61 protein-coding genes and 1 tRNA gene (2 of these 62 cut by a window edge) are annotated in these 53,379 nt (G+C 67.6%); 43 read left to right on the forward strand and 19 right to left on the reverse strand.

What is annotated here, in order from left to right; genetic code table 11:
• Positions 1-354 carry the 3' portion of a uracil-DNA glycosylase family protein gene (locus tag C4F17_RS20240; protein ID WP_106936464.1) on the forward strand. It extends 483 nt beyond the left edge of the window, so 354 of the gene's 837 nt are visible here — the last part of the coding sequence; its start codon lies off the left edge, out of view; the stop codon is at positions 352-354.
• Between the two features lie 11 nt (positions 355-365).
• A complete protein-coding gene (gene pyrF / locus C4F17_RS20245) occupies positions 366-1,190 on the forward strand; it encodes an orotidine-5'-phosphate decarboxylase (protein ID WP_081267401.1) in 825 nt (274 codons plus the stop codon).
• A gap of 6 nt (positions 1,191-1,196) precedes the next feature.
• Here the strand turns inward: pyrF and C4F17_RS20250 are convergent, their stop codons facing one another.
• Complete coding sequence (locus C4F17_RS20250; RefSeq protein ID WP_081267402.1) at positions 1,197-1,931, reverse strand: helix-turn-helix domain-containing protein; 735 nt, start codon at positions 1,929-1,931, stop codon at positions 1,197-1,199.
• Between the two features lie 144 nt (positions 1,932-2,075).
• Here C4F17_RS20250 and C4F17_RS20255 point away from each other — a divergent pair, with 144 nt between their 5' ends.
• From C4F17_RS20255 to C4F17_RS20285, 7 genes are all read left to right on the forward strand, one after another.
• Positions 2,076-2,930, forward strand: coding sequence for a hypothetical protein (locus C4F17_RS20255; protein ID WP_106936465.1), 855 nt, complete (start codon positions 2,076-2,078; stop codon positions 2,928-2,930).
• 13 nt (positions 2,931-2,943) lie between these two features.
• Positions 2,944-4,905 (forward strand): MFS transporter, encoded by a 1,962-nt coding sequence (locus C4F17_RS20260; RefSeq protein WP_106936466.1) that lies wholly within the window; start codon positions 2,944-2,946, stop codon positions 4,903-4,905.
• A 116-nt stretch (positions 4,906-5,021) separates the two neighbouring features.
• Entirely contained in the window at positions 5,022-5,531 is a 510-nt protein-coding gene (locus tag C4F17_RS20265; protein WP_081267405.1) for a YiaA/YiaB family inner membrane protein, read from the forward strand.
• Between the two features lie 27 nt (positions 5,532-5,558).
• Positions 5,559-6,038, forward strand: coding sequence for a hypothetical protein (locus C4F17_RS20270; protein WP_106936467.1), 480 nt, complete (start codon positions 5,559-5,561; stop codon positions 6,036-6,038).
• A gap of 11 nt (positions 6,039-6,049) precedes the next feature.
• A complete protein-coding gene (locus C4F17_RS20275) occupies positions 6,050-6,838 on the forward strand; it encodes a DUF2145 domain-containing protein (protein ID WP_442805203.1) in 789 nt (262 codons plus the stop codon).
• 19 nt (positions 6,839-6,857) lie between these two features.
• Entirely contained in the window at positions 6,858-7,943 is a 1,086-nt protein-coding gene (locus C4F17_RS20280) for a serine endopeptidase (protein ID WP_106936469.1), read from the forward strand.
• A gap of 60 nt (positions 7,944-8,003) precedes the next feature.
• Positions 8,004-8,399 (forward strand): DUF3597 domain-containing protein, encoded by a 396-nt coding sequence (locus C4F17_RS20285; protein WP_081267408.1) that lies wholly within the window; start codon positions 8,004-8,006, stop codon positions 8,397-8,399.
• A 126-nt stretch (positions 8,400-8,525) separates the two neighbouring features.
• Here the strand turns inward: C4F17_RS20285 and C4F17_RS20290 are convergent, their stop codons facing one another.
• The 3 genes from C4F17_RS20290 to queA form a co-directional block, all read right to left on the reverse strand.
• Positions 8,526-9,308 carry an SDR family NAD(P)-dependent oxidoreductase gene (locus tag C4F17_RS20290; protein WP_081267409.1) on the reverse strand — a complete coding sequence of 261 codons (783 nt, stop codon included), beginning with the start codon at positions 9,306-9,308 and terminating at the stop codon, positions 8,526-8,528.
• A 334-nt stretch (positions 9,309-9,642) separates the two neighbouring features.
• Positions 9,643-10,815, reverse strand: a complete 1,173-nt coding sequence (gene tgt, locus C4F17_RS20300) for a tRNA guanosine(34) transglycosylase Tgt (RefSeq protein ID WP_081267535.1) — start codon at positions 10,813-10,815, stop codon at positions 9,643-9,645.
• 10 nt (positions 10,816-10,825) lie between these two features.
• Positions 10,826-11,869 carry a tRNA preQ1(34) S-adenosylmethionine ribosyltransferase-isomerase QueA gene (gene queA / locus C4F17_RS20305; protein ID WP_106936470.1) on the reverse strand — a complete coding sequence of 348 codons (1,044 nt, stop codon included), beginning with the start codon at positions 11,867-11,869 and terminating at the stop codon, positions 10,826-10,828.
• Positions 11,870-12,016: 147 nt separating this feature from the next.
• On the opposite strand from queA, the gene C4F17_RS20310 reads away from it, so the two are divergent.
• From C4F17_RS20310 to recG, 3 genes are read left to right on the forward strand one after another with little or no spacing between them, the layout of a single operon-like run.
• On the forward strand, positions 12,017-12,691 hold the full coding sequence (locus C4F17_RS20310; protein ID WP_081267411.1) for a DUF4166 domain-containing protein: 675 nt from the start codon (positions 12,017-12,019) through the stop codon (positions 12,689-12,691).
• Entirely contained in the window at positions 12,688-14,184 is a 1,497-nt protein-coding gene (locus C4F17_RS20315) for a TIGR01777 family oxidoreductase (RefSeq protein WP_106936471.1), read from the forward strand. Before C4F17_RS20310 ends, C4F17_RS20315 begins: the two co-directional genes overlap by 4 nt.
• Positions 14,185-14,195: 11 nt before the next feature.
• Complete coding sequence (recG, locus tag C4F17_RS20320; RefSeq protein WP_106937625.1) at positions 14,196-16,319, forward strand: ATP-dependent DNA helicase RecG; 2,124 nt, start codon at positions 14,196-14,198, stop codon at positions 16,317-16,319.
• Positions 16,320-16,325: 6 nt separating this feature from the next.
• On the opposite strand, the gene C4F17_RS20325 is transcribed toward recG, so the two are convergent.
• Together C4F17_RS20325 and C4F17_RS20330 are read right to left on the reverse strand one after the other, a co-directional pair.
• Positions 16,326-16,958, reverse strand: coding sequence for a LysE family translocator (locus C4F17_RS20325; RefSeq protein ID WP_081267414.1), 633 nt, complete (start codon positions 16,956-16,958; stop codon positions 16,326-16,328).
• Between the two features lie 95 nt (positions 16,959-17,053).
• Entirely contained in the window at positions 17,054-17,758 is a 705-nt protein-coding gene (locus C4F17_RS20330) for a GntR family transcriptional regulator (RefSeq protein ID WP_081267415.1), read from the reverse strand.
• 271 nt (positions 17,759-18,029) lie between these two features.
• On the opposite strand from C4F17_RS20330, the gene C4F17_RS20335 reads away from it, so the two are divergent.
• The 10 genes from C4F17_RS20335 (at position 18,030) to C4F17_RS20380 (ending at position 27,995) form a co-directional block, all read left to right on the forward strand.
• On the forward strand, positions 18,030-18,767 hold the full coding sequence (locus C4F17_RS20335; RefSeq protein ID WP_081267416.1) for a DUF969 domain-containing protein: 738 nt from the start codon (positions 18,030-18,032) through the stop codon (positions 18,765-18,767).
• 2 nt (positions 18,768-18,769) lie between these two features.
• Positions 18,770-19,726, forward strand: a complete 957-nt coding sequence (locus C4F17_RS20340; RefSeq protein WP_081267417.1) for a DUF979 domain-containing protein — start codon at positions 18,770-18,772, stop codon at positions 19,724-19,726.
• A 9-nt stretch (positions 19,727-19,735) separates the two neighbouring features.
• The gene (gene pcp / locus C4F17_RS20345) at positions 19,736-20,416 is read left to right on the forward strand and encodes a pyroglutamyl-peptidase I (RefSeq protein WP_081267418.1); all 681 of its coding nucleotides are present in this window, start codon (positions 19,736-19,738) and stop codon (positions 20,414-20,416) included.
• Between the two features lie 50 nt (positions 20,417-20,466).
• On the forward strand, positions 20,467-21,240 hold the full coding sequence (locus C4F17_RS20350) for a LamB/YcsF family protein (RefSeq protein WP_106936472.1): 774 nt from the start codon (positions 20,467-20,469) through the stop codon (positions 21,238-21,240).
• A gap of 2 nt (positions 21,241-21,242) precedes the next feature.
• Positions 21,243-22,829, forward strand: a complete 1,587-nt coding sequence (locus C4F17_RS20355) for an urea amidolyase family protein (protein WP_106937626.1) — start codon at positions 21,243-21,245, stop codon at positions 22,827-22,829.
• A 14-nt stretch (positions 22,830-22,843) separates the two neighbouring features.
• Positions 22,844-24,577, forward strand: a complete 1,734-nt coding sequence (locus C4F17_RS20360; protein WP_106936473.1) for an acetyl/propionyl/methylcrotonyl-CoA carboxylase subunit alpha — start codon at positions 22,844-22,846, stop codon at positions 24,575-24,577.
• Between the two features lie 312 nt (positions 24,578-24,889).
• Positions 24,890-25,855, forward strand: a complete 966-nt coding sequence (locus tag C4F17_RS20365; RefSeq protein WP_081267421.1) for a LysR substrate-binding domain-containing protein — start codon at positions 24,890-24,892, stop codon at positions 25,853-25,855.
• Positions 25,856-25,996: 141 nt separating this feature from the next.
• Positions 25,997-26,572 carry a Dps family protein gene (locus C4F17_RS20370; protein ID WP_081267422.1) on the forward strand — a complete coding sequence of 192 codons (576 nt, stop codon included), beginning with the start codon at positions 25,997-25,999 and terminating at the stop codon, positions 26,570-26,572.
• A 74-nt stretch (positions 26,573-26,646) separates the two neighbouring features.
• Positions 26,647-27,507: a 4-hydroxybenzoate octaprenyltransferase gene (gene ubiA, locus C4F17_RS20375; protein WP_081267423.1), complete on the forward strand. Its 861-nt coding sequence runs from the start codon at positions 26,647-26,649 to the stop codon at positions 27,505-27,507.
• A gap of 5 nt (positions 27,508-27,512) precedes the next feature.
• A complete protein-coding gene (locus C4F17_RS20380; RefSeq protein WP_234382232.1) occupies positions 27,513-27,995 on the forward strand; it encodes a MaoC/PaaZ C-terminal domain-containing protein in 483 nt (160 codons plus the stop codon).
• Between the two features lie 2 nt (positions 27,996-27,997).
• On the opposite strand, the gene proC is transcribed toward C4F17_RS20380, so the two are convergent.
• Both proC and C4F17_RS20390 read right to left on the reverse strand, forming a co-directional pair.
• Positions 27,998-28,855 (reverse strand): pyrroline-5-carboxylate reductase, encoded by an 858-nt coding sequence (gene proC, locus C4F17_RS20385; protein WP_081267424.1) that lies wholly within the window; start codon positions 28,853-28,855, stop codon positions 27,998-28,000.
• 11 nt (positions 28,856-28,866) lie between these two features.
• Entirely contained in the window at positions 28,867-30,027 is a 1,161-nt protein-coding gene (locus tag C4F17_RS20390; RefSeq protein WP_106936474.1) for an esterase-like activity of phytase family protein, read from the reverse strand.
• A gap of 215 nt (positions 30,028-30,242) precedes the next feature.
• Here C4F17_RS20390 and rplN point away from each other — a divergent pair, with 215 nt between their 5' ends.
• The 18 genes from rplN to C4F17_RS20480 all read left to right on the forward strand — a co-directional run bounded on the left by rplN (position 30,243) and on the right by C4F17_RS20480 (position 39,161).
• Positions 30,243-30,611 carry a 50S ribosomal protein L14 gene (gene rplN, locus C4F17_RS20395; RefSeq protein ID WP_009124801.1) on the forward strand — a complete coding sequence of 123 codons (369 nt, stop codon included), beginning with the start codon at positions 30,243-30,245 and terminating at the stop codon, positions 30,609-30,611.
• A gap of 13 nt (positions 30,612-30,624) precedes the next feature.
• Positions 30,625-30,957 (forward strand): 50S ribosomal protein L24, encoded by a 333-nt coding sequence (gene rplX / locus C4F17_RS20400; protein ID WP_056592808.1) that lies wholly within the window; start codon positions 30,625-30,627, stop codon positions 30,955-30,957.
• Positions 30,958-30,968: 11 nt separating this feature from the next.
• Positions 30,969-31,508 (forward strand): 50S ribosomal protein L5, encoded by a 540-nt coding sequence (gene rplE, locus C4F17_RS20405; RefSeq protein ID WP_081267426.1) that lies wholly within the window; start codon positions 30,969-30,971, stop codon positions 31,506-31,508.
• 8 nt (positions 31,509-31,516) lie between these two features.
• Positions 31,517-31,822, forward strand: coding sequence for a 30S ribosomal protein S14 (gene rpsN / locus C4F17_RS20410; RefSeq protein WP_081267427.1), 306 nt, complete (start codon positions 31,517-31,519; stop codon positions 31,820-31,822).
• Positions 31,823-31,842: 20 nt separating this feature from the next.
• Positions 31,843-32,238: a 30S ribosomal protein S8 gene (gene rpsH / locus C4F17_RS20415; protein WP_106936475.1), complete on the forward strand. Its 396-nt coding sequence runs from the start codon at positions 31,843-31,845 to the stop codon at positions 32,236-32,238.
• A 24-nt stretch (positions 32,239-32,262) separates the two neighbouring features.
• Positions 32,263-32,796, forward strand: a complete 534-nt coding sequence (rplF, locus tag C4F17_RS20420; protein WP_081267429.1) for a 50S ribosomal protein L6 — start codon at positions 32,263-32,265, stop codon at positions 32,794-32,796.
• A gap of 14 nt (positions 32,797-32,810) precedes the next feature.
• The gene (gene rplR / locus C4F17_RS20425) at positions 32,811-33,176 is read left to right on the forward strand and encodes a 50S ribosomal protein L18 (RefSeq protein WP_081267539.1); all 366 of its coding nucleotides are present in this window, start codon (positions 32,811-32,813) and stop codon (positions 33,174-33,176) included.
• Positions 33,177-33,194: 18 nt separating this feature from the next.
• Positions 33,195-33,713, forward strand: coding sequence for a 30S ribosomal protein S5 (rpsE, locus tag C4F17_RS20430; RefSeq protein WP_081267430.1), 519 nt, complete (start codon positions 33,195-33,197; stop codon positions 33,711-33,713).
• A 24-nt stretch (positions 33,714-33,737) separates the two neighbouring features.
• Positions 33,738-33,920, forward strand: a complete 183-nt coding sequence (gene rpmD / locus C4F17_RS20435; protein ID WP_019653974.1) for a 50S ribosomal protein L30 — start codon at positions 33,738-33,740, stop codon at positions 33,918-33,920.
• An 11-nt stretch (positions 33,921-33,931) separates the two neighbouring features.
• Positions 33,932-34,363 (forward strand): 50S ribosomal protein L15, encoded by a 432-nt coding sequence (gene rplO / locus C4F17_RS20440; RefSeq protein WP_009124820.1) that lies wholly within the window; start codon positions 33,932-33,934, stop codon positions 34,361-34,363.
• A 27-nt stretch (positions 34,364-34,390) separates the two neighbouring features.
• Positions 34,391-35,704, forward strand: coding sequence for a preprotein translocase subunit SecY (secY, locus tag C4F17_RS20445; protein ID WP_009124822.1), 1,314 nt, complete (start codon positions 34,391-34,393; stop codon positions 35,702-35,704).
• A gap of 64 nt (positions 35,705-35,768) precedes the next feature.
• Positions 35,769-35,882: a 50S ribosomal protein L36 gene (rpmJ, locus tag C4F17_RS20450; RefSeq protein ID WP_013544106.1), complete on the forward strand. Its 114-nt coding sequence runs from the start codon at positions 35,769-35,771 to the stop codon at positions 35,880-35,882.
• A 23-nt stretch (positions 35,883-35,905) separates the two neighbouring features.
• On the forward strand, positions 35,906-36,271 hold the full coding sequence (gene rpsM / locus C4F17_RS20455; protein ID WP_013544105.1) for a 30S ribosomal protein S13: 366 nt from the start codon (positions 35,906-35,908) through the stop codon (positions 36,269-36,271).
• Between the two features lie 12 nt (positions 36,272-36,283).
• Complete coding sequence (rpsK, locus tag C4F17_RS20460; protein ID WP_009124825.1) at positions 36,284-36,688, forward strand: 30S ribosomal protein S11; 405 nt, start codon at positions 36,284-36,286, stop codon at positions 36,686-36,688.
• Positions 36,689-36,819: 131 nt separating this feature from the next.
• Positions 36,820-37,443 carry a 30S ribosomal protein S4 gene (rpsD, locus tag C4F17_RS20465; RefSeq protein WP_009124826.1) on the forward strand — a complete coding sequence of 208 codons (624 nt, stop codon included), beginning with the start codon at positions 36,820-36,822 and terminating at the stop codon, positions 37,441-37,443.
• A 142-nt stretch (positions 37,444-37,585) separates the two neighbouring features.
• The gene (locus C4F17_RS20470; protein WP_009124827.1) at positions 37,586-38,575 is read left to right on the forward strand and encodes a DNA-directed RNA polymerase subunit alpha; all 990 of its coding nucleotides are present in this window, start codon (positions 37,586-37,588) and stop codon (positions 38,573-38,575) included.
• Positions 38,576-38,667: 92 nt separating this feature from the next.
• The gene (rplQ, locus tag C4F17_RS20475) at positions 38,668-39,066 is read left to right on the forward strand and encodes a 50S ribosomal protein L17 (RefSeq protein ID WP_081267431.1); all 399 of its coding nucleotides are present in this window, start codon (positions 38,668-38,670) and stop codon (positions 39,064-39,066) included.
• 18 nt (positions 39,067-39,084) lie between these two features.
• Positions 39,085-39,161, forward strand: a tRNA-Met gene (locus tag C4F17_RS20480).
• A gap of 111 nt (positions 39,162-39,272) precedes the next feature.
• On the opposite strand, the gene C4F17_RS20485 is transcribed toward C4F17_RS20480, so the two are convergent.
• The 6 genes from C4F17_RS20485 to C4F17_RS20510 are packed head-to-tail and all read right to left on the reverse strand — an operon-like array spanning position 39,273 to position 46,204.
• On the reverse strand, positions 39,273-39,671 hold the full coding sequence (locus tag C4F17_RS20485; protein WP_081267432.1) for a RidA family protein: 399 nt from the start codon (positions 39,669-39,671) through the stop codon (positions 39,273-39,275).
• A complete protein-coding gene (locus C4F17_RS20490; RefSeq protein ID WP_106936476.1) occupies positions 39,668-41,290 on the reverse strand; it encodes an AMP-binding protein in 1,623 nt (540 codons plus the stop codon). Before C4F17_RS20490 ends, C4F17_RS20485 begins: the two co-directional genes overlap by 4 nt.
• A 5-nt stretch (positions 41,291-41,295) precedes the next feature.
• Entirely contained in the window at positions 41,296-42,489 is a 1,194-nt protein-coding gene (locus C4F17_RS20495) for an acyl-CoA dehydrogenase family protein (protein WP_106936477.1), read from the reverse strand.
• A 4-nt stretch (positions 42,490-42,493) separates the two neighbouring features.
• On the reverse strand, positions 42,494-43,348 hold the full coding sequence (locus tag C4F17_RS20500) for an enoyl-CoA hydratase family protein (RefSeq protein WP_081267435.1): 855 nt from the start codon (positions 43,346-43,348) through the stop codon (positions 42,494-42,496).
• Positions 43,345-43,824: a MarR family winged helix-turn-helix transcriptional regulator gene (locus C4F17_RS20505; protein ID WP_081267436.1), complete on the reverse strand. Its 480-nt coding sequence runs from the start codon at positions 43,822-43,824 to the stop codon at positions 43,345-43,347. Before C4F17_RS20505 ends, C4F17_RS20500 begins: the two co-directional genes overlap by 4 nt.
• Before the next feature lies 1 nt (position 43,825).
• Complete coding sequence (locus C4F17_RS20510; RefSeq protein WP_106936478.1) at positions 43,826-46,204, reverse strand: bifunctional salicylyl-CoA 5-hydroxylase/oxidoreductase; 2,379 nt, start codon at positions 46,202-46,204, stop codon at positions 43,826-43,828.
• Positions 46,205-46,336: 132 nt separating this feature from the next.
• On the opposite strand from C4F17_RS20510, the gene C4F17_RS20515 reads away from it, so the two are divergent.
• Entirely contained in the window at positions 46,337-47,605 is a 1,269-nt protein-coding gene (locus C4F17_RS20515) for an SAM-dependent methyltransferase (protein WP_106936479.1), read from the forward strand.
• Positions 47,606-47,616: 11 nt separating this feature from the next.
• Entirely contained in the window at positions 47,617-47,940 is a 324-nt protein-coding gene (locus tag C4F17_RS20520; protein WP_106936480.1) for a DUF1840 domain-containing protein, read from the forward strand.
• Between the two features lie 14 nt (positions 47,941-47,954).
• On the opposite strand, the gene C4F17_RS20525 is transcribed toward C4F17_RS20520, so the two are convergent.
• On the reverse strand, positions 47,955-48,983 hold the full coding sequence (locus tag C4F17_RS20525) for a Bug family tripartite tricarboxylate transporter substrate binding protein (protein ID WP_081267440.1): 1,029 nt from the start codon (positions 48,981-48,983) through the stop codon (positions 47,955-47,957).
• Between the two features lie 62 nt (positions 48,984-49,045).
• Positions 49,046-49,984 (reverse strand): LysR family transcriptional regulator, encoded by a 939-nt coding sequence (locus C4F17_RS20530; RefSeq protein WP_106936481.1) that lies wholly within the window; start codon positions 49,982-49,984, stop codon positions 49,046-49,048.
• A 124-nt stretch (positions 49,985-50,108) separates the two neighbouring features.
• Between C4F17_RS20530 and C4F17_RS20535 the strand changes: the two genes are divergently transcribed.
• A complete protein-coding gene (locus C4F17_RS20535; protein WP_106936482.1) occupies positions 50,109-50,891 on the forward strand; it encodes an SDR family oxidoreductase in 783 nt (260 codons plus the stop codon).
• A 130-nt stretch (positions 50,892-51,021) separates the two neighbouring features.
• On the opposite strand, the gene C4F17_RS20540 is transcribed toward C4F17_RS20535, so the two are convergent.
• The 3 genes in view from C4F17_RS20540 to C4F17_RS20550 are tightly spaced (at most 23 nt apart) and all read right to left on the reverse strand, a layout consistent with a single transcriptional unit that may run on beyond the window.
• Positions 51,022-51,444, reverse strand: a complete 423-nt coding sequence (locus tag C4F17_RS20540) for a MarR family winged helix-turn-helix transcriptional regulator (RefSeq protein ID WP_106936483.1) — start codon at positions 51,442-51,444, stop codon at positions 51,022-51,024.
• A 23-nt stretch (positions 51,445-51,467) separates the two neighbouring features.
• Positions 51,468-52,436 carry an alpha-ketoacid dehydrogenase subunit beta gene (locus C4F17_RS20545; RefSeq protein ID WP_081267444.1) on the reverse strand — a complete coding sequence of 323 codons (969 nt, stop codon included), beginning with the start codon at positions 52,434-52,436 and terminating at the stop codon, positions 51,468-51,470.
• On the reverse strand, positions 52,427-53,379 hold the 3' portion of the coding sequence (locus C4F17_RS20550; protein ID WP_106936484.1) for a thiamine pyrophosphate-dependent dehydrogenase E1 component subunit alpha. Its footprint extends 64 nt past the window's final position; the window shows 953 of its 1,017 coding nt (coding positions 65-1,017); the start codon falls outside the window, past its right edge — the gene reads right to left on this strand; its stop codon occupies positions 52,427-52,429. The genes C4F17_RS20545 and C4F17_RS20550 overlap by 10 nt, the downstream gene beginning before the upstream one ends.

Here is a 53,379-nt window from a genome sequence, read left to right on the forward strand (position 1 = left end):
AAGCTGCACGACGGCAAGACGCCCGTGCACCTCATGCGCACCCACCGCGGCGTGGCCGCCGGCCAGCCCGGCAGTCCGCGCCCCATGGCCGAGGCCTTCGGCGAGCACGCCGCCGCGCTCGCGCCCCGCGTCGTGCTGGCGATGGGCCCACTGGCCGCGCAGAGCCTGATGCAGAGCGGCGACCCGCTGGGCAAGCTGCGCGGCCGCGCGGTGCCGCTGGCGACGAACGGGGAGTCCGGCGCGGCGGTCGTCGTGGCCACCTATCACCCGGCCTACCTGCTGCGCAACCCGGCCGACAAGGCCCGCGCCTGGGCCGACCTCTGCCTGGCGGCCGAGCAGCACACGCCCGCCTAAAATCCCGGCCCATGACTTTCCTCGACAAGCTGGCCGCCGCACAGCAAAAAAACGGTTCGTTGCTCTGCGTGGGGCTCGATCCCGAGCCAGCCAAATTCCCGGGGCAATTCAAGGGCGACGCCAGCCGCATCTTCGATTTCTGCGCGCGCATCGTCGACGCGACGGCCGACCTGGTCATCGCCTTCAAACCGCAGATCGCCTATTTCGCGGCCCACCGCGCCGAAGCCCAGCTCGAGCAGCTCATGGAGCACATGCGCCGCAACGCGCCCGACGTGCCCGTGATCCTGGACGCCAAGCGCGGCGACATCGGCTCCACCGCCGAGCAGTACGCGCTGGAAGCCTTCGAGCGCTACGGCGCCGACGCGGTCACGCTGTCGCCCTTCATGGGCTTCGATTCGGTGGCGCCGTACCTGAAGCACGAGGGCAAGGGCGCCTTCCTGCTGTGCCGCACCAGCAACCCCGGCGGCTCCGACCTGCAGGGCCAGCGCCTGGCGGATGTCGAGGGCCAGCCTTTCCTGTACGAGCACGTCGCCAGGCTGGCGCAGGGCCCGTGGAACCTCAACGGCCAGCTCGGGCTGGTGGTGGGCGCGACCTACCCGGCGGAAATCGAGCGCGTGCGCGAACTCGCGCCGACCGTGCCGCTGCTGATTCCGGGGGTCGGCGCCCAGGGCGGCGACGCCGTCGCCACCGTGCGCGCCGGCTGGCGTGCCGATGCGCCGATCATCGTGAACTCGTCGCGGGCCATCTGCTACGCATCGTCGGGCGATGACTTCGCCGAAGCCGCGAAGAACGCCGCGCGCAGCACGCGCGACGCGCTGGAAGCCGCCAAGCCCTGAGCCCCGTCAGTTCCGGCGCAGGCGGGTGAAGAGCTCGAACTCCCAGTTGCGCATGCCCAGCAGCAGGGTGTAGCCCTCGCGGTCCTTGGCCGACAGCTTCTGGTCGGTCTGGTGCTGCTGCGCGAAGTCCTGCGCCACGCGCTGCAGGCGCTCCAGGAAGGCCGGCGCCAGCGAGCGGCTGATGGAGCCGTGCACCAGCAGCAGCCCTTCGGCCGGGCCGTCGAAGCCGCCGCGGTAGTAGTCGAGCACCACGTTCTCGCGAAAGAACTCCATCACCGGGCCGTGCGGGCGCCAGCGGAAGGTCTTGGCCAGCTTCAGGCGATACCGGTTCAGCGGCCGCAGCTCGATGATGCCGATGCGGTCCAGCTGCGCCAGGCAGCCGATGCACTCGGCCTCGCTGATGCGGTAGGCCGCCACGATCTGCTCCAGCGTCCACTGGCTCAGCACGCTGATGGCCACCAGCAGCAGCTTCTTGTCCTTGACCACGGCCTTTTCCTGCTCGTGCGTCAGCTCCTTCAGCAGCGGCTGGGCGTCGGCCACGCGGCGGGCCAGTTCGGCGAAATCGATCTTCAACGCACGGCAGATGGCGTCGACGCGCGACAGCGGCATGTCGCTCTTGGCCAGCATCCGCTTGACGCTGGATTCGGCCATGTCGAGCGACCGCGCCAGGTCGGCGTAGGTCATGCGCGCACTTTTGAGTTCGTTCTTGAGGGCTTGGACGAGGTCGACGGTGGTGCTCATCGTTCGAGCGTACACGGGCACAGGCAAGTATCAATTGGAGATACCGCTGGGTGTGAATTAGTACCTCGTATCGATTCTCGATGCCCGTGGAGGGGTCGGGACCCTAAATTCCGCGGCACGTACCGACCACCACCGAGAAACGCCATGCCTCTGCCCTCTCTCAGCCGCCGCGAACGCGGGTTGCTTTTCACCCTGGTCCTGCTCACGGCGATCGCCGTCTTCGGCCCGGCGCTGCCGGCGGCCGACGTCGCCATCGCCACCGTGTTCGCCGACGACCGCGCCTGGCACGGCCTGCCGAACGCCATGGACGTGCTGAGCAACATCCCTTTCGTGGTGATCGGCCTGTGGGGCCTGTACCGGCTCAACCGCATCGACCGCTCGCACCAGGAAGCGCTGTCGCGGTTCCCGCTGGCCCCGCCCGCCAGCGACCCGCCGGACAACACGCTCGACTGCGCCTGGCTCTTCTTCGCGGGCCTGATCGCCACCGCCGCGGGCTCCGCCTTCTTCCACCTCGTGCCCGACGCCCCGCGCCTCGCGGCCGACCGCGCCGGCATGGCGGTGGCCTTCGCGGGGCTGATCGGCGTGGCGGTCTGCGAGCGGGTGAGCCAGCGCGCCGGCTGGCCCGCCGCGTGGTTCGTGCTCACGGCCGGCCTGCTCTCGGCGGAGGTGTTCCAGGAGACCGGCAACGTCATGCCCTGGGCGCTGGTGCAGTTCGGCGGCATGGCGCTGGTGCTGACGCTGGCTCTGTCCACCCCGATGCGCAATTCGGTCGGCCTCAAGCTGTGCTGGGTGATCTTCTTCTACGTGGTGGCCAAGGCCTTCGAGATGGCCGACCACTCGATCTACGAGTTCACGCAGCACGCGGTTTCGGGCCACACGCTCAAGCACCTGACGGCGTCGCTCGCGGGACTGCCGGTGGTGCTGGCGCTGCGCAAACTCGAGATGCGCTGGCAAGCCGCGCTGCGGCACAATCCGGGCGCAGCCGCCGTAGCGGCCTGAGGAAATCCTTCGCATGACCACCCCCGCCGCTGCTGCAGCCCCCGCGACGTCCGCGCCCCACGAGGCCAACGCGCACGCCAACCAGTTCGCCCTTCTCGGGCAGCGGCGCTTCGCGCCTTTCTTCTGGACCCAGTTCGCGGGCGCCGCGAACGACAACCTCTTCAAGTTCGCATTCACCGTCATGGTGACCTACCAGCTCCAGCTCAGCTGGATGCCGCCGGCCATGGCGGGCCTGGTGATCGGCGCGCTGTTCATCCTGCCGTTCCTGCTGTTCTCGGCCACCTCGGGCCAGCTGACCGACAAGTTCGACAAGACGAAGATGATCCGCTTCGTCAAGAACCTCGAGATCGCGATCATGCTGATCGCCGCCTGGGGCTTCGTCACGGCCAACGCCGTGGTGCTGCTGGGCTGCGTGTTCCTCATGGGGCTTCACTCCACGCTGTTCGGGCCGGTCAAGTTCGCCTACCTGCCGCAGGTGCTGGATCCGCGCGAGCTCACGGGCGGCAACGGCATGGTCGAGATGGGCACCTTCGTCGCCATCCTGCTGGGGCAGGTGGCGGGCGGGCTGCTGGTGGCGGTGCCGCAGATCGGCCACCTCACGGTGGCCGTGGCCTGCGTGCTGCTCGCGCTGGTGGGGCGCGGCGTGGCGCAGGCCATTCCGCGCACGCCGGCCACCGACCCCGGACTGGTCATCAACTGGAACCCGGTCAGCGAGACCTGGCGCAACCTCAAGCTTGCGCGCGAGAACATCGTGGTGTTCCGCTCGCTGCTGGGCATTTCGTGGATGTGGTTCTTCGGCGCGGTGTTCCTGAGCCAGTTCCCGAGCTTCGCCAAGGAAGTGCTGCACGGCGACGAGCAGGTGGCCTCGCTGCTGCTGGTGGTGTTCTCGGTGGGCATCGGCGTGGGCTCGCTGCTGTGCGAGACGCTCAGCCGCCGGCAGGTGGAGATCGGCCTGGTGCCGCTGGGCGCCATCGGCATGAGCGTGTTCGCGATCGACCTGTACTTCGCCTCGCGCGGGCTGCCCAAGGTGGCCGAAATGGGCATCGGCAGCTTCGTGCGCCAGGGCGCCCACTGGCGCGTGATGGCCGACCTGGCGCTGCTGTCGCTGTTCGCGGGCCTGTACAGCGTGCCGATGTACGCGCTGATCCAGCTGCGCAGCCAGCCCACGCACCGCGCGCGCATCATCGCGGCCAACAACATCCTCAACGCGCTGTTCATGATCGGCAGCTCGGTCATCGCCGGCGCGCTGCTGGGCGCGGGCTTCAGCATTCCGCAGATCTTCCTGTTCACCGGCATCGCCAACGCGGTGGTGGCGTTCTACATCTTCATGCTGGTGCCAGAGTACATGCTGCGCTTCGTGGCCTGGGTGCTGTCGCGCTTCGTCTACCGCTTCGACATCAAGGGCGACGAGCACATTCCCACCGAGGGCGCGGCCGTGCTGGTGTGCAACCACGTGAGCTTCATCGACGCGGTGCTGCTGATGGCGGCGAGCCCGCGGCCCATCCGCTTCATCATGGACCACCGCATCTTCAAGGTGCCGGTGCTGGGGTGGCTGTTCAAGCTGGCCAAGGCCATTCCCATCGCGCCGCAGAAGGAAGACCCGGCCGCCTACGAAGCCGCCTTCGCCAGCGCGCTGGGCGTGCTGCGCGAAGGCGACCTGCTCGCCATCTTCCCCGAGGGCGCGATCACGCGTGACGGCACGCTGCAGCCCTTCAAGGGCGGCGTGATGAAGATCGTCGACAGCGCGCGCGCCGAAGGCATCGAGCCGCCGGTGATCCCGATGGCGCTGACCAACCTCTGGGGCTCGTACTTCAGCCGCATCGAGCTGCGCGGCGGCGAGCGCGTGGCCATGGCCAAGCCCTTCCGCCGCGGTTTCTTCAGCCGCGTGGGCCTGAACGTGGGCGCGGCCGTGCCGTCGTCCGAGGTGCAGCCCGAGTCGCTGCGCCAGCGCGTGGGCGGCCTGCTCGGCGCCTAAAAGTACCTCCCCGAGATACTGGCGGCGCTGTAAACCGCCACCGGTGCAAGCATTCGAGCCCCGCGGTGCGGGAGCGAACCATCATTCGCTCACCTTCACTACGCCGCGAGGCACACATGCAACCCCTTTCATCCTCGACCGTTTCCATCCAGCGCGACACGCGGGCCTGGCAGTTCCAGACCTGGGCCTCGTTCGCGATCGCCGTCTTCCTGTGCGCCACCGGCCTGAGCTGGCTGCCGGGGCAGGCGCTGGACCGGGCGTTCATGGTGATGGGCTACGTGTTCTGCCTGAGCACCGCCTTCATGCTGGCCAAGTTCATCCGCGACGGCGAGCAGGCCGCCGCCGGCCTCTCGACGGGCCGCGACGTGCCCATGTGGCGCCTGGTCGTCTGGGGAAGCTTCTTCACCGCGATGGCCCTGACCGGCTGGGGCCTCGTGCGCATGGAGATCAACGACGCCTACAAGGCCTTCCTGGGCGTGAGCTGGCTGTTCCTCATCAGCTCGGCCTTCACGCTGGCCAAGACCCTGCGTGACCGCCACGAAGCCGACATGGCCGAAGCCCGCCTGCAAGGCCGCCGGCTGGCCCGCGCCGAAGCCGCCGCGTCTGCTTCCTCCACCGCCGAATAACCCGTGCCAGACCAACGAAAGACCATCATGAAGAAGTCGATTGCCGCCGTCCTCGTCGCCGCATGCACCGCCTTCGCCGGCGTATCGGCCCCCTTGCAGGCACAGGCGCAGAGCGACGCCTCCACGGCCATCTCGCTGATGCCGGTGGCCTCCGTCCTTGTCACGGCGTCGGCCGTGGGTGCTTCGGCGGACGCTGCAGGTGGGATGGCCAAGGCCTCGGTGGCGCTGCCCGCCGCGTTGTCGGTGGCCGGCTCCGTGCTCACCGTGGTGGCTGTCGAAGCCTCGGCCGACGGCACGGTCTACGTGCTGGAGCGTGCTTCGGACGGCGCGCGTGCCAGCATCAGGGTGGCGGGGCGCGCCGCCAACGGCATGTCGGCTGCCGTGGGCACCGGCGTCACCGTCAGCGTGATCGGCTCGGGCGTGGTGCTGTCGGCCGCCGGCGAGGTGCTGGCCTTCGTGCCCAACGCCATCGGCCGTGCGCTGCTCTACAACGAGAGGCTCTCGTGAAGCGCGCGCTCATGGCTTGCAGCGCGCTCGGGCTTGCCCTTGCAGCGGCCTTGCCGATGCAGGCCCGGGCGGGCCGTTCGTGCGAGCAGGCCAAGCCGACGCCCGCCGTGATCGTCAAGGGCATGGAGCTGGCCGAGCGCACCTCGCAGGCGCTCGACGCCAGCGGGGCGCGCGTGGTGTTCCTGGCGCGCGCCGGGCAGGACCTGGGCAAGTACGGCCTGCGCTACTCGCACCTGGGCATCGCCTACAAGACCGATGCCGGTCCGTGGCGCGTGGTGCACAAGCTCAACCAGTGCGGAACGGCGGTGGCGGCGGTGTATCGCCAGGGGCTCGGCGAGTTCTTCCTCGACGACCTGTGGCGCTACGAGGCGGCCTGGGTCGTGCCCACGCCGGCCGTGCAGGCGCAGCTGATGGCCGCGCTGGACGAGCCGCCCGCGCGCATCGTTCGGATGAACGTGGCGCCCTACAGCATCGTGAGCTACGCCTGGGGCCGGAAGTACCAGCAATCGAACCAGTGGGCCGTCGAGACGCTGGCCGCCGCAATGGAGCCCGCCACCATCGGCAACCGCGCGCAGGCGCAGGCCTGGATGCAGTTCAAGGGCTACGAGCCCACCACGCTGAAGCTCGGGCCGCTCACCCGGCTGGGCGGGCGCGTGAGCTCGGCCAACGTGGCCTTCGACGACCACCCGAACGACAAGCGCTTCAGCGACCGCATCGAGACGGTGACGGTCGACTCCGTGTTCGCCTGGCTGCCGCGTGCCGGGCTGGGCGCCGCGCCGGTGACGCTGAGGCTTCAATGACCAGGAGCGGGACAACGACATGAGCAAATCCCTTCGCCTTTCCGAAAAATGGTTCCGCCGCGGCCTCTGGCTGGTGGCCTTCGTGTTCGCCAGCTTCCTCATCGGGCTGGGCAGCACCATCGTGAGCGACCTGCCGCAGGTCGAGCGCGTGCGCGGCATCGACGACTTCATCGACCTGCGCGCCGCGCAGCCGCTTCGCGCGACCATCGCGGCCTCGGAAGCCACCGAACTGCAGGCCGCGCGCGACCTCGACCAGATACGCCTGCAGCTGCAGGCCGCGCAGCAGGCCAACGCCAATGCGCGCGAGACCTTCGGCAACTGGCTCGCCACGCGCCGTGCCACCGCGCAGCCCGACCAGGACCCCGAGCTCATCGCGCGCACCAAGGCGCTCGACGCCTTCAAGCAGAAAGAAGAACAGGTGCAGCGCCAGGTCAGCGCGCAGCAGCAGATCACGCTCGACGCGCGCCAGGCCGAGCAGCGCGCGCGCACCGCGCTCGCCGAGCTGGAGCGCGACGCGCAGGTGAAGCTGGAGGCCGAGTACCGCCGCATCGAGCTGCGCGTGTTCCTGTACCGGCTGGCGCTCACGCTGCCGCTGCTGGTGGTGGCCGGCTGGCTGTTCGCGAAGAAGCGCAGGAGCACATACTGGCCCTTCGTGTGGGGCTTCATCTTCTTCGCGCTGTTCGCGTTCTTCGTCGAGCTGGTGCCCTACCTGCCGAGCTACGGCGGCTATGTGCGCTACCTGGTGGGCATCGTGCTCACGGTGCTGGTGGGGCGCTACGCCATCGTCGCGCTCAACCGCTACCTGGCGCGCCAGAAACTCGCCGAGCAGCAGCCCGACCAGGTGCGGCGCGAGGAACTCAGCTACGACACCGCGCTGGCCCGCCTGGGCAAGGGCGTGTGCCCCGGCTGCGAGCGGCCGGTGGACCTGAAGAACGACGCCATCGACTTCTGCCCGCACTGCGGCATCGGCCTGTTCGACCACTGCGGCGTGTGCGAGACGCGCAAGAGCGCGTTCTCCAGGTTCTGCCACGCCTGCGGCACCCCGGCCGCGGCGCAGTCTGCGGATTCGGTCACGCCCCCGCGCGCCGATCGACACACCATGTAGCCGGCGCGCCGCGAGGCCGTGCTACAACGATGGATTCCCAACCCCAGACGGAGCTAAAGCATGAGCATTTTCGGCAGCATCCTTTCCAAGATCTTCCCGGGCGCCAAGGCAGCGGAGGCCCCGGCCCCAGCCCCGGCGCCCACCGCCGCGGCACCGGCCGATGCACCCGCACCCGCAGTGGCCGCGCCCCCGCCCGCCATTCCGCTGGGCGACGTGGCCGCGGTGCTCGACGGCATGCCGGGCGCGAAGAACCTCAACTGGCGCACCTCCATCGTCGACCTCATGAAGCTGCTGGGCCTGGACAGCAGCCTCGAGGCACGCAAGCAACTGGCGGCGGAACTGAGCTACGGCCAGGACACCAGCGACAGCGCCAAGATGAACATCTGGCTGCACCGCCAGGTCATGACCAAGCTGGCCGCCAACGGCGGCACGGTCCCGGCAGAGTTGCGGGACTGAACTGGATAGTCGCTCGGAAGTTTTCGAGAACACCGAGGAACCGGCTCTGCCGGGCCTCAGGTGTTGCCCCCGGTAGGGGGTTGGCGAAGCGACACGAAGTGCGCGTAGCCTGGCGGCGAGACCATTTCAGGTCCAGCCGGCGTCCACCACGTAATCTTGCGCGGTGCACATGCGCGAATCGTCGGCTGCCAGGAACAGCGCCATCGCCGCGATGTCCTCGGCCATCACGCGGCCCGGCAGGCACTGCGCCGCATCGATCTCCGCGCCCGATTCGGGCTTGACCCACAGCTTGATCTGCCGCTCGGTCATCACCCAGCCCGGCACGATCGAATTGACGCGGATGTTCTGCTTGCCCAGGTCGCGCGCCAGCGAACGCGTGAGGCCGCGCGCCGCCGCCTTGCAGGCCTGGTACACCGGATAGCCCTTGCCCTTGATCATCCAGCTGATGGAGCCGAAGTTGATGATCGAGCCGCCGCCCAGCGCGCGCATGTCGTCGGCAACCGCCTGCGCGGCGAAGAACTGGTGCTTGAAGTTGACGGCCACGAGGCGGTCGAAGTCGTCGCTGGTCACGTCGGCCATCTCGTGGCGGCGGTCGTTGGCGGCGTTGTTCAGCAGCACGGAAATTGGCCCGAAGCGCTGGCGCACCGCGTCGATGGCGGCGGCGAGCGCGGCGGTGTCGGTCACGTCGCAGGGCAAGAACAGCGCCGGATGCTCGCCCTGCAGTTGCGCCGCGAGCGCGCTGCCGGCAGCGGTGTCGAGGTCGCAGAAGCCGACCTTCGCGCCTTGCGCATGAAAGGCCCGCACCAGCGATTCGCCGATGCCGCTGGCGCCGCCGGAGATGAACACGGTGCGCCCGGCCAGCGAGGGGTAGCGGGCGGTGTAGGGCGAAAGTTGTGATGCGTCGGTCATGTGAATGCGGCAACAGCGATGGGGACGGACGGCAAGCGTAGCGGATAGCGGCCGGCCGGTGTATGGCTTCCGGCAAATGGGCGGCGCATCCGGGCGTGGCTACGCTCGCTCTCATGAACACGAAGACGCTGCCCCGCCGTCGAGAGGCTGGCCGCCCAGCTCGCGGCCAAGGGCCAGCTCACGCTGTGGCAGTACGCCTCCCACAAGGACGCGAGCGGTGCGCTGGTGCAGGCGCCGCTCAGGCAGATCGTCGTCTTCAGGAACGAGGCCTTGCGCATCGAGCCCTACGCCACGCCGCTGCCCATACAGCCGCTGAAGTAGCGGCCGCTCTTCTTCAGACGCCTCTTGCGCGCTCCGACTTGAAGCGCGCGCGAAACTCCGTGAACGTGCCCGCGTCCAGCGACTCGCGGATCTCGCTCATCAGGTTCAGGTAGTAGTGCAGGTTGTGGATGGTCGTGAGCATCGGCCCGAGCATCTCGCCGCAGCGGTCGAGGTGATGCAGGTAGGCGCGGCTGAAGCCTTCGCGCCCGCCGTCGTTCCAGCTCACGCCGGAGGTGCCCGCGCAGGCGTGGCAGGTGCAGCTGGGGTCGATGGGCTGCGGATCGCTCTTGTGGCGCGCGTTGCGCATCTTCAGGTCGCCGAAGCGTGTGAAGAGCGTGCCGTTGCGCGCATTGCGCGTGGGCATCACGCAGTCGAACATGTCGACGCCGTCGGCCACGCCCTGCACCAGGTCTTCCGGCGTGCCCACGCCCATCAGGTAGCGCGGCTTGTTCGCGGGCAGCCGGTGCGGCGTGTGGCCCATGATGTGCAGCATTTCTTCCTTGGGCTCGCCCACGCTCACGCCGCCGATGGCGTAGCCGGGGAAGTCCATGTCCACCAGCGCGGCCAGCGACTCTTCGCGCAGGTTCTCGAACATGCCGCCCTGCACGATGCCGAAGAGCGCGTTCGGGTTCTCCAGCCGGTTGAACTCCGCCTGGCAGCGCTTGGCCCAGCGCAGGCTCAGTTCCATCGAGATGCGCGCCTCGGCCTCGGTCGTGATGTGGCCCTTGGTGTCGTAGGGCGTGCACTCGTCGAACTGCATCACGATGTCGCTGTTGAGGATGGTCTGGATCTGCATCGAGACCTCGGGCGTGAGGAACAGCTTGTCGCCGTTGACGGGCGACGCGAACTTCACGCCCTCTTCGCTGATCTTGCGCATTGCGCCCAGCGACCACACCTGGAAGCCGCCCGAGTCGGTGAGGATGGGCTTGTTCCACTTCTCGAAGCCGTGCAGCCCACCAAAGCTGGCCATCACGTCGAGGCCGGGGCGCATCCACAGGTGGAAGGTGTTGCCCAGGATGATCTGCGCGCCCATTTCCTCCAGGCTGCGCGGCATCACGCCCTTGACCGTGCCGTAGGTGCCCACGGGCATGAAGATCGGCGTCTGCACCTTGCCGTGGTTGAGCGTGAGCGTGGCGCGGCGCGCGTGGCTGTCGGGGTCGGTCTTGAGGAGTTCGAAGTTCAGCATGGTGGTCGTCTCAGTCTTGTTGCCGCTCCAGCAGCATGGCGTCGCCATAGCTGAAGAAGCGGTAGCGCTCGGCAATGGCGTGGGCATACAGCCCCATCACCCGCTCGTAGCCCGCGAAGGCCGAGACCAGCATCATCAGCGTGCTCTTGGGCAGATGGAAGTTGGTCACCAGCAGGTCGACGTGCGCGAAGGCGAAGCCCGGGGTGATGAAGATGCGCGTGTCGCCCGATGCCTCGCCGCTCTTGGCCCACGACTCGAGCGTGCGCACGGTGGTCGTGCCCACGGCCACGATGCGGCCGCCGCGCGCCTTGCATTCGGCAATGGCGCGCTGCGTGGCCTCGGGCACCTCGTAGCGCTCGGCGTGCATGGTGTGCTCGGCGATGTTCTCGGTCTTCACCGGCTGGAAGGTGCCGGCGCCCACGTGCAGGGTGACGTTGGCGCGCTGCACGCCGCGCGCTTCGAGCTCGGCCAGCAGGCCTTCGTCGAAATGCAGCGCGGCGGTGGGTGCCGCCACCGCGCCGGGCACGCGCGCGAACACGGTCTGGTAGCGGCTCTCGTCCTCGGCCGAATCGGTGTGGGTGATGTAGGGCGGCAGCGGCACGTGGCCGCAGCGCTCCATGAGCATGTAGGGGTTCTCGCCGGTGTCGCTCTCGAAGGCGAAGCGGAACAGCGCGCCGTCTTCGTCGGGCCAGCGGCCCAGCAGCGTGGCGCGGAAGCCGCCGACCATGTCGAGCGTGGTGCCCACCGGCGGCTTCTTGCTGACCTTCATGTGCGCGACCACCTCTTGGCCCTGCAGCACGCGCTCGACCAGCAGTTCGAGCTTGCCGCCGGTCGGCTTCTCGCCGAACAGGCGCGCCTTGACCACGCGCGTGTCGTTGAAGACCAGCAGGTCGCCCGCGCGCAGCAGCGAGGGCAGGTTCCTGAAGATGCGGTCGACCGGCGCGGGCCCCGTGCCGTCGAGCAGGCGGGAGGAGGTGCGTTCGGTGGCCGGGTGTTGCGCCACCAGCTCGGGTGGCAGTGCGAAATCGAAATCGGAAAGCGTGAAGGCGCGCATGTTGCTTGAGGGCCGGACGGGCCCGTTCCAAGGAGGCATGGGAAAAGACAAGAGAAAGCCGGGAGGCGGGCGGAATTGTCCCATGCCCGGAAAACGGGGCGTCGAGGCGGGGCTATCGGCGGCGTTTTGCCAAGGCAGAATCGGCGCATGCCTGATTCACTTGCCGCGCGCGCCGCACCCCAGCCCGGGCCTTCCGAAGGCGAGCTCTTCAAGAAGATCCTGGGGAGCAAGTGGCAGGGCCTGCACCCCGACATCCGACGTCGCTTCGACAAGAACCCGTTGCCGGGCAGGGCGCTGCATTACCTCGGTGCGCTCAGCGAGCTGCGCTGCTCGCGCTTCGGCAAGCTGCTGGGGCACCTGACGCAGCCGATGATCCAGGGCGCGCTCATTCCGTACAGCGACGCCAATTTTCCGGTGGAGATACAGGTCTATGCCAAGCCCGAAGACCCGGCCATCTACAAGCAGCGCATCTACCGCCTGCATGGCCGCAAGCCGATCCAGTTCACCAGCTTCATGCGCGAGAGCGAGCGCGGCGAGGTGCTGGAGTACGTGGGCATGGGCCTGGGCATGAAGCTGGTGCTGAGCGTCGAAGAAAACGGCAGCCTGCATTTCCAGAGCGACGGCTACTTCTGGGACGTGCTGGGCTGGCGCATTCCGCTGCCCGGCGTGTTCACGCCCGGCAAGACTTTCCTGTGGCACCACAACGAGACGCCGGAGCGCTTCAACATCCGCATCGAGATCCGCCACTGGCTGATGGGCACCACCTTCACCCAGGTCGGCGTGTTCGAGGAAGTGACTGAACCCAAGGCGGTGACCGCATGACGATCGACACACACCTGCTGGCGCTGCAGCTCATGGCCGCACAGGGGCTGATGGGCGCATTCGACACGCTCTATCACCACGAAGGCACCGAGGCGCTGGCGCAGCGCAACACCGCGCGGCGCGAGCTGTCCATCCACGCGGTGCGCTCGTCGATCTACTGCGCCATGTTCATCGGGCTGTCGTCGTGGGCCTGGCACGGCGTGTGGGCCTGGGTGCTGCTCGCGGTGTTCGGCGTCGAGATCGTGCTCACGCTGTGGGACTTCGTGGTGGAAGACGGCAGCCGCCTGCTGCCGCCCACCGAGCGCGTCACGCACACGGTGCTGGCCATCAATGCCGGCGCGTTCATCGCGCTGCTGGCCATGAACGCGGTCGACTGGGCGGCGCAGCCCACGGCGCTGGTGTGGCAGTCGCAAGGCTGGCTCGGCGCGTTCCTCGCGCTGTGCGGCGTGGGCGTGGGCATCTCGGGGCTGCGCGACGGACTGGCGGCGCGCGCGCTGTTCCGCCGCACCGCGCAGGAAGAACAGCGCGCGGCCGATGCGCCGGTGCGTTTCGGCAGCAAGCCGCAGCGCGTGCTGGTGACTGGCGGCACTGGCTTCATCGGCCAGATCCTGGTGCGCCACCTGCTGGCCGACGGCCATGCGGTGACGGTGTGGACGCGCGATGCGCGCTCGGCGGCCTGGGGCTTCGGCGGCGCGGTGCGCTGCGTGCAGGCGCTCGAGCAGATCCCGGCGACGGACGATGTCGACGTGGTCATCAACCTGGCGGGCGCGCGCATCCTGGGCCAGCGCTGGAGCGAGCGGCGCCAGCGCCAGCTGATGCAAAGCCGCGCGGGCCTCACGAACACGCTGGTCGCGTGGATCGCCACGCGTGCGCGCAAGCCATGGCTGCTGCTGTCGGGCTCGGCCATCGGCTACTACGGCGTGCAGCCGCAGGGCGACACCGCCGAGCTGGCCGAAGACGCACCGCCGCAGGACATCTTCATGTCGGCGCTGTGCCAGGCCTGGGAGCAGGCCGCGCGGGGCGCGGTCGCGCACGGCGTGCACGTGGCCTGCATGCGCTTCGGCTTCGTGCTGGGCCACCAGGGCTCGCTGCCGCAGCTGCTGCTGCCGGTGGCGCTCGGCATGGGCGGCCGGCTGGGCAGCGGGCGGCAGTGGCTGTCGTGGGTGCATGTGCATGACGTGATCCGCGCGATGGCCCATGTGTGGAGCCTGGCCGAGCAGGCCGGCGGCAATGCGGCGGCAGCGCAGGCTTTCAACTTCACCGCGCCCGGTGCGCTCTCGCAGGAGGAATTCACCCGCGTGGCGGCCGGCGTGATGCACCGCCCCTTCTGGATGCCGACACCCGCCGCGCCGGTCAGGCTGCTGCTGGGCGAGCAGGCCGACCTGCTGCTCGAAGGGCAGCGCGTGGTGCCCGCGCACCTGCTGCAGACCGGGTTCCGCTTCGCGTTTCCCGATGCGCGCAGCGCCTTGACGGACCTTTGCCGCCCGCGCTAGAAGCTTCGCCCGTGCCGCCCAAGAAACAAGCTCCCCCGCCCACCGCCGACGCAGCCGCGGCACCGCCGCAGCCGCCCGGTGCCGGCCTGAGCCAGGTGCAGCGCGCGCTGCGCAAGCTCGGGCTGGTGCGCGACATCGACTTCGCGCTCTACCTGCCGATGCGCTACGAGGACGAGACCCGCATCGTGCGCCTGGTGGACACGCGCGACGGCGACATGGCGCAGGTCGAGGGCGTGGTCACCGAATGCGAGGTGGTGTACCGCCCGCGCCGGCAGCTCATCGCCACCATCGACGACGGCAGCGACACCTGCCAGCTGCGCTTCTTCAATTTCTATCCGTCGCAGCAGAAGCAGCTCGCGGTCGGCGCGCGGGTGCGCGTGCGCGGCGAGATGCGCGGCGGCTTCGTGGGGCGGCAGATCATGCATCCCACGGTGAAGGCGGCCGGCACCGCGCTGCCCAACGCGCTGACGCCCATCTACTCGACCGTGGCGGGGCTGCCGCAGCCGGTGCTGCGGCGCGAAGTGCGCTCGGGCCTGGCGCGGGCCGTGCTCGACGAGACCATTCCGGTGCAGATCGGCTTCCGCGGCGCCTGGGACCTGCGCGCCTCGCTGAGCTTCCTGCACTACCCGACGCCCGACGTGGCCATGGCCACGCTCGAAGACCACAGCCACCCGGCATGGCAGCGCATCAAGGCCGAGGAACTGCTGGCGCAGCAGCTGTCGCAATTGCAGGCACGGCTGGAGCGTGCCGCGCAGCGCGCGCCGGTGCTGCCCGCGCCGGCCGAGCCTGCGCCTGCCTCGCTGCATGCGCAGTTGCTCGCGGTGCTGCCCTTCGGCCTGACCGGCGCGCAGCAGCGGGTGGGCGAGGAGATCACGCGCGACCTCCGCCGCGAGATTCCCATGCACCGGCTGCTGCAGGGCGACGTGGGCTCGGGCAAGACGGTGGTGGCCGCGCTGGCGGCGGCACGCGCCATCGATGCGGGCTTCCAGTGCGCGCTGATGGCGCCGACCGAAATCCTCGCGGCGCAGCACTTCGGCAAGCTGGTCGGCTGGCTCGATCCGCTGCTGGCCGAACGCGGCCTGCGCGTGGCGTGGCTCACGGGCAGCCAGAAGAAGAAAGAGCGCGACGCGATGTCGGCGGCGGTGGAGAGCGGCGAGGCCGCGCTGGTCATCGGCACGCATGCCGTCATCTCGGAGAAGGTGCGCTTCAAGAACCTCGCGCTGGCCATCATCGACGAGCAGCACCGCTTCGGCGTGGCGCAGCGCCTGGCCTTGCGCGGCAAGGCCGAAGGGCACCTCGAGCCACATCTGCTGATGATGAGCGCCACGCCCATCCCGCGCACGCTGGCGATGAGCTACTACGCCGACCTGGACGTGTCCACGCTCGACGAGCTGCCGCCGGGCCGCACGCCCATCGTCACCAAGCTGGTGGCCGACCACCGGCGCGACGAGGTCATCGACCGCATCCATGCGCAGATCGCGCAGGGGCGGCAGGTGTACTGGGTGTGCCCGCTGATCGAGGAGAGCGAGGCGGTCGACCTGCGCAACGCCACCGAAACCCGCGACGAGCTGGCCGGCACGCTGGGCGAGCCGATCCAGGTCGGCCTGCTGCATTCGCGCATGCCCACGGCCGAGAAGCAGGCGGTGATGGCGGCGTTCACCGCCAACGAGATCCAGGTGCTGGTGAGCACCACGGTGATCGAAGTGGGCGTGGACGTGCCCAATGCCTCGCTGATGGTGATCGAGCATGCCGAGCGTTTCGGCCTCTCGCAGCTGCACCAGCTGCGCGGCCGGGTGGGGCGCGGCGCGGCGGCCTCGGCCTGCGTGCTGCTCTATGCGCCCGGCGACAGCGGCCGTGTGGGCGAGGCCGCGCGCGCCCGGCTCAAGGCCATGGCCGAGACCGGCGACGGCTTCGAGATCGCGCGGCGCGACCTCGAGATTCGCGGGCCCGGCGAGTTCCTGGGCGCGCGGCAGTCGGGCGCGCCGCTGCTGCGCTTTGCCGACCTGACGACCGACACGCTGCTGCTCGACTGGGCGCGCGAACTGGCGCCCGTGATGCTGCAGAAGCACCCCGACCTTGCGCAGCGCCACATCGACCGCTGGCTCGGCACCAAGGCCGAGTACCTCAAAGCCTGAGAGAACTCAGGTCGTCGGCCGGCGCGTGAAGGCGAGGATCAGCCCGAAGCCGACCATCATGCTGCCGCTGATGCGGTTGAACCAGCGCATCGCGCGGCTGCCGTTGGCCATGCGGCGCATGCGCGCGCCGAGCAGCGCGTAGAGCGCGATCGCGACCAGCTCGAACACCAGGAAGGTCGCGCCCAGAAGCAGGTAGCTGCTGGCATAGGCTTCCGGCGCCACGAACTGCGGAAAGAAGGCGGTGAACACCAGGATGGCCTTCGGGTTGCCGGCCGCCACGGTGAATTCCTGCCGCGCCAGCGCGCGCATGGACGGCGGCGCGGAGGCGTCGCGCGAACCCACGTCGGCCGTGGGCGCCGGGGCGCGCAGCAGGCGGATGCCGATCCAAACGAGGTACGCCGCGCCGATGTACTTGATGACGTGGAAGGCCGGCTCCGACGCCACCAGCACCGCGCCCATGCCCAGGCCCGCGACGGCGATCATGATCGCGAAGGCCACCAGCCGTCCGCTGGCCGCGATGACGGCCGGCGACACGCCGTGCTTGGCGCCGTTGGTCACGGACAGCAGGTTGTTGGGGCCGAACGCCATGTTGATGGCGAAGCAGGCGGGCAGGAACAGCAGGTAGGCAGACAGTGTCATGGCGCGTCTCCGTCGGCGTTGCGTGGCGGGACCGCCATTATTTCAGCTCGCCGAGGAATGCCGCGACACCGGGGCGGCCCTTCCCGGAGCCCCGCCTAGCTGTCGACGCCGCCCTCGGGCATCTGCCGCGCATAAACCGCGAGCACGATGCGCTCGGAGTGGATCAGGTAGTCGTTCAGCGCCGCCGAGCCCTCGGCGAACTTGCCGGCCTCGATGAGTTCGAGCAGCTTGGTGTTCATGTCCACGTAGGGTGCGTGCAGGAACTCCGGGTCTTTCAGCAGTCCGAAGGCCAGCCGCAGCTCGACCAGGATGTGCGCGAACAGCACGTTCAGCCGCTCGCTGTCGGCCAGCTCCACGATGCCCTTGTGGAACTCCATGTTCGCCGTGCCCACGCCCAGCCAGTCGCCGGCCTCGCGGCACTTCAGCGCCAGTTCCACCGCCTCGCGCATGTGCTTCTTGGCCGGGTGGCGGGGGTAGGCCTGTGCCAGCGCCTGGCATTCGATGAGGCGGCGCACACGGTAGATGTCGATGATCGACGCGATGCTGGGCACGGCCACGAACACGCCGCGGTTCGGCGCGTGCTTGAGCAGGCCTTCCTTGGTCAGCGTGCGGAACACCTCGCGCAGGGTGTTGCGCGAAATCTCGAAGCTGTCGGCCAGCGTGGCCTCCGACAGCCGCTGCCCGGGCGAGAACTCGCCCTTCACGATCTTCTGGCGGATGAGCTCCGCCACCCGGTCGTTGAGCGTCTGCGTGCCCGCGGCCGGCGAGGCGGGCGGTGTGGGGGAAACCTGTCGATTCATGCCGGGAGGTAGGTGGAGGGGGCGTCGGTGCCGCGCGTTTGTAGCAGATTTCCGCCGGCCGCCCGTGCACCAGATCGCACCGCGATCAGGGTTTCCATGGGGTCATCCAGGCACCTTTGTTGGGCACACTCGCATTGATTGTTCAACAATCTTAAGAAAATGAGTGGTTCAGGTAGTTTGAATTGCTCATTCATTGGCACGGCGCTTGCGTAGACCGACGTGCCGGCGCACATGCGCCAGGCGGCTGTGAACTCCAACACGAAAGACCCACATGACTCCTGACATCCCTCTCTGGCCGCTGATTGGCGTGGCCGTCATCATTGCGGGGTTCATCCTGCGCTTCAATCCGATGCTGGTGGTGATCGTCACGGCCATCGTGACGGCCGCCGCCGCGGGCTTCGGCCCCATGGCCATCCTCACGGCCATCGGCACCGGCTTCATCAAGACCCGCAACCTGCCGCTGATCATTCTTCTGCCGCTGGCGGTGATCGGGCTGCTGGAGCGCCACGGCCTGCGCCAGCATGCGCAGAACTGGATCGGGCGCATCAAGTCGGCCACCGCCGGGCGCCTGCTCATCGTCTACCTCGCCGCGCGCGAACTCACGGCGGCCATCGGCCTCACCAGCCTGGGCGGCCATCCGCAGATGGTTCGCCCGCTGCTCGCGCCCATGGCCGAAGGCGCCACCGAAACCCGCTACGGCAAGCTGCCGGAGCGCCTGCGCCACAAGCTGCGCGCCTATGCCGCGGCCACCGACAACGTGGGCCTGTTCTTCGGCGAAGACATCTTCGTGGCCTTCGGCGCCATCGTGCTGATGACCACCTTCCTGCATGAAGCGGGCATCGACGTCGAGCCGCTGCACATCGCGATGTGGGGCATTCCCACCGCGATTGCCGCGTTCGTCATCCATTCGTGGCGCCTGCGCCGCCTCGACCAGGCCATCGCCCGAGAGATGGAAGGCACACCGGGCACCGACGCCCCGGCCGTTCCCGCCACGCAAGAGGGCCGCTGATCATGATTCTCTCGATCCAGCATCTCTACATCCTGGTCGGCCTGATCCTCGCGATCACGGCCATCATGACGCTGACCGACCGCCAGCACCCCAAGCGCTACACCAGCGGCCTGTTCTGGGCGCTCTATTCGCTGGTGTTCCTGGTGGGCGACAAGCTGCCGCCCGCGTGGGTGGGCGTGGGCGCCGTGGCCATGGCCGTCATTGCCGGCATGCGCGGCGTCGGCGCGGGCAAGCACCGCGAGCCCTCGCCCGAGCAGTACCAGGCCAGCGCCGCGCGCCTGGGCAACAAGCTCTTCATGCCGGCACTGGCGATTCCGCTGGTCACCGTGATCGGCACCGTGCTGATGAGCAAGGTCAAGATCGGCGACGCCTTCCTGCTCGACCCCAAGAACACCACGCTGGTGAGCCTGGGCGTGGGCTGCGTGGTGGCGCTGGCGCTGGCCTGCTGGCTGACGCGCGAGACGCCGGTGCAGGGCCTGCGCGAGTCGCGCCGCCTGACCGACGCGCTGGGCTGGGCCGTGGTGCTGCCGCAGATGCTGGGCATGCTGGGCCTGGTGTTCTCCGACGCCGGCGTGGGCAAGGCGGTGGCGTACATCACCACCAGCTACATCAACATGGACATCCGCTTCGTCGCGGTGGTGGTGTACGTGCTGGGCATGGCGCTGTTCACCATCATCATGGGCAACGGCTTCGCGGCCTTCCCGGTGATGACGGGCGGCGTCGGGGTGCCGGTGCTGGTGGGCGTGTACCACGGCGACCCGGCGGTGATGGCGGCCATCGGCATGTTCTCGGGCTACTGCGGGACACTGATGACGCCGATGGCGGCCAACTTCAACATCGTGCCGGCGGCGCTGCTGGAACTGCCGGACAAGAACGCGGTCATCAAGGTGCAGGTGCCCACGGCGGCCGCGCTGCTGGTGGTCAACATCTTCCTGCTGTACTTCCTGATGTTCCGCTGAGGCCCTGCAATGAAGAAGACGACCGGTACCGCCGCGCCCCGCGTGCTGCTCGCGGGCTTCGAGCCCTTCGAGAACGACCCCGTCAACCCCGCGTGGGAAATCGCGCGGTCCCTCGACGGCTGGACCTGCGAAGGCGCCGCGGTGCAGGCGGTAAAGCTGCCCTGCGTGTTCGGCCGTGCCATCGACCGGCTCGATGAGGCGCTGCTGGCCGGCACGGCGCCCGTGCTGGTGCTGTGCATCGGCGCGGCGGGCGGGCGCACCGAGATATCGCTGGAGCGAGCCGCGCTGAACGTCGACGACGCGCGCATCCCCGACAACGCCGGCTACCAGCCCATCGACATTCCGGTGGTCGAGGGCGGGCCGGCGGCCTACTTCAGCACGCTGCCCATCAAGGCCATGGTGCGCGACATGCGCGCGGCCGGCCTGCCGGCGGCGGTGTCCAACAGCGCGGGCACCTTCGTCTGCAACCACATCTTCTACGCGCTGATGCACCGCATCGCGACGCAGCCCGCGCTCGCGCGCACGCGCGGCGGCTTCGTGCACGTGCCTTACCTGCCCGAGCAGGCGGCTTCCAAACCCGGTTTCGCCAGCATGGCGCTCGCGACGCAGGTCGAGGCCTTCCGCGTGGCGATCCGCACCGCATTGACCGTGCGTGACGACGTGCGCGAGACCGGCGGCCGCCTGCACTGACCCGATGACCCCTGTGGCGTGCGCCCGCCGCGCGCCGGAAAAGACGAACGATGAACATCGACTTGAACAGTGACCTCGGCGAAAGCCTGGGCGTGTGGCGCATGGGCGACGACGCCGCCATGCTGGATATCGTGAGCAGCGCCAACGTGGCCTGCGGCTTCCATGCGGGCGACCCGGCCGGCATCCTGCGCACGCTGCGCCAGGCCGCGCAGCGCGGCGTGGTGGTCGGCGCCCACGTGGCCTACCGCGACCTGGTGGGGTTCGGGCGCCGCAACATGGACGTGGAAAGCGCCGACCTGCGCGCCGACGTGATCTACCAGATCGGCGCCCTCAAGGGCCTGGCCGCCGCCGCCGGCACCACCGTGCGCTACGTGAAGCCGCACGGCGCGCTCTACAACACCATCGCCCACGACGAGCGCCAGGCGCGCGACGTGATCGCCGCCATCCGCGAGATCGACCCCGGCCTGTGCCTGGTGGCGCTGGCCGGCTCGCCGCTGCTGGGCTGGGCCGAGGCGCAGGGCCTGCGCGCCGTGGCCGAGGCCTTTGCCGACCGCGCCTACACGCCGCAGGGCACGCTGGTGTCGCGCCGCGAACCCGGTGCCGTGCTGCACGACGCGCAGGACGTGGCCGAGCGCATGCTGCGGCTCGCCGAGGAGGGCGTGGTGACGGCCATCGACGGCAGCACCGTGCGCATCCGTGCCGAGTCGGTCTGCGTGCACGGCGACAGTCCGGGCGCGGTCGGCATGGCGCGGCAGGTACGCGAGCGGCTGTCGCAAGCCGGCGTGACCATCGCTTCGTTCGTGGGCACGGGCACCGGCGCATGACCATGCGCTGCCTGTCGGTCAACCTGAATGCCGTGCTGGTCGAGCTCGACGACCTGCCGCAGACGCTCGCGCTGCTGGCCTCGCTGCGCGCCGAGCCCATCGACGGCATCGAGGAACTGGTGCCCGCCGCGCGCACGCTGCTCATCACCTTCCGGCCCGCCGCGCTGACGGCGGTGGAGCTTGCGCGCCAGCTGCGGCTGCGCAACCTCGATGCCCGCGAGACGCGCGCGGAAAAGCGCATCGAGATCCCCGTGCGCTACGACGGCGAGGACCTGGCCGAAGTGGCCGGCCTGCTCGGCGTTTCGCCCGAAGACGTGGTGCGCCGCCACACCGGCAGCGACTACACCGTGGCCTTCACCGGCTTCGCGCCGGGCTTCGCCTATCTGTCGGGCGGCCATCCGAGCCTGGACGTGCCGCGCCGCAAGGTGCCGCGCACCCGCATCCCGGCCGGCGCCGTGGGCCTGGCCGGCAGTTTCAGCGGCGTGTACCCGCAGGCCAGCCCCGGCGGCTGGCAGATCATCGGCGTGACCGACACGCCGATGTGGGACCTGTCGCGCGCAACGCCGGCGTTGCTCCAACCCGGCGACTCCGTGCGCTTCGTGGACGTCACTGCGTCGCCGGTGACGCCGCCCGTGCCCGCGAGCGAAGCGCCTTCCGCATTCGCGGCGGCCGCGCCCGGCGGCTGCGCGCTCGAGATCCGCGCCGCCGGCGTGCAGGCGCTGCTGCAGGACAGGGGCCGGCCCGGGCAGGCGCGCCAGGGCGTGTCGGTCTCCGGCGCGATGGACCAGCGCGCGCTGCAGGCGGCCAACCGGCTCGTCGGCAACGCCACCGACACAGCCTGCATCGAAGTGGCCTACGGCGGCTTCCAGCTCGTGTGCCGCGGCGAGGCGGTGCTGGCCGTCACCGGTGCCGACGGCCCCCTTACGCTGACCCGTGCCGACGGCGCCAGGTGGCCGCTGCCGCGCTACCAGCCCTTCGCTCTGGCCGACGGCGACATGCTCTCGCTGGGCGAGCCCGTCGCCGGCATCCGCAGCTACGTGGCGGTGCGCGGCGGCTTCGCGGTCGCGCCGGTGCTGGGCAGTTGCTCGAGCGACACGCTGGCCCGCATCGGCCCGCCCGCGCTGGCTGCCGGTGACGTGCTGCCTGTGCGTGCCGTGCATGTCGGCGCCGTCGTCGGCGCGCCCGAGACGCCGCCTGCCGACCTGCCCACCCTGCAGGAAGAAGTCGTGCTGGACATCGTGCCCGGCCCGCGCGCCGACTGGTTCACGCCCGAGGCCATCGCGCAGCTGTGCGGCCAGCCGTGGCAGGTCACGCCGCAGTCCAACCGCGTCGGGCTGCGCCTGGCCGGCGATCGGCCGATGGAGCGCGCCAACCTGTCCGAGCTGCCCAGCGAGGGCACCGCGCGCGGCTCCATCCAGGTGCCGCCCAGCGGCCAGCCCGTGCTGTTCCTGGCCGACCATCCGCTGACCGGCGGCTATCCCGTGATCGCCTCGGTCGCCACCCATCACCTGGACCGCGCGGGGCAGATTCCCGTGAACGCCCGCGTCCGCTTCCAACCCGTGGCCGGACTCGGCCCGGTCGAACACTGATCGAGAGTCTTCCGATGAAAAAAGTCCTGATCGCCAACCGAGGCGAAATCGCCGTGCGCATCGCGCGCGCCTGCGCCGACTACGGCGTGCAATCGGTCGCCGTGTACGCCGATGCCGACATCGACGCGCTGCATGTGCGCATGGCCGACGAAGCCTACGGCCTGGAGGGTGACCGCCCCGCCGATACCTACCTGCACATCGCCAAGCTGCTGGCCGTGGCGGCGCGCAGCGGCGCCGACGCGGTGCACCCGGGCTACGGCTTCCTGTCGGAGAGCGCCGCGTTCGCGCAGGCCGTCATCGACGCCGGGCTGACCTGGATCGGCCCGTCGCCCGCCGCCATCGCGCGGCTGGGCGACAAGGTGCAGGCGCGCAAGCTCGCCATGAAGGTCGGCGCGCCGCTGGTCGCGGGCACGGCCGACCCGGTGCAGAGCGCGGCCGAGGTGCTGGCCTTCGCCGAGAAGCACGGCCTGCCGGTGGCCATCAAGGCCGCGTTCGGCGGCGGCGGGCGCGGCATCAAGGTCGCGTGGCGCATGGACGAGGTCGAGGGCCTGTACGAATCGGCCGTGCGCGAGGCCGTCACCGCCTTCGGCCGCGGCGAGTGCTATGTCGAGCAGTTCCTCGACCGGCCGCGCCACGTCGAGGCGCAGGTGCTGGGCGACACGCACGGCAACGTCGTGGTGCTGGGCACGCGCGACTGCTCGCTGCAGCGGCGCAACCAGAAACTGGTGGAAGAAGCGCCCGCGCCCTTCCTGAGCGACGCGCAGCGCGAGCGCATCCACCAGTCGGCGCGCGACATCTGCGCCGAGGCCGGCTACACGGGTGCCGGCACGGTCGAGTTCATGCTCAGCGCGAGCGGCGCGATCTCGTTCCTCGAAGTCAACACGCGGCTGCAGGTCGAGCATCCGGTGACGGAAGAAACCACCGGCATCGACCTCGTGGTCGAGCAGCTGCGCATTGCCGACGGCCTGCCGCTGTCGGTCACCGAAACGCCGGCGCCGCGCGGCCACGCGTTCGAGTTCCGCATCAACGCCGAGGACGTCGGCCGCGGCTTCCTGCCGACGCCGGGCCCGGTGAAGGTGTTCGACGTGCCCTCGGGCCCGGGCGTGCGCATCGACACCGGCGTGGCGGCGGGATCGAGCGTGCCGGGCACCTTCGACTCGCTGATGGCCAAGCTGATCGTCACCGGCGCCACGCGCGAGCAGGCCGTCGCGCGGGCGCGCCGCGCGCTCGCCGAATTCCGCATCGAAGGCGTGGCCTCGGTGCTGCCGTTCCATCGTGCCGTGATGGCGCATCCGGATTTCGTGTCCGGCGATGCCTTCAAGGTCCACACGCGCTGGATCGAGACCGACTTCGCCAACGGCGAGACCGCCGCCGCGCGGCCCGAGCCGCGCCCCGACACCGTGCTGGTGCGCACTGCCATCGAGGTCGACGGCCGGCGCCTGTCGCTGGGCCTGCCGCCCGAGCTGCTGCGCGGGCTGTCGTCGGCCAATGCGGGGGGCGCCACCGCCGTGCCGGCCGAGCCCGCGGCGGTGCAGGACCCGGCCGCGGTGGCGGCGCCGGTGTCGGGCACGCTGCAGGGCTGGAAGGTCGCCGACGGCGACGAGGTTGCGCAGGGCGCCGTGATCGCCGTCATGGAGGCGATGAAGATGGAAATGCAGGTGCTCGCGCACCGCGCGGGACGCATCGCATTCGGCGTGGCGGCAGGCGGCTACGTGGCGGTGGGATCGGCGATCGCGACCATCGGCTGACGGGCCCCGCGACGCCCATGGCGGGCTGCCGCGTCTCTCTTATTTATTCTTCTTATTCAAGTTAGTAGTAGTAGATAAGGGTAAACCCCCGCTGTGGACAGCAGGGGTTTTCTCTTGGCTGACAACGACTTGCCGCACGCGCGTCACTGTGTACACGTACGTTTCGGGGGCGCCCCGCAAAAAGGACAACTCGCGGGCGAACGATGCCGCTGTGGACAAGTGGGGCCTTGTGCTGAAACTTTCCCCAGAGTTGTTCCGCCAAGGCCCCAGGCCCACCGGGTCACGGGCGCTTGCGCATAATTGACGCAAGCTATGACTCTCACCGAACTCAAATACATCGTCGCAGTAGCCCGCGAACGGCACTTCGGCAAGGCGGCCGAGGCCTGCTACGTCTCCCAGCCGACCCTCTCGGTCGCCATCAAGAAACTGGAGGACGAACTCGAGGTCAAGCTCTTCGAGCGCAGCGCCGGCGAGGTGACCGTCACCCCGCTGGGCGAGCAGATCGTTCAGCAGGCGCAGAGCGTGCTCGACCAGGCGGCCAGCATCAAGGAAATCGCCAAGCGCGGCAAAGACCCGCTGGCCGGCCCGCTGAACCTCGGCGTGATCTACACCATCGGGCCGTACCTGCTGCCCGACCTGGTCCGCCAGGTGATCCAGCGCACGCCGCAGATGCCGCTGGTGCTGCAGGAGAACTTCACCGTCAAGCTGCTCGAGATGCTGCGCGCCGGCGAGATCGACTGCGCCATCATGGCCGAGCCCTTTCCCGACACCGGCCTGGCGATGGCGCCGCTGTACGACGAGCCCTTCATGGCAGCCCTGCCCGCGAAGCACAAGTTCGCCGACCGCGAATCGATCACGTCCGAGGAACTGCAGAGCGAGACCATGCTGCTGCTGGGCACCGGCCACTGCTTTCGCGACCACGTGCTCGAGGTCTGCCCCGAGTTCGCGCGCTTCTCCAGCAATGCCGAAGGCATCCGCAAGAGCTTCGAGGGCTCGTCGCTGGAGACCATCAAGCACATGGTGGCCTCCGGCATGGGCGTGACGCTGGTGCCGCGGCTGTCGGTGCCGGCCGAGGCGCTCAAGCCGAGGGTCAAGGGCCGCAAGGAGGCCGAGCAGATGGTGCGCTACCTGCCGGTGCGCGACGCGCACGATCGCGATCCGCCCACGCGCCGCGTGGTGCTCGCTTGGCGGCGCACCTTCACGCGCTACGAGGCCATCGCGGCCCTGCGCAACGCGATCTACGCGTGCGAGCTGCCGGGCGTCAAGCGGCTGTCCTGAAGGCGGCAATTCGGGGAATCGGCCTACGCCAGGGCCGTTTTGAATCGTTGATCGCTGAGATAGAGTGGCGCTGTTGCGAAGCCGCACGCCGGCTTCCAGAATCGCAGCGTTCCACCCAAACTTGAAGAAAGAGTTCCCGCCATGGCCAAAGCCTCGAAGAAATCATCGCCTGCTTCCTCCGCCGGCAAGGTGCCCAAGAAGGGCGGCACGGTGGTCGCGCAGGAGTCGGGCAGCCGCAATGCGCCGATCATCAACATCGGCATCGAACGCCAGGACCGCGCGGCCATCGCCGAAGGCCTGAGCCGCGTGCTGGCCGACACCTACACGCTGTACCTCACCACGCACAACTTCCACTGGAACGTGACGGGCCCGCACTTCAACTCGCTGCATGCGATGTTCATGGGCCAGTACACCGAGCTGTGGGGCGCCACCGACGTGCTGGCCGAGCGCATCCGCGCGCTGGGCCACTACGCACCGGGCTCCTACGCCGAGTTCAGCAAGATCGCCACCGTGCCCGACGTGCCCCAGACCCCGCCCAAGGCGATGGAGATGGTGCGCATCCTGGTGAAGGGCCACGAGACCGTGTCGCGCATCGCGCGCGAATTCATCCCCGTGGCCGAGGAAGCCGGCGACGACCCGACGGCCGACATGCTGACCGCGCGCTGCACGGTGCACGACCAGACCGCGTGGATGCTGCGTTCGCTGCTCGAAGACTGAGCGCGCGCTTTCCTCGCACCTGCACAAGAGCGGCACAATGGCCGCTCTTTTTTTTGCCCGTCTCTTTCCTTCGCATGCTCGCCCGTCGTTTCGCGCTCTACCTCGACCTGATCCGCTGGAACCGCCCCGCAGGCTGGCTGCTGCTGCTGTGGCCCACGCTGGGCGCGCTCTGGTTCGCGGCCGACGGCTGGCCGGGCTGGCACCTGGTGGTGGTGTTCACGCTCGGAACCTTCCTCATGCGCAGCGCGGGCTGCTGCGTCAACGACGTGGCCGACCGCGACTTCGACCGCCACGTCAAGCGCACGGCGCAACGGCCGGTGACCAGCGGCGCGATGTCGGTCAAGGAGGCGCTGGGGCTCGGCGCGGTGCTGGCGCTGGTGTCCTTCGCCCTGGTGCTCACCACCAACCGCACCACGGTGCTGTGGTCGTTCGCGGCGCTCGCCATCACGCTGATCTACCCCTTCGCCAAGCGCTTCGTGTCGATCCCGCAGGCGGTGCTGGGCATTGCCTTCAGCTTCGGCATTCCGATGGCCTTTGCGGCGGTGCAGTCGCACATGCCCGTGTTCGCCGCGTGGCTGCTGGCGGGCAACCTGTTCTGGGTGCTGGCCTACGACACCGAATACGCCATGGTCGACCGCGACGACGACCTCAAGATCGGCATGAAGACCTCTGCCATCACCTTCGGCCGTTTCGACGTGGCGGCGGTGATGGCGAGCTACGCGATCTTCCTCGCGGTGTGGATCTGGGCCGGCGCGAGCCGTTCGCTGGGCGTGCTGTTCTACGCCGGCATCGCCGTGGCCGCGGCGCAGGCGCTGTGGCACTGGCGGCTCATTCACGACCGTACGCGCGAGGGCTGCTTCAAGGCCTTCCGGCTGAACCACTGGCTGGGCTTCACCGTGTTCGCCGGCATCGTGGCCGGTTACGCGCTGCGCTGAACACGATGTCCGACGCCATGCTGGAGCAGCTGAAGCGGAAGATCGGCCAGGAGGGCTTCTCCGAATGGCACCGCATCACGCAGGAGATGGTCGACCGCTACTCGGAGCTGTCGGGCGACGGCGAGGGTGAGTGGATCCACCTCGACCCCGAGCGCGCGGCGCGCGAGGCGAACTACGGCGGCACCATCGTGCAGGGCTTCTTCCAGGTGTCGCACCTGATCCGCCTGACCGGCGAGGCCATGCGCACGCTGCTGCCCTTCGACTCGAATCACGCGCTCAACTACGGCTTCGACCGTCTGCGCTTCGTGCGGCCGATGCCCGTGGGCGCGCGCTTCCGGGCGCGGGTGCGCATCGCGGAGGTGACGCCCAGGCCCGGCGACAGCTTCTTGCTGAAGGAGGAAGTCTGGCTCGAGCTGGAAGACGGCACCGTCACGCTGGCGGCCGAGTGGCTCTTCCTGCTGGGGCCGCGCGCGCTACCCCCGGGCTGAGATCAGTCCCGGCCGAATTCCTCGCCTAGCTCCGCGGCGCGCTTCTGCGCCGCGCGGATCGCGGTCTTGAACTGCGCCTTCACGTCGGCTTCTTCCAGCGCGCTGATGGCGGCGTAAGTGGTGCCGCCCTTGGAGGTGACGCGCGCGCGCAGCACCGAAGGCGGCTCGGTCGCGCTGTGCGCCAGCGCCGAGGCGCCGGTGAAGGTGCCGATGGCCAGGCGCTGGGCCTGCTCGGGCGTCAGGCCCATCTCGACGCCGGCCTCGGTCATGGCCTCGATGAAATAGAACACGTAGGCCGGGCCCGAGCCCGACATGGCGGTCACGGCGTCGAGCGCGGGTTCGGCGTCGACCCAGATCAGCTCGCCGGTGGGTGCCAGCAGCTGGCCGACCAGCGAGCGGTCGGCACCGGTGACGCCGGCGCGCGCGAACAGGCCGGTCATGCCCTTGCCGACCAGCGCGGGCGTATTGGGCATGGCGCGCACCACGCGCTCGGTGCCCAGCCAGCGGGCGATGCTGTCCGACGGAATGCCCGCGGCCACGCTGAGCTGCAACGCGCCGTCGGCGAATTCGCGCACCGGGCGGGCGGCTTCGGCAAATGTCTGGGGCTTGACCGCCCACACCACCACCTCGCAGCGCGACAGCGCCTCGCCGGCCTCCGCCTTCGCGACGATGCCGTACGACTGGGACAGCTTGGCGCGGGCCTCCTCGAAGGGCTCGACCACCTCGAACGAATCGGCCGCGGAGCCTTGCTGGATCAAGCCGCCGATGATGGCGCTCGCCATGTTGCCGCCGCCGATGAAGGCGACGGGCGGCAGCGGCGCGGGGGCGGTACGGGGCAGGAAAGTGACGGCGATGGTCATGGTCGGTCGGGTTATTCGAAGGCGAAGGCTGCGAACTGGGTGATCTGCAGCGGATTGAAATTGTCGTCGCTCACGACCACCAGCATGCGTTTGCCGTCGGGCAGCGGCGGCCCCCAGCACATGCCTTCGGTGTTGTCGAGGCGCGACAGGCCCAGGGCGGCGAAGTCAGCCACCAGGGTCTTGGAGGCGGGGCGGTGGTTGCCCGGCACCAGCATGTCGATGGAGAGCACCTCGCCGGCGGCGCGGGTGTCGATTTCATACAGGCGCAGCGAGTTGCCCGCGCCGGTGGCGTAGGCGCGCTCCAGCACCAGCATGCGGTGGGCGTCGATCATCAGGATCTCGCTGACGCCGTTGTCGGCATAGGTGCCGGGCACCAGCGGGCGCAGCGGAATGGCGTCGGGCACGTAGGCGATCTGGCGCACGGCGCGGCCTGTGTCCAGGTCGACCTGGGTGAAGCGGCAGGGGCCGCCGGGCGCGCCGGTGGTGGGCTCGGGGCCGTCCTGGATCAGCGCGTTCTCCATGCCCAGCCAGGCGAAGCGGCCGTCCGGCGTGAGGGCGACGCCCTCGAACGTCAGGTTGTCACGCGGGCCGCGGCGCTTTGCCGGGTCGGGCTGGAACATCGGCGGCATGGCGAATTCGCGCAGGAAGCGCCCGTCGCGGGCCGATTCGTACAGCGCGGGGCCGAAACCGCGGGCGATGTCGCCTTCGCTGGTCCACAGGATGGTGTCGGTAGAGGGGCGCAGGCGCAGGGCTTCGGGGTCGGGTACCGGGAGGCCGTCGATGGCCTGGCGCCGGCTGGGCCAGGGGCCGCCGCCGGGGCGTTGCAGCTTTACCACGCCCATGGGCTCGGGCGGCGCGGCCTGTGGCAGCGGCCAGCGTGCGGTGTAGTAGCGCACCGGATCGAAGTCTGACCGGTCATCGCTGATGAGCAGGTACTCACCTCGCGCCGGGTCGTAGTCGATGCCCGAGAGGCCGCCCACCGTGGTGCCTTCCATATGAAGGCGATGCGCCCAGCGCGCCTCGCCCACCAGCCGCATCCTGCCGGGGTCCTGCTGCGGAGCGGCGCTGCGGCAGGCGCCAAGGCCCAGCGCCAGCAGGCCGGCAGCACCGGCCAGAACGCTGCGGCGGCCTGGATGCGGGGCTGAAAAGTGGGATTTCGCAGTGGTGCGCACCGTCGAGAGTCTAGTGCCAGCGCTTGGTGGTGTAATAGGGCTGTTGACATCGGCACAAGTGCGTGCAACAATCGCGGGCTTCGCTTCCAAAAGGCGAAGCTTTCAGCCCAAAGCGGAAGTGCCTCGAGTGGTTCGAGGTGCGGACGGCGGGCCCAAGACTGACCGCGGTGTTTCCCTCCTGGAGGCACATCGGTACAAGTTGGGAATATCAAGAAATGATCCAAACTGAATCCCGGCTCGAAGTGGCCGACAACACAGGCGCGAAATCCGTCCTGTGTATCAAGGTGCTCGGTGGCTCCAAGCGGCGTTACGCCAGCGTGGGCGACGTCATCAAGGTCAGCATCAAGGAAGCCGCTCCGCGTGGTCGCGTCAAGAAGGGCGAGATCTACAGCGCAGTGGTGGTCCGCACCGCCAAGGGCATCCGTCGCGCCGACGGCTCGCTCGTCAAGTTCGACGGCAATGCCGCCGTGCTGCTCAATGCCAAGCTGGAGCCCATCGGCACCCGCATCTTCGGACCGGTCACGCGCGAACTGCGCACCGAGAAGTTCATGAAGATCGTGTCGCTGGCACCCGAAGTTCTGTAAGGACAACAACGCCATGAACAAGATTCGCAAAGGCGACCAGGTCATCGTGTTGGCCGGCCGTGACAAGGGCAAGCGGGGCACCGTCTCGCTGCGCAAGGACGACTCGCACGTCGTCATCGAAGGCCTGAACCTCGTCAAGAAGCACACCAAGCCGAACCCCCTCAAGGGTACGACCGGTGGCATCGTCGAGAAGTCCATGCCCATCCACCAATCCAACGTGGCGATCTTCAATGCCGCGACCGGCAAGGCCGACCGCGTGGGCATCAAGATCACCCAGGGTGCTGACGGCAAGCGCGTGGCTGTTCGCGTCTTCAAGTCCAGCGGCGACGAAATCAAGTTCGCCTAAGAGGTACTCACATGGCACGTCTCCAACAACACTATCGCGAAAAGATCGCGAAAGACCTGACGGAAAAGTTCGGCTACACGTCGCCGATGCAGGTTCCGCGCCTCACCAAGATCACCCTGAACATGGGTGTGGGTGAAGCAGTCGCCGACAAGAAGGTTCTCGACAACGCTGTCGCCGACCTGACCAAGATCGCTGGCCAGAAGCCCGTGGTCACCAAGTCGAAGAAGGCTATCGCCGGTTTCAAGATCCGCGAAAACCAGCCTATCGGCTGCATGGTCACGCTGCGTGGCGTGCAGATGTATGAGTTCCTGGACCGTTTCGTGACCATCGCGCTGCCGCGTGTTCGCGACTTCCGCGGCATCTCCGGCCGTGCGTTCGACGGTCGTGGCAACTACAACATCGGCGTCAAGGAACAGATCATTTTCCCCGAGATCGAGTACGACAAGGTCGATGCCCTGCGCGGTCTGAATATCAGCATCACGACGACGGCCAAGACCGATGAAGAAGCCAAGGCGCTTCTCGCCGGCTTCCGTTTCCCGTTCAAGAACTGAGGTGATTCGTGGCTAAAGCATCTTTGATCCAGCGCGAACTCAAGCGCGACAAGCTGGTTGCCAAGTTCGCTGCGAAGCACGCGGAACTGAAGGCGGCTTCCAACGACGTGAAGAAGACCGACGAAGAGCGTGCAGCTGCCCGTCTGGCGCTGCAAAAGCTCCCGCGCAACGCGAACCCCACGCGTCAGCGCAACCGTTGCGAAATCACCGGTCGCCCCCGTGGCACCTTCCGTCAATTCGGTCTGGCCCGCGCCAAGATCCGCGAACTGGCTTTCAACGGCGACATCCCCGGTGTCACCAAGGCCAGCTGGTAAGCCAGGCAGGAGCAAACAACATGAGCATGAGTGATCCCATTGCCGACCTGCTGACGCGTATCCGTAACGCGCAGATGGTGGCGAAGCCCACCGTGTCGGTTCCGTCTTCCAAGGTGAAGATCGCAATCGCACAAGTCCTGAAGGACGAGGGCTACATCGACGGCTTCCAGGTCAAGACCGAAGCCGGCAAGAGCGAACTTGAAATCTCGCTGAAGTACTACGCTGGCCGTCCGGTCATCGAGCGCATTGAGCGCGTGAGCCGCCCCGGCCTGCGTGTCTACAAGGCCAGTGCTTCCATTCCGCAAGTCCAGAACGGCCTCGGCGTTGCGATCGTCACGACCTCAAAGGGCGTGATGACCGACCGCAAGGCTCGCGCCTCCGGTGTCGGCGGCGAAGTTCTGTGCTACGTCGCCTAACCGAGACATCGAGGAGTTACTGAAATGTCCCGAGTAGGAAAAATGCCGGTCACCATCCCCGCAGGCGTGGATGTGTCGATCAAGGAAGACCAGATCAGCGTCAAGGGCACGGGCGGTTCGCTCAGCCTGGCCCGCAATGCGCTGGTCAAGATCGTCAGCAATGACGGCAAGCTGAGCTTCGAGCCCGCCAACGAGTCGCGTGAAGCGAACGCGATGAGCGGCACGATCCGTCAGCTGGTGAACAACATGGTGGTTGGCGTGACCAAGGGCTTCGAGAAGAAGCTCAACCTGGTCGGCGTCGGCTACAAGGCTGCGGCTTCCAACAACAAGCTGAACCTGCAAGTCGGTTACTCGCACCCGGTCAACATCGACATGCCGCAAGGCATCACGGTGGCCACCGCGACCCCGACCGAAATCGTGATCAAGGGTGCTGACCGTCAGCGCGTTGGTCAAATCGCCGCTGAGATCCGCGCTGTTCGTCCGCCCGAGCCCTACAAGGGCAAGGGTATCCGTTATTCGGACGAGAAGATCGTGATCAAAGAGACCAAGAAGAAGTAAGGGGCAGCAAAATGATGTTGACCAAAAAAGCACAGCGTCTTCGCCGCTCGCGCCAGACCCGCATTCGCATCGCGACGCAGGGCGTGGCCCGTCTGACGGTGAACCGCACCAACCTGCACATCTATGCAACCGTCATCTCCGACGACGGCTCCAAGGTGATTGCAACCGCATCGACGGCAGAAGCCGAAGTGCGTACCTCGCTCGGCGGTTCGGGCAAGGGCGGCAATGCCGCCGCAGCCACCGCCGTCGGCAAGCGCATCGCTGAAAAGGCGAAGGCAGCCGGCGTCGAGAAGGTCGCTTTCGACCGCGCAGGTTTCGCTTACCACGGCCGCGTCAAGGCGCTGGCCGAGGCCGCCCGCGAAGCCGGCCTGCAGTTCTAACCGGACACGAGATTCAAAATGGCAAAGATTCAGGCAAGAACGCAGAACGAAGGCCCCGAGGACGGTTTGCGCGAGAAGATGATCGCGATCAACCGCGTCACCAAGGTGGTGAAGGGTGGTCGTATCCTCGGTTTCGCAGCACTCACCGTCGTTGGTGATGGCGATGGCCGCGTCGGCATGGGCAAGGGCAAGTCGAAGGAAGTGCCCGCTGCAGTGCAGAAGGCCATGGAAGAAGCGCGTCGCAACCTGCTGAAGGTTTCGATCAAGAACGGCACGCTGCACCACCAGGTGCAGGGCCACCATGGCGCTTCGACGGTCGTGATGTACCCGGCTCCCAAGGGTACCGGCATCATCGCCGGCGGCCCGATGCGCGCCGTGTTCGAAGTGATGGGTATCACCGACATCGTGGCCAAGAGCCATGGTTCGTCGAACCCCTACAACATGGTTCGCGCCACGCTCGACGGGTTGAAGAACTCGACGACCGCGGGTCAAGTGGCTGCCAAGCGCGGCCTCACCGTCGAAGAAATCTTCGCTTAAGCGCAAGCCGAAAGAAGCATTCAAATGACGCAACAACAAACCCTCAAGGTCCAATTGGTCAAGAGCCCGATCGGTACCAAGGAATCGCATCGCGCGACCGTGCGCGGCCTCGGCCTGCGCAAGCTCAACAGCGTGAGCGAGCTGCAAGACACGCCCGCTGTGCGCGGCATGATCAACAAGATCAGTTATCTGGTCAAAGTTCTGTAAGAGAGACTGATATGGAACTCAATGGCATCAAGCCGGCAGCCGGCGCCAAGCACGCCAAGCGTCGCGTTGGCCGTGGTATCGGCTCTGGCATCGGCAAGACCGCGGGTCGCGGCCACAAGGGCCAGAAGTCGCGTGCTGGCGGCTTCCACAAGGTGGGCTTCGAAGGCGGTCAAATGCCTCTGCAGCGTCGCCTGCCGAAGCGCGGCTTCAAGTCGCACCTGCTGAAGTTCAACGCCGAAGTCACGCTGACTGCTCTCGAGCAGCTCGGCTTGGCCGAAGTGGATGTCCTGGCGCTGAAGCAAGCCGGCCTCGTGGGCCAGCTGGCCAAGGTCGTCAAGGTCGTCAAGACCGGCGAACTGACCAAGGCCGTCAAGCTGACGGGCGTGGGCGCTACCGCTGGTGCCAAGGCTGCGATCGAAGCAGCCGGCGGCAGCATCGCCTGATCACCATCGGACTGAAAGAAGTTCTTCGTGGCAACTAACGCGGCAACGATCGCAAAAACAGGCAAGTTCGGCGACCTCCGTCGTCGGCTCGTCTTTTTGCTGCTCGCGCTCGTGGTCTACCGGATTGGCGCGCACATTCCTGTGCCGGGTATCAACCCGGACCAGCTGGCAGCGTTGTTCCAGGGCCAGCAGGGCGGCATTCTGAGCCTGTTCAACATGTTCTCGGGCGGGGCGCTGTCGCGCTTCACCGTGTTCGCGTTGGGGATCATGCCGTACATCTCGGCGTCGATCATCATGCAGCTGATGACCTACGTGCTTCCGACCTTCGAGCAATTGAAGAAGGAAGGCGAGGCCGGCCGCCGCAAGATCACGCAGTACACGCGCTACGGCGCGCTCGGTCTGGCACTGTTCCAATCGTTCAGCATCGCGGTGGCTCTCGAGTCGTCTGCCGGTCTGGTCATCGCCCCCGGTTTCGGCTTCCGCCTGACCGCCATGGTGAGCCTGACGGCAGGTTCGATGTTCCTGATGTGGCTCGGCGAGCAGATCACCGAACGCGGCCTGGGCAACGGCATCTCGATCCTGATCTTTGCAGGTATCGCGGCCGGCCTGCCGAACGCGATCGGCGGCCTCGCTTCGCTGGTGACGACCGGTGCAATGAATCCGATCATTGCGCTGTTCATCATCGCCGTCGTGGTGCTGGTCACCTACTTCGTGGTGTTCGTCGAACGCGGCCAGCGCAAGATCCTCGTGAACTATGCGCGGCGCCAGGTCGGCAACAAGGTCTATGGCGGCCAGTCGTCGCACCTGCCCTTGAAGCTGAACATGGCCGGCGTGATCCCGCCGATCTTCGCCTCGTCGATCATCCTGCTGCCCGCAACGGTGGTTGGCTGGTTCAGTACCGGTGAAGGCGGTTTCCGCTGGATCAAGGACGTTGCGGGCGCACTGCGTCCGGGCGAACCGATCTACGTGCTGCTGTATGCCGCTGCGATCGTTTTCTTCTGCTTCTTCTACACGGCACTCGTGTTCAACAGCAAGGAAACGGCCGACAACCTGAAGAAGAGTGGTGCTTTCATTCCTGGCATTCGCCCGGGTGACCAGACCGCTCGCTATATCGACAAGATTCTGGTTCGCTTGACGCTGGCCGGCGCGGTGTACATCACCTTCGTCTGCCTGCTGCCCGAGTTCCTGATCCTGAAGTACAACGTGCCGTTCTACTTCGGTGGTACCTCCCTGCTGATCATCGTGGTCGTCACGATGGACTTCATGGCCCAGGTGCAAAACTACATGATGTCCCAGCAGTACGAATCGCTGCTGAAGAAGGCGAACTTCAAGACATCGTAGGGCTGTGTTTCAGTATTGAGTCCGGGCGGTAGACCGCCACGTTAAACAGTTTTAGGAGAATGAAATGAGAGTTTCGGCTTCGGTCAAAACCATCTGCCGTAATTGCAAGGTCATCCGCCGTAAAGGTGTGGTGCGTGTGATTTGCACCGACCCGCGCCACAAGCAGCGCCAGGGTTGATTGAAGAGTATTAGAGGACGCACATGGCACGTATTGCTGGCATCAACATCCCGCCGCACAAGCACGCTGAAATCGGCCTGACCGCCATCTTCGGCATCGGTCGCACCCGCGCCCGTCAAATCTGCGAAGCGAGCGGCATCGAGTATTCGAAGAAGATCAAGGATCTGACCGACGCCGATCTCGAAAAGATCCGCGACCAGATCGCTCTGTTCACCATCGAAGGCGATCTGCGTCGCGAGACGACGATGAACATCAAGCGTTTGATGGACATCGGCTGCTATCGCGGCTTCCGTCACCGTCGCGGCCTGCCGATGCGCGGCCAGCGCACGCGCACCAACGCCCGCACCCGCAAGGGTCCGCGCAAGGCTGCGCAGTCCCTGAAGAAATAAGGATAGACCAGCATGGCTAAAGCACCTGCAAACAACGCCGCACAGCGCGTTCGCAAGAAGGTTCGCAAGAACGTTGCGGACGGTATCGCCCACGTGCATGCCTCGTTCAACAACACCATCATCACGATCACCGATCGCCAGGGCAACGCCCTGTCGTGGGCTTCGTCGGGTGGCCAGGGCTTCAAGGGCTCGCGCAAGTCGACCCCGTTCGCTGCGCAGGTCGCTTCCGAAGTTGCCGGCCGTGCTGCTGTCGAACAAGGTATCAAGAACCTCGACGTCGAGATCAAGGGCCCCGGTCCTGGTCGCGAATCGTCGGTGCGCGCACTGGCTGCGCTCGGCATCCGGATCAATTCCATTGCCGACGTGACGCCCGTTCCGCACAATGGCTGCCGTCCCCAGAAGCGTCGTCGCATCTGATCGTCAGTCCGCAAGGCGCAGCCGGCTTTTTCAAGCGGCTGCGCATTTGTTTTTTATCTAAGCCCACCGCCATCCGCGCTTCGCAGATGGCTCCCGCAGGCAACTGCGGCAGATGACACAAAGGAAAAATCGTGGCACGTTACCTCGGCCCCAAGGCCAAACTTTCCCGCCGTGAAGGCACCGACCTGTTCCTGAAGAGCGCCCGCCGCTCCATCCAGGACAAGGCCAAGTTCGACTCCAAGCCCGGCCAGCACGGTCGCACCTCGGGTCAGCGCACCTCCGACTACGGTCTGCAGTTGCGTGAAAAGCAGAAGGTCAAGCGCATGTACGGCGTGCTCGAAAAGCAATTCCGCCGCTACTTCGAAGAAGCCGACCGCCGCCGTGGCAACACCGGCGCCAACCTGCTGTTCATCCTCGAATCGCGCCTGGACAACGTCGTCTACCGCATGGGCTTCGGCTCGACCCGCGCCGAAGCGCGCCAGCTCGTGTCGCACAAGGCGATCACGGTGAACGGTCAGTCGGTCAACATCCCGTCGTACCTGGTCAAGACCGGTGACGTGATCGCCGTGCGCGACAAGTCGAAGAAGCAGAACCGCATTGTCGAAGCGCTGCAACTCGCCCAGCAAGTCGGTATTCCGGCCTGGGTCGACGTGAATGCCGACAAGGCCGAAGGCACGTTCAAGAAGGTGCCCGATCGCGACGAATTCGCAGCCGACATCAACGAATCGCTGATCGTCGAACTGTATTCGCGTTGATTTTTTCTACCCGCCTCGGCGCGTTCGCGCCGGCGGGAGATTGATATTGTTGTTCACGTTCCTGCTCCGCGCTTCGTCGCGGATCAGGTGCTTCACCAGCCTTACCGGTGTAACGAGCCGGGGGTATTGAGAGGAAGTCTGCATGCAAACCACCCTGCTGAAACCCAAGACCATCCAGGTCGAGCAACTTGCCGCCAACAAGGCCAAGGTCACGCTCGAGCCTTTCGAGCGCGGCTACGGCCACACGCTCGGCAACGCGCTGCGTCGCGTTCTGCTGTCGTCCATGGTCGGTTACTCGGCCACCGAAGTCACGATCGCTGGCGTTCTGCATGAGTACTCGTCGATCGACGGCGTGCAGGAAGATGTCGTCAACATCCTGCTGAATCTCAAGGGCGTGGTGTTCAAGCTCCACAACCGCGACGAAGTCACGCTGAGCCTGCGCAAGGACGGTGAAGGCCCGGTGCTCGCATCGGACATCCAGACCCCGCACGACGTCGAGATCATCAACCCCGACCACGTGATCGCGCACCTGTCGCAAGGCGGCAAGCTCGACATGCAGATCAAGGTCGAAAAGGGTCGCGGCTACGTGCCCGGCACGATGCGCCGCTACGCGGACGAGCCGACCAAGTCGATAGGCCGCATCGTTCTCGACGCTTCGTTCTCGCCCGTCAAGCGCGTGAGCTACACGGTCGAAAGCGCCCGTGTCGAACAGCGTACCGACCTGGACAAGCTGCTCGTCGAGATCGAAACCAACGGCGCGATCACCGCGGAAGACGCAGTTCGCGCTTCGGCTAAAATCCTGGTCGAGCAGCTCGCAGTGTTCGCGCAGCTCGAAGGCGGCGAACTCGCTGCATTCGACGCACCGGCACCGCGCAGCGCACAGCAGTTCGATCCGATCCTGCTGCGCCCTGTCGACGAGCTCGAACTCACCGTGCGTTCGGCGAACTGCCTGAAGGCCGAGAACATCTACTACATCGGTGATCTGATCCAGCGCACCGAAAACGAGCTGCTCAAGACCCCGAACCTGGGTCGCAAGTCGCTCAACGAAATCAAGGAAGTGCTTGCCTCCCGCGGCCTGACCTTGGGCATGAAGCTCGAAAGCTGGCCCCCGGCCGGTCTTGACAAGCGTTGATTTGAATTTTTGAAATTTGGCTCCCCAAAGAGCCAGTGCACCGGGCAGTACCTGATACGGCTGCCTGTTTTTATAAAGTAAAGGAAAGCACCATGCGTCACGGACACGGACTCCGCAAACTCAACCGCACCAGCTCGCACCGCCTCGCGATGCTGCAGAACATGATGAACTCGCTCATCGAGCATGAAGTCATCAAGACCACGGTCCCCAAGGCCAAGGAACTGCGCCGCGTCATCGAACCGATGATCACGCTCGCCAAGAAGCCCACGCTGGCCAACAAGCGCCTGGCTTTCGACCGCCTGCGCGACCGCGACAGCGTGGTGAAGCTCTTCGGTGAACTCGGCCCGCGTTTCGCAGCCCGCCCGGGCGGCTACACGCGCATCCTGAAGATGGGTTTCCGCGTGGGCGACAACGCGCCGATGGCGCTGGTCGAACTCGTGGACCGTCCTGAAATTAAAGAAGACGCAGCTGAGCAAAACGCTGCTGAATAAGCTATAATTTATTCTTGCCGCGCGATGGAGCAGCCTGGTAGCTCGTTGGGCTCATAACCCAAAGGTCGCAAGTTCAAATCTTGCTCGCGCAACCAATTTAAAAGGCCCTTTGAATTTCAAAGGGCCTTTTTTCTTGGCTGGTAAATGAATTGAAAAAGCCCTCGCAAAGAGGGCTTTTCTGTTTCTGGAATTTGCCTGACGCGGCGTCAGTCCGGAATGACCGCCGTTACCTCGATCTCGACCTTCGCGCGGTGCTCCACCAGCGCCGCGACCTGCACGCAAGTCATGGCCGGGAAGTTGCGCCCCATCGCATCACGATAGACCGGGCCCAGCTCTGAGAGCCGGCGGCTGTACTCATCGCGGTCCGTCACATACCAGGTCATGCGAACCATGTGCTCGGGGCCCGCGCCGCCGGCGCGGAGCACTTCGGCGATGTTGCGCAGCGCCTGGCCGCATTGGTCGATGAAGTCGTCCGATTCGAACTGTTGCTGCGCGTTCCAGCCGATCTGGCCGCCGACGAACAGCATCGTTCCGCGTGCGGCGACGCCGTTCGCATAGCCCTTGGGAGGCAACCAGCCTTCGGGCTGCAGGAGTTTGTTGATCATGATGTTGTGTTGGGTTGTCTCAGTTTGAATCGCTGGAGCTTGCCAGTCTCGGTGCGCGGAAGCGCCGTGACGAACTCGATCTCCCGGGGGTATTTGAAGGGCGCGATCGTCGCCTTCACATGGTCCTGCAGCGTCTTCACCAGGGCTGCATCGCCTTCATGGCCGGGCTTGAGCACGCAGAAGGCCTTGACGATCATGCCTCGGTCCGCGTCCGGCTTGCCGATCACGCCGCACTCCGCCACGGCGGGGTGCTTCAGCAGGGCATCTTCCACCTCCGGGCCGCCGACGTTGTAGCCGGCCGTGATGATCATGTCGTCGGCGCGCGCCTGGTAGAAGAAGTAGCCGTCGTCGTCCTGCACGAACGAATCGCCCGGATAGTTCCATCCGTTCTTCACGTAGTCGGCCTGACGCGGATCGTCGAGGTAGCGGCAGCCCACGGGTCCCTGCAGCGCCAGCTTGCCGACGGTGCCGTGCGGCACCTCGTTTCCGGCGTCGTCCACCACCTTGGCGGTGAAGCCCGGTACCGCCTTGCCGACTGCGCCGCGGCGCACCTCGTTGCCTGCAGCCGAGATGTAGATGTGGAACACCTCGGTGCCGCCGATGCCGTCGAGCATCTCGATGCCCGTGGCCTCTTTCCATAGCTGACGCGTGGCGTCGGGCAGCGCCTCGCCGGCGCTCACGCTGATGCGAAGGCTCGGCATGCCGTGCTGCTTCACGAACGGCGCCATCTGGCGGTAGAAGGTGGGCGCGGTGTAGCTGATGGTCGCGCCGACCTCGTTGATCAGCTTCACGAGTCCTTCGGGCGAGAACGGTGCATCGGGAAAGTACACCGAGGCACCGGCCCACATCGGAAACACCAGCAGCCCGCCGAGCCCGAAGGTGAAGGCCAGCGGCGGCGAGCCCACCACGATGTCGTCGCTGCGCGCCTTCAGCACGTGGCGCGGCCAGGTCTGGCACATCGCGAGCACGTCGCGATGCGTGGTCACGGGCGCCTTCGGCTTGCCCGTGGTGCCCGACGTGAACGCGAGCAGCGCGATGTCGTCCGATGCCGTGGGGCATGCGGTGAACACGCCGCTCTTCTTCGCGGCGCGCGACGAGAGCGAGTCCGGTGCATCGGGCTGGTTGAATGCGATCACGGTGGCCAGCACCGGATGCTCCCGCTGCGCGATCGCGAGTTCATCGAGCAGCCGGCCATCGCACAGCGCGGCCACGGGCCGTGCCTTCTCGATGATCTCACCCAGTTCCTTCGCGCGCAGCAGCGGCATCGTGGCGACCGCGATCAATCCCGCCTTCACCACGGCGAGCCAAGCCAACGCCATCGCCACCGAGTTGCCGCCGCGCAGCAGCACACGGTTGCCCGGCACCAGCCCGAGGTCTTCCGTCAGCACCTGCGCGATGCGGTTGACCTCGACGGCCGCTTGCGAATAGGTGAGCGTGCCTTGAGGCGAACGCAGCATCGGGTTGTCGCCGAAGCCCTTGGCAGTTGCCTTGTCGAGCAGTTCCTCGACCAGGTTCAACTGGTCGGGCAGTTGCAACTCGGGCAGGTCGTAGCGAAAGACGGGCAGCTGCGCGGCTGGCGGCAGGCGGTCGTGAACGAAGCGGTCGACTTGGGCAGACACGGTATTTATCCCCGCAGAACGGATTTGCCAATGATCAGTTGTTGAACCTCCGTCGCGCCTTCGTAGATGCGCAGCGAGCGGATGTCGCGGTAGAGGCTCTCAATCTTCGTGCCAACCTTCACGCCGAGGCCGCCATGCATCTGCAGCGCCATGTCGATCACGCGGCTCGCGTTTTCCGTGGCGCACATCTTCGCCATCGCGGCGGCGGCCGACACGTCGCCGACAGCGGGCGCGCCGCGCCGTTCGGCGTCGTCGCGCATCCATGCCGCGCGATAGGTGAGCAATGCGGCGCTGTCGATCAGCGCGGCCATCTCGCCGAGTTTGGCTTGCGTGAGCTGGAAATCCGCGAGCGTCTGGCCGAACATGCGACGGTTCTTCGAATGCGCGATGGCTTCGGCCAGTGCGCGTCGCCCCATGCCGAGCGCGGCCGCGGCCACCGATGCACGAAAGATGTCGAGCGTGCGCATCGCGAGCTTGAAGCCGCCGTTGAGCTCGCCGAGCTGGGCGGTGCGCGGCACCACGCAGTTCTCGAAGCGCAACGTTGCGAGCGGATGCGGCGCCATCACGTCGATGTGCGCGGAGGTGTCGAGGCCCGGCGTCGTCGCATCGACGATGAACGCGGTGATGCCGCGCGTGCCGCCTGCAGGATCGGTCTTTGCGAACACGCAGTAGAAGTCGGCGATGCCGCCGTTGCTGATCCAGGTCTTCTCGCCGTTGAGCTTCCAGCCATCGGTGGTGGGCTCGGCGCGCATCGCCATCGCGCCCACGTCGGAGCCTGCCTCGGGTTCGCTGAGCGCGAAGGCCGCGATCTTGCTGCCTTTGGCCACGGCCGTCAGGTAATCGGCGTGCTGCTCGGGCGTGCCCGCGAGCGTGATGGCGCCGCTGCCCAGGCCCTGCATCGCGAATGCGAAGTCGGCGAGCGGCGAATGGAAGGCGAGCGTCTCGCGCAGCAGCACGAGGGCGCGCGAGTCGAGCCGCTCGAGCGCGCCGCCCGATGTGCCCGGCACGCAGTAGCGAAGCCAGCCGCCGTCGCCGAGGCGGCGTACCCAGTCGCGGCAGGCGGCGCGGTCGTCGTGCTCGTCGACCTCCTGCGCAGCAGCCCAGGGCAAGAGGCCTTCGGCCAGCGCGCGATGCGCGTCGTCGAAGAACGGCAGCGCCAGGTGCACTGTCGATGGTGGAGCGGGTGCCTTGGTCATCATGGCTTCAGTCTCCGCCGAACACCGGCTTGCGCTTGGCCGCGAAGGCTTCGTACGCGCGCTTGAAGTCTTCGGTCTGCATGCAGATGGCCTGTGCCTGCGCTTCGGCCTCGATGGCCTGGTCGATGGTCATGGACCATTCCTGCGCGAGCATGGTCTTGGTCATGCCGTGCGCGAAGGTGGGGCCTTCGGCCAGCTCGCGCGCCACCTTGGTGGCGGCCTCGAGCAACGCATCGCTTTCGTGCAGCGCGTTGAAGAAGCCCCAGGCGTGGCCTTCCTGCGCGGTCATGGCGCGGCCGGTGAACAGGAGTTCCGAAGCACGGCCCTGGCCGATCACGCGCGGCAGCAGCGCGCATGCGCCCATGTCCGCGCCGGCGAGGCCCACGCGGGTGAAGAGGAATGCGGTGCGCGTGGCGGGCGAGCCGTAGCGCAGGTCGCAGGCCAGCGCGATCATCGCGCCCGCACCGGCGCACACGCCGTCGATCGCACCGACGATGGGCTGCGGGCACGAACGGATGGCCTTCACCAGGTCGCCCGTCATGCGCGTGAACTCCAGCAGCTCGGGCATGCGCATGCCGGTCAGGGGGCCGATGATCTCGTGCACGTCGCCGCCCGAGCAGAAATTTCCGCCCGCGCCGGTGACCACGATCACCTTCACGTCGGTCGCGTAGGCCAGCGCGCGGAACAGGTCGCGCAGCTCGGCATACGAGTCGAAGGTGAGCGGGTTCTTGCGCTCAGGCCGGTTCAGGGTGATGGTGCCGACGCCCGCTTCGTAGCTCCATGCGAAGTGCTCGGCCTTGTAGGCAGCCTTCGCTTCGAATTGCGCGCGCATGGGGTTGCCTGCGCCAATGTAGTGCTTCATTCCGTCTCCGCCATCGATTGGTTGTGTGAGTGTTGCTTGACCTTGCCGAGCAGCTTGTGCAGCTGCGCGATCTCTTTTCCACTGAGGCCGGCGAAGGCCTCGACGATCCAGTCTTCGTGCTGCTGCGCCATCTCGTTGAAGAGCTTGCGGCCGCGCGCGGTGAGGCGCACGCGCCAGGCACGGCGGTCGCCCTCGACATTGATGCGCTCCACCAGCCCTTCGGTCACGAGCTGGTCGGTGATGCCGGTGACGTTGCCGCCCGTCACCATCATGCGGCGCGAGAGCTCGTTCATCTTCAGGCCGTCGGGCGAGCGCTCGAGTTGAGACATCAGGTCGAAGCGCGGCAGCGTGGTCGCGAACTGCGAGCGCAGTTCGTTGCGCACCTGCTTCTCGATCAGCTGGGTGCAGGTGAGAAGCCGCAGCCAGAGCCGCAGGGCTTCGGGGTGTTCGCTGTGCGCGCGCGCTTCGAGGTCCATGTCAGTGCGTCTCCTCGGGGTTCGCCGCGGCTGCCGCAGCCATCTGCTGCTGCTTGGCGATCTCGCGGTACATCTGGTCGCGGCCGCTCAGGTATTGCTTCGGCCAGTCGACTTCGCGGCTCTGCAGCTTGGCGGCTTCGTGCAGCGTCCAGGCCGGGTCGGCGAGATGCGGGCGCGCGATGGCGCACAGGTCGGCGCGGCCGGCCGCGATGATGCTGTTGGCCTGGTCCGCGTCGGTGATGGCGCCCACGGCGATGGTCGCGATGCCCACTTCGTTGCGGATGCGGTCGGAGAAGGGCGTCTGGTACATGCGGCCGTACACCGGCTTGGCGGCGCGCGTCGTCTGCCCGGACGAAACGTCGATGAAGTCCGCACCCGCTTCCTTGAAGAGGCGCGCGACCACCACCGCGTCGGCGTCGGTGTTGCCGCCTGGCGCCCAGTCGTGCGCGGAGATGCGCACGCTCATGGGCTTGTCCGCGGGCCACACGGCGCGCATGGCGCGGAACACCTCGAGCGGATAGCGGCAGCGCGCTTCGATGTCGCCGCCGTACTCGTCGGTACGCAGGTTGGTGAGCGGGCTGATGAAGGCCGACAGCAGGTAGCCGTGCGCGCAGTGCAGCTCCAGCCAGTCGAAGCCGGCTTCCAGCGTGCGGCGCGTCGAGGCGACGAACTGGTCGCGCAGCGTGTCCATCTCGGCGCGCGTGATGGCGGCGGGCAGCTGGTTCTGTTCGCCGTACGGCACGGCGCTGGCGCCGAGCAGCGGCCAGTTGCCGCTTTCGAGCGGCTCGTCGGTGCCTTCCCAGCCCACGCGCGTGGAGCCCTTGGGGCCGCTGTGGCCGAGCTGCATCGCGATCTTCGCGCTCGACTGCGTGTGCACGAAATCGACGATGCGCTTGAACGCGGCCTGCTGGGCGTCGTTGTAAATGCCGGTGCAGGCCGGGGTGATGCGGCCTTCGGGCGTCGGGCTCGTCATTTCGACGAACACCATCGCGGCGCCGCCGAGCGCGCGCGCGCCCAGGTGCACCAGCAGGAAGTCCTGAGGCACGCCGTCGACCGCGCTGTAGGTGGCCATGGGCGACACGAGGATGCGGTTCTTCAGCGTGAGCCCGCGCACCTTGTAGGGCATGAGCATCGGCGGCACGGCCTTGCCGCCCGCGAGCCACTGCTCGTAGCCGCCGAGCCATTGCGTGTCGCGCACGCGCAGGTTCTCGTGGCTGATGCGCTGCGACCGCGTGAGCAGCGAATAGGCGAACTGCTCGATCTCCATGCCGGTGTAGCGCGGCACGTTCTCGAACCACTCGGTCGAGTTGCGCGCGGCGTTCTGGATCTTCAGCACCTCGACGCTGCGGCGTGCCTCGTAGCCTTCGAGCACATGGTCGACGGTGCCGCCCTGTGCGAATTCATTGGCCAGGTCGATGGCGTCTTCCAGCGCGAGCTTGGTGCCCGAGCCGATCGAGAAGTGCGCGGTGTGCGCGGCGTCGCCCATCAGCACGACGGGCACCGAGCGGCCGTCGACCTCGATGCGGTGGGTCCAGCGTTCGCACACCACGCGCGGAAAGCGGATCCAGTTGGCCGAGCCGCGCAGGTGCGTGGCATTGCTGATCAGCGAGTGGCCGCCCAGGTACTTGGCGAACAGCTTCTCGCAGAAGGCGATGGCCTCCGGCTGCTCCATCTGGTCGAGGCCGTGGGCCTTCCATACGGCCTCGGGCGTCTCGACGATGAAGGTCGAAGTCTTGTCGTCGAACTGGTAGGCATGCGCCTGGAACCAGCCGTGCTCGGTCTGTTCGAAGGCGAAGGTGAAGGCGTCGAAAGTCTGGTGCGTGCCCAGCCACACGAAGCGGCAGTTGCGCAGATCGATGTCGGGCTTGAACACGTCGGCATAGCGCTGGCGGATGCGGCTGTTGAGGCCGTCGCTGGCAATGACGAGATCGGCCTTGTACTTTGCGGCGATGGCCTGGTCGTCGGTGGCGTCGGTCTCGAACACCAGCTCGACGCCCAGCGCCAGGCAGCGTTCCTGCAGGATGTTCAGCAGCCGCTTGCGGCCGATGCCGCAGAAGCCGTGGCCGCCCGAGCGCACCTGGCGGCCCTTGAAGAACACCTGGATGTCGTCCCAGTGATGGAACTCGTTGCCGATGAGCGCCGCGGTTTCGGCGTCGGCCGCGCGCAGGTTGCCCAGCGTCTGGTCGCTCAGCACCACGCCCCAGCCGAAGGTGTCGAAGGGGCGGTTGCGTTCCACCACCGTGATCTGCAGCGCGGGGTTGCGCGCCTTCATCAGCAGGGCGAAGTACAGCCCGGCCGGACCGCCGCCGATGCACAGGATGCGTTGGAGATCCGCGGCTGGAGCGGGGCGGACGGATTGAACCGGGTTGAGGCTGTTCATGTTTCAATAGTTTAGACATAAACAATCTGCTGTCAATGCGGGTTGGCAACCAACGGCAGGGCGCACCGTTTCGAGGCTTCCGCCGACACGGGCAGCCATGCAAAAACCTGGAAAAATCAATACCATCGGCCCATGCAACACTTGATACCCAAGATCGAGTCGCAGCTGGCTTCGCTGCCTGTTCCAATCGCGCTGGAGTTGCCCGATGGCCGCCGCGTCGCCCAGGCCGGGGCCCGCGTCACGCTGGCCTTCAAGGAGTGGGCGGTGCTCGCCAAGCTGGCGGCCCGGCAGGTGGGCGCCATCGGCGAGGCATACGTCGAGGGCAAGGTGCAGATCGAAGGCGCCATGCGCGACCTCATCGACGCCACGGTGGGCATGCTGCCGGGCAACCCGGCCGAGACCGACACCGGCTGGTGGAGTCGCCTGCAGCACATGGCCAAGTCGCACGGCTCGCACTCGCTGCGCAAGGACGCGGCCCAGATCGAGTTCCACTACGACGTTTCCGACGACTTCTATGCGCTGTGGCTCGACCCGCGCCGGGTCTATTCGTGCGCGTACTACCGCACCCCCGACCTCACGCTGGCGCAGGCCCAGGAAGCCAAGCTCGACCACATCTGCCGCAAGCTCATGCTGCAGCCGGGCGAGCGCTACCTCGACATCGGCTCCGGCTGGGGCGCGCTGCTGCTGTGGGCCGCCGAGCACTACGGCGTGGATGCCACCGGCATCACGCTGTCGAAGAACCAGCATGCGCACGTGCAGCGGCTGATCGAGGAGAAGGGCCTGCAGGGCCGGGTGCGCGTCGAGCTGCGCGACTACCGCGAACTGTCGGTCGACCAGCCCTTCGACAAGATCTCATCGGTCGGCATGTTCGAGCACGTGGGCGCGGCCAACATGCCGACCTACTTCCGGAAGATTCATTCACTGCTCAAGCCCGGTGGCCTGGTCATGAACCACGGCATCACCTCGGGGGAGCTCAACTACCGCCAGCTGGGCGCTGGCATGGGCGACTTCATCGAGAAATACATCTTCCCCGGCGGCGAACTGCTGCACGTGACGCACGTGCTGCGCGAGACGGCCGCGGCCGGCCTGGAGATGGTCGACACCGAAAGCCTGCGCCCGCATTACGCGCGCACGCTGTGGGCCTGGTCGGACGCGCTCGAAGCGCAGCTCGACACCGCGCGCGAAGTGCTCAGGCGCAGCGGCGGCCGCCAGGGCGAGAACGCCGAACGCGTGCTGCGGGCCTACCGCCTGTACCTGGCGGGCTCGGCCATGAGCTTCGAGCAGGGCTGGATTTCGCTGCACCAGATGCTGTCGACCAAGCCCGACGGCAATGTCGAGCATGGCGTCTTGCGCGGTGCGCAATCGGTGTACCCTTTTGCCCGTGATTACATCTACAAATAAGTGAGAACACCATGCTCTATCGATTCCAGTCCCGGGCTTCCGCCGATTTCGTGATGCTCGAAGTGCACGCGCGCCAGTTGCTCGACATCGTCGGCAAGCCGGCCGCGCCGCAAGGCATCATCACCGTCGAGCAGATCCCGGGCGCCATTTCCGCGCTGGAGGCCGCACTGGCCCGCGAAGGCGGCAATGCCCACAACCACGACGACTACGCGGTCGAAGGCCATGCCAACGACGCCGAGAAGCAGCATGTGGGACTGCACCAGCGCGCTGCCCCCCTGCTTCACATGCTCAAGGATTCGCTGGCCGACAAGAAGGACGTGACCTGGAAGACCTGAGCGTCTTCAGCGGTTCAATCGACCTTAGCGCCGGAGTCCTTCACCACCTTCGCCCATTTCACGTGTTCGCTCGCGATGAGCTTCGTGAAGTCGGCCGGTGAATTTCCGCTCGGCAGCGCGCCCTGCGCGAGCATCTTCTCCTTGATGGCCGGCGTGCCCAGCGACTTGGCCACTTCCTGCTGAATGCGGTTCACGATCTCGGGCGGGGTGCCGGCTGGCGCCAGCAGCCCGAACCACGAGCTCGCCTCGTAGCCCTTGAGCATCGGGCCTCCCACCTCGGCCACCGTCGGAACGTCCGGCAGCGCCGGCGAACGCTGGGCGCTGGTGACGGCCAGCGCGGTGAGCTTGCCGGCCTTGATCTGCGCCATCGACGAGGGCAGGTTGTCGAACATCACGTCGGCGTTGCCGCCCACCATGTCCAGCAGCGCCGGGCCCGAGCCTTTGTACGGGATGTGCGCCATGAAGGTGCCCGTCATGCTCTTGAACAGCTCGCCCGCCAGGTGGATCGACGTGCCGCTGCCGCTGGACGCCATGTTCAGCTTGCCGGGGTTGGCCTTGGCGTACTTGATGAAGTCCTGCACGTTGTGGATGTTCAGCGCCTTGGCCTTGTCGGCGTTCATTTCCATCACGTTGGGCACGGCGGCCACCAGCGTGATGGGCGCGAAGTCCTTGATCGGGTCGAAGGCCAGCTTGGGATAGAGCGCGCGGTTGATGCCGTGCGTGCCCACGGTGCCCATCAGCAGTGTGTAGCCGTCGTTGGGCGCGCGCGCCACGATCTCGGCGCCCAGGTTGCCGCCCGCGCCGGCGCGGTTGTCGACGATGAACTGCTGGCCGAAGGCCTTGGAGAGCTCCGGCGCGATCGCGCGCGCCAGGATGTCGGTGGTGCCGCCCGCCGCGAACGGCACGACGATGCGCACCGGCTTGGTAGGCCAGTTGCTCTGGGCCCAGGACGGGGCGGCCATGAGGGCGAGTGCGGTGGCGACCGAGGCCGCGAGCGCGGTCCGGCGATTGGAAGGCGAGGAAAAGAAAGAGAAAGAAGTCATGCGCGCGTTTGTACATGGGGGCGCTGCCTGCGTCGCGGGTGAAAACCCCGTGGGCGCAACGGTCAGGCCACCTGCATGCGCTGGGCGAAGCGTTCGCTGCGAAAGCGCTCGAGCACGAAGTCGACGAACACCCGCGTCTTCGGCGGCAGCAGCTTCTTGCTCGGGTAGTAGAGCCACACCGCGCCCGTGTCCTGGTACCACTCGGGCAGCAGCCGCACCAGCTCGCCGCCGCGCAGGCTGCGCTCGACGAAGGGCATCGGCAGCATCGCCACGCCCAGCCCCATGAGCGCGGCCTGCGCCAGGGCTTCGGGGTCGTTGAAGACGGCGCGCGGGCGGGGCAGTTCGACCGTGATCTCGGCCTCGCGGGCGTTGGCGCGCACGTGCCGCAGCGTCCAGCCGCGCACGCGGCCCGTGGGCGACGAGCGGCGCAGCAAGGCGTCGAGCGCCGCCAGGTCCGACGGCTGCCGGGGCATGTCGCGTCCTTCCATGTAGCGCGGCGACGCCACCGCCACCTGGTGGACGCGCGCCAGTTCGCGCGCCACCAGCCCCGCCGACAGTTCGATGCCTCCGCCGATGGCCGCGTCGAAGCCCTCGCCGACCAAGTCGACCTGCTGGTTGTCGAAATGCCAGTCCGGCACGATGGCCGGGTAGCGCGCGATGAAGTCGCCCAGCATCGGCAGCACATGCGCGCGCCCGAAAGCCTGGCCCATGCTCACCTTGAGCGTGCCGGCGGGCTGGCCGTCGTCGGTGTCGATGCCGGCCACGGCCTCGCGCAGCGTGGCGAGCGCGCCGCCGATCTGCGCGAGGAAGCGCTCGCCGCCCTCGGTCAGCGTGAGGCTGCGCGTGCTGCGCTGGAACAGCCGCAGGCCCAGCCGCGCCTCGAGCCGCGCCACGTTCTTGCTGACCGCCGCCGGCGTGAGGCCCAGGCGCCGGGCCGCGGCCGAGAAGCTGCCGCCCTCCGCGCTCTGCACGAAGGATTCGAGGTGATTGAGCGGTTCCATGCGCGCATTTTCATGCCGAGTTTCAACTTCCAGTTGAATTTGATTGACGCGATTAATGGCTACCGGCAATGCAATGAAAGGCAGAGACTGGAGGCCTTCTTCCTCCAACAGATCGGAAAAAATCATGGCTTCCAGCAACGTCTCTTCTGCTTCTTCTTCTTCTTCCCCCGTCCTGGCCGGCAAGGTCGCCTTCGTCACCGGCGGTTCGCGCGGCATCGGTGCCGCCATCGTTCGCCGGCTGGCGCGCGACGGTGCCGCCGTGGCCTTCAGCTATGCCAGTTCCGGCGCGCCGGCCGACGAACTGGTGCGCACCATCGAGGCCGAGGGCGGCCGCGCCCTCGCGCTGAAGATCGACAGTGCCGACGCCGACGCGCTCAAGGCCGGCATCGACCGGGCCGCCGGGCACTTCGGCGGGCGCATCGACATCCTGGTCAACAACGCGGGCGTGCTGCACCTCGGCCCCGTCGAGCAGTTCTCGCTGGCCGATTTCGACCGCACCATCGCGGTCAACGTGCGCGCCGTGTTCGTCGCGATCCAGGCGGCGCTGGCGCACATGGGCACGGGCGGGCGCATCGTCAACATCAGCAGCACCAACGCCGAGCGCATGCCCTTTGCCGGCGGCAGCGTGTATGCGATGAGCAAGTCGGCGCTGACCGGGCTGGTGCAGGGCCTGGCGCGCGACCTGGGGCCGCGCGGCATCACGGTCAACAACGTGCAGCCCGGCCCGGTCGACACCGACATGAACCCCGCCAGCGGCCCGATGGCCGCCACCATGCACGGCTTCATGGCCATCGACCGCCACGGCCACGCCGACGAGATCGCCGGCATGGTGGCTTACCTGGCCAGCCCCGAAGCCGCGTTCGTGACCGGCGCGGGCCTGAACATCGACGGCGGCTTTGCCGCTTGAATTTGGCTCGCCCCCAGGCTGCGCGCACTTCGTGTCGCTTCGCCTTCCCCCTACCGGGGGCAACACCTGAGGCCCGGCGGAGCCGGTTCCTCGGTGTTCTGGAAGGGGGGCGGGGCCTGGCGTGGTGGGGTCAACTGCTGCGCTGGACGGCCTTGATGAGTTTGTCGAGCGTTGCGTCTAGCTGGGCCAGTTCGTTGCCGTCGACACCTGCGAACAGCGCGGCCTCGCGCTCGCGGCCCAGGGCGGCGACCTGCCCATGCAGCGCCTTGCCGGTCGCGGTCAGGTAAAGGCGGCTGCTGCGCTGGTCGGTCGGGTCTTCGTGGCGCTGCACGCGCTTGTGGCGCTTGAGGCCCGCCAGCGCGCGGCTCACCGCCATCTTGTCCAGGCCGGTCTGGTCGGCGACCTGCGTGGCGTTGAGCCCGGGCTGGGCGCCGAGCACGGCCATCGTGCGCCATTCGTTCAGCGTGAGCTGGTGTTCGCGGCCCACGCGCTCATGAAAAGGCCGCGCCGTGAGGTTGACCACCCGCACCAGCTTGAAGAAGAGCGGGTCCATCGCGCCTGCGCCGCGGCCGGGCCTCAGCCGGCCAGCTTCTTCGCGGCGGCCACGATGGCCGGCACGCCCACGCGCGACTGCGCCTCCAGCACCGGCGCATAGCCGACCGGAATGCGCGGCGCGCCCAGCCGCGCGACGCGGCAGCCGGTGGCCTCCGCCGCGCTGGCCGCGATCTCGGCGCCGAAGCCCGCCGCCTGCACCGCCTCGTGCACCACCAGCAGACGGCCGGTACGCGCGCACGACGACAGCACCGTCTCGCGGTCCCACGGCCACAGGGTGCGCAGGTCGATCAGGTCGATAGCGATGCCTTCGGCGGCCAGCGCATCGCAGGCGTCCGCGCAGGCCTGCATCTGCCGGCTCCAGCTCACCAGCGTGAGCGCATCGCCTTCGCGCACACGCGCAGCCTTGCCCAGCGGCACCGCGATGCTTTCGTCGACCTCGCCGCGCACGCCCCACAGCGTCTTGTGCTCGATGTAGACCACCGGGTCGCCGCACTGCAGCGCCGCGCGCAGCAGGCCGTGGTTGTCCTGCGGCGTCGAGGGGCACACCACCACCACGCCCGGCAGGTGCGCGAACCACGCCTCCAGCGATTGCGAGTGCTGCGCCGCCGACGCATCCCAGATGCCGCCCGGCATGCGCGCCACCAGCGGCACGCGGCCCTGGCCGCCGAACATGAAGCGGTTCTTGGCGGCCTGGTTCACCAGTTCGTCCATGCCGCACAGCGCGAAGTCGACCACGCGCATCTCGACCACCGGCCGCAGCCCCGCGAGCGCCATGCCCACGCCGGCGCCCATGATCGCGGCCTCGCTGATCGGCGTGTCGATCACGCGGCCGGTGCCGAAGTGCTGCTGCAGCCCCTTGTACTGGCCGAAGATGCCGCCGCGGCCCACGTCCTCGCCGAGCACGACCACGCGCGGGTCGGCCTCCATCTCGCGCCGCAGCGCGAGCAGGGCGGCTTCGGAATAGCTCAGGTCCTGCTTCGTCAATGCCATTGGCCGGCTCCGGTGGTCTGCACGTCGGTGAAGGCGGCGCCGGGGTCGGGCCAGGGCGCGGCGTCGGCGACGGCCAGCGCGGTGTCGACCTCGTCGCGCGCGGCGTTCTCGATGGCGTCGAGCGTGGCGGCGGCGATGCCCGCTGAAAGAAGATGGCCGCGCGCCCGCGCGATCGGGTCCGTTTCCAGCGCCACCGCGAGTTCGGCCGGGTCGCGGTAGGCCGCGAGGTCGACCGACACGTGGCCCTTCACGCGGTAGGTCAGCGCGTGCAGCAGGCGCGGGCCGCCGCCGGCGCGCACCTCGCTCACCAGCCGCGCGGCGGTTTCGTGCACCGCGAACACGTCGTTGCCGTCGACCTGCGTGGCGGCGATACCGAGCGACTCGGCACGCACCGAAGCGCCGTCGCCCGCCGTCATCGGCCCGCTCGCGGTGGTCGCGCTCCAGCGGTTGTCTTCGCAGACGAAGAGCACCGGCAGCTCGTACACCTGCGCCCAGTTCAGCGCTTCGAGAAAGGGCCCGCGGTTGATGGCGCCGTCGCCGAAGAAGCAGACCGTGATGTCGTCGCCCTTGCCGAGCAGCTTCTGCGCATGCGCTGCGCCCACGGCAATCGGCAGCCCTGCCGCCACCACGCCGTTGGCGCCCAGCATGCCGACCGAGAAGTCCGCGATGTGCATCGAGCCGCCCTTGCCGCCGTTGAAGCCGGTGGCCTTGCCGAACAGCTCGCACATCATCCGCGCGAGGTCCGCGCCCTTGGCCAGCGTGTGGCCGTGGCCGCGATGGGTGGAGGTGAGGTAGTCGCTGGCGCGCAGGTGGGCGCACACGCCGGCCGGCACCGCCTCCTGGCCGGTGGACAGGTGCAGCGGCCCGCGCACCTTGGCGGCGCCCGCGGCCTGCTGGCCATAGGCGCTCACGCCGCCCTGGCTGGCCGCTTCGGCGGCGTTCT

Source organism: Variovorax sp. PMC12, assembly GCF_003019815.1.
Lineage (GTDB): Bacteria > Pseudomonadota > Gammaproteobacteria > Burkholderiales > Burkholderiaceae_C > Variovorax.

Excerpts from the sequence above, each read along its gene's own strand:
- proC (WP_081267424.1), bottom strand. The coding sequence starts at position 28,855 with ATGACCATCGCCGTCACTTTCCTGCCCCGTACCGCCCCCGCGCCGCTG.
- C4F17_RS20530 (WP_106936481.1), bottom strand. The coding sequence starts at position 49,984 with ATGGAACCGCTCAATCACCTCGAATCCTTCGTGCAGAGCGCGGAGGGC.
- C4F17_RS20545 (WP_081267444.1), bottom strand. The coding sequence starts at position 52,436 with ATGGCATTGACGAAGCAGGACCTGAGCTATTCCGAAGCCGCCCTGCTC.
- rpmD (WP_019653974.1), top strand. The coding sequence starts at position 33,738 with ATGACGCAACAACAAACCCTCAAGGTCCAATTGGTCAAGAGCCCGATC.
- C4F17_RS20340 (WP_081267417.1), top strand. The coding sequence starts at position 18,770 with ATGATTCTCTCGATCCAGCATCTCTACATCCTGGTCGGCCTGATCCTC.
- queA (WP_106936470.1), bottom strand. The coding sequence starts at position 11,869 with ATGCGCGCCTTCACGCTTTCCGATTTCGATTTCGCACTGCCACCCGAG.
- rplE (WP_081267426.1), top strand. The coding sequence starts at position 30,969 with ATGGCACGTCTCCAACAACACTATCGCGAAAAGATCGCGAAAGACCTG.
- rplN (WP_009124801.1), top strand. The coding sequence starts at position 30,243 with ATGATCCAAACTGAATCCCGGCTCGAAGTGGCCGACAACACAGGCGCG.
- C4F17_RS20255 (WP_106936465.1), top strand. The coding sequence starts at position 2,076 with ATGCCTCTGCCCTCTCTCAGCCGCCGCGAACGCGGGTTGCTTTTCACC.
- tgt (WP_081267535.1), bottom strand. The coding sequence starts at position 10,815 with ATGCTGAACTTCGAACTCCTCAAGACCGACCCCGACAGCCACGCGCGC.
- C4F17_RS20270 (WP_106936467.1), top strand. The coding sequence starts at position 5,559 with ATGAAGAAGTCGATTGCCGCCGTCCTCGTCGCCGCATGCACCGCCTTC.
- C4F17_RS20370 (WP_081267422.1), top strand. The coding sequence starts at position 25,997 with ATGGCCAAAGCCTCGAAGAAATCATCGCCTGCTTCCTCCGCCGGCAAG.
- C4F17_RS20525 (WP_081267440.1), bottom strand. The coding sequence starts at position 48,983 with ATGACTTCTTTCTCTTTCTTTTCCTCGCCTTCCAATCGCCGGACCGCG.
- C4F17_RS20265 (WP_081267405.1), top strand. The coding sequence starts at position 5,022 with ATGCAACCCCTTTCATCCTCGACCGTTTCCATCCAGCGCGACACGCGG.
- C4F17_RS20505 (WP_081267436.1), bottom strand. The coding sequence starts at position 43,824 with ATGGACCTCGAAGCGCGCGCGCACAGCGAACACCCCGAAGCCCTGCGG.
- C4F17_RS20500 (WP_081267435.1), bottom strand. The coding sequence starts at position 43,348 with ATGAAGCACTACATTGGCGCAGGCAACCCCATGCGCGCGCAATTCGAA.
- rplR (WP_081267539.1), top strand. The coding sequence starts at position 32,811 with ATGTTGACCAAAAAAGCACAGCGTCTTCGCCGCTCGCGCCAGACCCGC.
- C4F17_RS20275 (WP_442805203.1), top strand. The coding sequence starts at position 6,050 with ATGGCTTGCAGCGCGCTCGGGCTTGCCCTTGCAGCGGCCTTGCCGATG.
- C4F17_RS20535 (WP_106936482.1), top strand. The coding sequence starts at position 50,109 with ATGGCTTCCAGCAACGTCTCTTCTGCTTCTTCTTCTTCTTCCCCCGTC.
- C4F17_RS20250 (WP_081267402.1), bottom strand. The coding sequence starts at position 1,931 with ATGAGCACCACCGTCGACCTCGTCCAAGCCCTCAAGAACGAACTCAAA.
- C4F17_RS20355 (WP_106937626.1), top strand. The coding sequence starts at position 21,243 with ATGCGCTGCCTGTCGGTCAACCTGAATGCCGTGCTGGTCGAGCTCGAC.
- C4F17_RS20495 (WP_106936477.1), bottom strand. The coding sequence starts at position 42,489 with ATGATGACCAAGGCACCCGCTCCACCATCGACAGTGCACCTGGCGCTG.
- rplQ (WP_081267431.1), top strand. The coding sequence starts at position 38,668 with ATGCGTCACGGACACGGACTCCGCAAACTCAACCGCACCAGCTCGCAC.
- rplF (WP_081267429.1), top strand. The coding sequence starts at position 32,263 with ATGTCCCGAGTAGGAAAAATGCCGGTCACCATCCCCGCAGGCGTGGAT.
- C4F17_RS20260 (WP_106936466.1), top strand. The coding sequence starts at position 2,944 with ATGACCACCCCCGCCGCTGCTGCAGCCCCCGCGACGTCCGCGCCCCAC.
- C4F17_RS20310 (WP_081267411.1), top strand. The coding sequence starts at position 12,017 with ATGCCTGATTCACTTGCCGCGCGCGCCGCACCCCAGCCCGGGCCTTCC.
- rplO (WP_009124820.1), top strand. The coding sequence starts at position 33,932 with ATGGAACTCAATGGCATCAAGCCGGCAGCCGGCGCCAAGCACGCCAAG.
- C4F17_RS20360 (WP_106936473.1), top strand. The coding sequence starts at position 22,844 with ATGAAAAAAGTCCTGATCGCCAACCGAGGCGAAATCGCCGTGCGCATC.
- C4F17_RS20510 (WP_106936478.1), bottom strand. The coding sequence starts at position 46,204 with ATGAACAGCCTCAACCCGGTTCAATCCGTCCGCCCCGCTCCAGCCGCG.
- C4F17_RS20280 (WP_106936469.1), top strand. The coding sequence starts at position 6,858 with ATGAGCAAATCCCTTCGCCTTTCCGAAAAATGGTTCCGCCGCGGCCTC.
- rpmJ (WP_013544106.1), top strand. The coding sequence starts at position 35,769 with ATGAGAGTTTCGGCTTCGGTCAAAACCATCTGCCGTAATTGCAAGGTC.
- C4F17_RS20315 (WP_106936471.1), top strand. The coding sequence starts at position 12,688 with ATGACGATCGACACACACCTGCTGGCGCTGCAGCTCATGGCCGCACAG.
- C4F17_RS20325 (WP_081267414.1), bottom strand. The coding sequence starts at position 16,958 with ATGACACTGTCTGCCTACCTGCTGTTCCTGCCCGCCTGCTTCGCCATC.
- C4F17_RS20485 (WP_081267432.1), bottom strand. The coding sequence starts at position 39,671 with ATGATCAACAAACTCCTGCAGCCCGAAGGCTGGTTGCCTCCCAAGGGC.
- C4F17_RS20540 (WP_106936483.1), bottom strand. The coding sequence starts at position 51,444 with ATGGACCCGCTCTTCTTCAAGCTGGTGCGGGTGGTCAACCTCACGGCG.
- C4F17_RS20290 (WP_081267409.1), bottom strand. The coding sequence starts at position 9,308 with ATGACCGACGCATCACAACTTTCGCCCTACACCGCCCGCTACCCCTCG.
- C4F17_RS20285 (WP_081267408.1), top strand. The coding sequence starts at position 8,004 with ATGAGCATTTTCGGCAGCATCCTTTCCAAGATCTTCCCGGGCGCCAAG.
- C4F17_RS20520 (WP_106936480.1), top strand. The coding sequence starts at position 47,617 with ATGCTCTATCGATTCCAGTCCCGGGCTTCCGCCGATTTCGTGATGCTC.
- C4F17_RS20470 (WP_009124827.1), top strand. The coding sequence starts at position 37,586 with ATGCAAACCACCCTGCTGAAACCCAAGACCATCCAGGTCGAGCAACTT.
- rpsK (WP_009124825.1), top strand. The coding sequence starts at position 36,284 with ATGGCTAAAGCACCTGCAAACAACGCCGCACAGCGCGTTCGCAAGAAG.
- C4F17_RS20335 (WP_081267416.1), top strand. The coding sequence starts at position 18,030 with ATGACTCCTGACATCCCTCTCTGGCCGCTGATTGGCGTGGCCGTCATC.
- C4F17_RS20365 (WP_081267421.1), top strand. The coding sequence starts at position 24,890 with ATGACTCTCACCGAACTCAAATACATCGTCGCAGTAGCCCGCGAACGG.
- ubiA (WP_081267423.1), top strand. The coding sequence starts at position 26,647 with ATGCTCGCCCGTCGTTTCGCGCTCTACCTCGACCTGATCCGCTGGAAC.
- C4F17_RS20330 (WP_081267415.1), bottom strand. The coding sequence starts at position 17,758 with ATGAATCGACAGGTTTCCCCCACACCGCCCGCCTCGCCGGCCGCGGGC.
- pcp (WP_081267418.1), top strand. The coding sequence starts at position 19,736 with ATGAAGAAGACGACCGGTACCGCCGCGCCCCGCGTGCTGCTCGCGGGC.
- C4F17_RS20350 (WP_106936472.1), top strand. The coding sequence starts at position 20,467 with ATGAACATCGACTTGAACAGTGACCTCGGCGAAAGCCTGGGCGTGTGG.
- pyrF (WP_081267401.1), top strand. The coding sequence starts at position 366 with ATGACTTTCCTCGACAAGCTGGCCGCCGCACAGCAAAAAAACGGTTCG.
- rpsM (WP_013544105.1), top strand. The coding sequence starts at position 35,906 with ATGGCACGTATTGCTGGCATCAACATCCCGCCGCACAAGCACGCTGAA.
- C4F17_RS20380 (WP_234382232.1), top strand. The coding sequence starts at position 27,513 with ATGTCCGACGCCATGCTGGAGCAGCTGAAGCGGAAGATCGGCCAGGAG.
- C4F17_RS20515 (WP_106936479.1), top strand. The coding sequence starts at position 46,337 with ATGCAACACTTGATACCCAAGATCGAGTCGCAGCTGGCTTCGCTGCCT.
- rpsH (WP_106936475.1), top strand. The coding sequence starts at position 31,843 with ATGAGCATGAGTGATCCCATTGCCGACCTGCTGACGCGTATCCGTAAC.
- rpsE (WP_081267430.1), top strand. The coding sequence starts at position 33,195 with ATGGCAAAGATTCAGGCAAGAACGCAGAACGAAGGCCCCGAGGACGGT.
- rplX (WP_056592808.1), top strand. The coding sequence starts at position 30,625 with ATGAACAAGATTCGCAAAGGCGACCAGGTCATCGTGTTGGCCGGCCGT.